The 56,675-nt window shown below is 46.7% G+C and carries 41 protein-coding genes, 3 tRNA genes and 1 pseudogene; 15 read left to right on the top strand and 30 right to left on the bottom strand.

What is annotated here, in order from left to right:
• Positions 1-261 precede the first annotated feature (261 nt).
• Together PN462_RS05905 and PN462_RS05910 are read left to right on the top strand one after the other, a co-directional pair.
• Positions 262-1,536 carry an ankyrin repeat domain-containing protein gene (locus PN462_RS05905; protein ID WP_272127095.1) on the top strand — a complete coding sequence of 425 codons (1,275 nt, stop codon included), beginning with the start codon at positions 262-264 and terminating at the stop codon, positions 1,534-1,536.
• Between the two features lie 232 nt (positions 1,537-1,768).
• Positions 1,769-2,197 (top strand): EVE domain-containing protein, encoded by a 429-nt coding sequence (locus tag PN462_RS05910; protein ID WP_272127096.1) that lies wholly within the window; start codon positions 1,769-1,771, stop codon positions 2,195-2,197.
• A 9-nt stretch (positions 2,198-2,206) separates the two neighbouring features.
• On the opposite strand, the gene PN462_RS05915 is transcribed toward PN462_RS05910, so the two are convergent.
• A complete protein-coding gene (locus tag PN462_RS05915; RefSeq protein ID WP_272127097.1) occupies positions 2,207-3,874 on the bottom strand; it encodes a serine/threonine-protein kinase in 1,668 nt (555 codons plus the stop codon).
• 109 nt (positions 3,875-3,983) lie between these two features.
• Here PN462_RS05915 and PN462_RS05920 point away from each other — a divergent pair, with 109 nt between their 5' ends.
• Positions 3,984-4,754: an ABC transporter ATP-binding protein gene (locus PN462_RS05920; RefSeq protein ID WP_272127098.1), complete on the top strand. Its 771-nt coding sequence runs from the start codon at positions 3,984-3,986 to the stop codon at positions 4,752-4,754.
• 82 nt (positions 4,755-4,836) lie between these two features.
• Complete coding sequence (locus PN462_RS05925; protein WP_272127099.1) at positions 4,837-5,433, top strand: hypothetical protein; 597 nt, start codon at positions 4,837-4,839, stop codon at positions 5,431-5,433.
• A 280-nt stretch (positions 5,434-5,713) separates the two neighbouring features.
• On the opposite strand, the gene PN462_RS05930 is transcribed toward PN462_RS05925, so the two are convergent.
• From PN462_RS05930 to PN462_RS05950, 5 genes are all read right to left on the bottom strand, one after another.
• On the bottom strand, positions 5,714-7,123 hold the full coding sequence (locus PN462_RS05930; protein ID WP_272127100.1) for an amidohydrolase: 1,410 nt from the start codon (positions 7,121-7,123) through the stop codon (positions 5,714-5,716).
• 190 nt (positions 7,124-7,313) lie between these two features.
• Entirely contained in the window at positions 7,314-7,886 is a 573-nt protein-coding gene (locus PN462_RS05935; protein ID WP_272127101.1) for a TerD family protein, read from the bottom strand.
• 129 nt (positions 7,887-8,015) lie between these two features.
• Complete coding sequence (locus tag PN462_RS05940; RefSeq protein WP_272127102.1) at positions 8,016-12,884, bottom strand: LpqB family beta-propeller domain-containing protein; 4,869 nt, start codon at positions 12,882-12,884, stop codon at positions 8,016-8,018.
• Between the two features lie 109 nt (positions 12,885-12,993).
• The gene (locus tag PN462_RS05945; RefSeq protein ID WP_272127103.1) at positions 12,994-14,361 is read right to left on the bottom strand and encodes an ATP-binding protein; all 1,368 of its coding nucleotides are present in this window, start codon (positions 14,359-14,361) and stop codon (positions 12,994-12,996) included.
• A gap of 383 nt (positions 14,362-14,744) precedes the next feature.
• On the bottom strand, positions 14,745-16,727 hold the full coding sequence (locus PN462_RS05950; RefSeq protein ID WP_443029080.1) for an FAD-dependent oxidoreductase: 1,983 nt from the start codon (positions 16,725-16,727) through the stop codon (positions 14,745-14,747).
• Positions 16,728-16,969: 242 nt separating this feature from the next.
• On the opposite strand from PN462_RS05950, the gene PN462_RS05955 reads away from it, so the two are divergent.
• The 4 genes from PN462_RS05955 to PN462_RS05970 all read left to right on the top strand — a co-directional run bounded on the left by PN462_RS05955 (position 16,970) and on the right by PN462_RS05970 (position 21,484).
• Complete coding sequence (locus tag PN462_RS05955) at positions 16,970-17,770, top strand: alpha/beta hydrolase (protein WP_272127105.1); 801 nt, start codon at positions 16,970-16,972, stop codon at positions 17,768-17,770.
• A 32-nt stretch (positions 17,771-17,802) separates the two neighbouring features.
• The gene (locus PN462_RS05960) at positions 17,803-18,411 is read left to right on the top strand and encodes an alpha/beta hydrolase (protein WP_272127106.1); all 609 of its coding nucleotides are present in this window, start codon (positions 17,803-17,805) and stop codon (positions 18,409-18,411) included.
• A gap of 150 nt (positions 18,412-18,561) precedes the next feature.
• Positions 18,562-19,443 (top strand): dTDP-4-dehydrorhamnose reductase, encoded by an 882-nt coding sequence (rfbD, locus tag PN462_RS05965; protein ID WP_272127107.1) that lies wholly within the window; start codon positions 18,562-18,564, stop codon positions 19,441-19,443.
• A gap of 265 nt (positions 19,444-19,708) precedes the next feature.
• Positions 19,709-21,484 (top strand): S8 family peptidase, encoded by a 1,776-nt coding sequence (locus tag PN462_RS05970; protein WP_272127108.1) that lies wholly within the window; start codon positions 19,709-19,711, stop codon positions 21,482-21,484.
• A 301-nt stretch (positions 21,485-21,785) separates the two neighbouring features.
• Here the strand turns inward: PN462_RS05970 and PN462_RS05975 are convergent, their stop codons facing one another.
• From PN462_RS05975 to PN462_RS05985, 3 genes are all read right to left on the bottom strand, one after another.
• Entirely contained in the window at positions 21,786-23,420 is a 1,635-nt protein-coding gene (locus PN462_RS05975; protein ID WP_272127109.1) for an alpha-D-glucose phosphate-specific phosphoglucomutase, read from the bottom strand.
• A gap of 859 nt (positions 23,421-24,279) precedes the next feature.
• Positions 24,280-25,074 carry a 5'/3'-nucleotidase SurE gene (surE, locus tag PN462_RS05980; protein ID WP_272127110.1) on the bottom strand — a complete coding sequence of 265 codons (795 nt, stop codon included), beginning with the start codon at positions 25,072-25,074 and terminating at the stop codon, positions 24,280-24,282.
• A 151-nt stretch (positions 25,075-25,225) separates the two neighbouring features.
• Positions 25,226-25,873: a class I SAM-dependent methyltransferase gene (locus PN462_RS05985; protein WP_272127111.1), complete on the bottom strand. Its 648-nt coding sequence runs from the start codon at positions 25,871-25,873 to the stop codon at positions 25,226-25,228.
• A gap of 677 nt (positions 25,874-26,550) precedes the next feature.
• Here PN462_RS05985 and ilvB point away from each other — a divergent pair.
• A complete protein-coding gene (gene ilvB / locus PN462_RS05990) occupies positions 26,551-28,404 on the top strand; it encodes a biosynthetic-type acetolactate synthase large subunit (RefSeq protein ID WP_272127112.1) in 1,854 nt (617 codons plus the stop codon).
• Positions 28,405-28,514: 110 nt separating this feature from the next.
• Here ilvB and PN462_RS05995 read toward each other — a convergent pair whose 3' ends face one another.
• The 8 genes from PN462_RS05995 to PN462_RS06030 form a co-directional block, all read right to left on the bottom strand.
• Complete coding sequence (locus PN462_RS05995) at positions 28,515-29,315, bottom strand: M48 family metallopeptidase (RefSeq protein ID WP_272127113.1); 801 nt, start codon at positions 29,313-29,315, stop codon at positions 28,515-28,517.
• Positions 29,316-29,352: 37 nt separating this feature from the next.
• Complete coding sequence (locus tag PN462_RS06000) at positions 29,353-30,054, bottom strand: TIGR00266 family protein (RefSeq protein WP_272127114.1); 702 nt, start codon at positions 30,052-30,054, stop codon at positions 29,353-29,355.
• 305 nt (positions 30,055-30,359) lie between these two features.
• Complete coding sequence (locus tag PN462_RS06005) at positions 30,360-31,037, bottom strand: TIGR00266 family protein (protein ID WP_272127115.1); 678 nt, start codon at positions 31,035-31,037, stop codon at positions 30,360-30,362.
• Positions 31,038-31,049: 12 nt separating this feature from the next.
• Positions 31,050-31,712: a TIGR00266 family protein gene (locus PN462_RS06010; protein WP_272127116.1), complete on the bottom strand. Its 663-nt coding sequence runs from the start codon at positions 31,710-31,712 to the stop codon at positions 31,050-31,052.
• 112 nt (positions 31,713-31,824) lie between these two features.
• Complete coding sequence (locus PN462_RS06015) at positions 31,825-32,880, bottom strand: energy transducer TonB (protein ID WP_272127117.1); 1,056 nt, start codon at positions 32,878-32,880, stop codon at positions 31,825-31,827.
• A gap of 54 nt (positions 32,881-32,934) precedes the next feature.
• A tRNA-Thr gene (locus PN462_RS06020) sits at positions 32,935-33,006 on the bottom strand.
• A 58-nt stretch (positions 33,007-33,064) separates the two neighbouring features.
• Positions 33,065-33,149 (bottom strand) — tRNA-Tyr (locus PN462_RS06025).
• Positions 33,150-33,290: 141 nt separating this feature from the next.
• On the bottom strand, positions 33,291-34,166 hold the full coding sequence (locus PN462_RS06030; protein WP_272127118.1) for an aldose epimerase family protein: 876 nt from the start codon (positions 34,164-34,166) through the stop codon (positions 33,291-33,293).
• 213 nt (positions 34,167-34,379) lie between these two features.
• On the opposite strand from PN462_RS06030, the gene PN462_RS06035 reads away from it, so the two are divergent.
• Complete coding sequence (locus PN462_RS06035; RefSeq protein WP_272127119.1) at positions 34,380-34,589, top strand: hypothetical protein; 210 nt, start codon at positions 34,380-34,382, stop codon at positions 34,587-34,589.
• A 405-nt stretch (positions 34,590-34,994) separates the two neighbouring features.
• Here the strand turns inward: PN462_RS06035 and PN462_RS06040 are convergent, their stop codons facing one another.
• A complete protein-coding gene (locus PN462_RS06040) occupies positions 34,995-36,140 on the bottom strand; it encodes a CapA family protein (protein WP_272127120.1) in 1,146 nt (381 codons plus the stop codon).
• Between the two features lie 404 nt (positions 36,141-36,544).
• On the opposite strand from PN462_RS06040, the gene PN462_RS06045 reads away from it, so the two are divergent.
• Entirely contained in the window at positions 36,545-37,240 is a 696-nt protein-coding gene (locus tag PN462_RS06045) for a glutathione S-transferase family protein (RefSeq protein WP_272127121.1), read from the top strand.
• A gap of 27 nt (positions 37,241-37,267) precedes the next feature.
• The gene (locus PN462_RS06050; RefSeq protein WP_272127122.1) at positions 37,268-37,633 is read left to right on the top strand and encodes a hypothetical protein; all 366 of its coding nucleotides are present in this window, start codon (positions 37,268-37,270) and stop codon (positions 37,631-37,633) included.
• Positions 37,634-37,793: 160 nt separating this feature from the next.
• Here the strand turns inward: PN462_RS06050 and PN462_RS06055 are convergent, their stop codons facing one another.
• Entirely contained in the window at positions 37,794-38,624 is an 831-nt protein-coding gene (locus PN462_RS06055) for an ABC transporter substrate-binding protein (protein ID WP_272127123.1), read from the bottom strand.
• Between the two features lie 19 nt (positions 38,625-38,643).
• Positions 38,644-40,299, bottom strand: a complete 1,656-nt coding sequence (locus tag PN462_RS06060) for a sensor histidine kinase (RefSeq protein ID WP_272127124.1) — start codon at positions 40,297-40,299, stop codon at positions 38,644-38,646.
• Between the two features lie 273 nt (positions 40,300-40,572).
• On the opposite strand from PN462_RS06060, the gene rpe reads away from it, so the two are divergent.
• Both rpe and PN462_RS06070 read left to right on the top strand, forming a co-directional pair.
• Positions 40,573-41,274 carry a ribulose-phosphate 3-epimerase gene (gene rpe / locus PN462_RS06065; RefSeq protein WP_272127125.1) on the top strand — a complete coding sequence of 234 codons (702 nt, stop codon included), beginning with the start codon at positions 40,573-40,575 and terminating at the stop codon, positions 41,272-41,274.
• 333 nt (positions 41,275-41,607) lie between these two features.
• Positions 41,608-44,088 carry a substrate-binding domain-containing protein gene (locus tag PN462_RS06070; protein ID WP_272127126.1) on the top strand — a complete coding sequence of 827 codons (2,481 nt, stop codon included), beginning with the start codon at positions 41,608-41,610 and terminating at the stop codon, positions 44,086-44,088.
• A gap of 244 nt (positions 44,089-44,332) precedes the next feature.
• On the opposite strand, the gene PN462_RS06075 is transcribed toward PN462_RS06070, so the two are convergent.
• The 10 genes from PN462_RS06075 to PN462_RS06120 form a co-directional block, all read right to left on the bottom strand.
• Positions 44,333-47,095 carry an ATP-binding protein gene (locus PN462_RS06075; RefSeq protein WP_272127127.1) on the bottom strand — a complete coding sequence of 921 codons (2,763 nt, stop codon included), beginning with the start codon at positions 47,093-47,095 and terminating at the stop codon, positions 44,333-44,335.
• 1,079 nt (positions 47,096-48,174) lie between these two features.
• On the bottom strand, positions 48,175-48,960 hold the full coding sequence (cobA, locus tag PN462_RS06080) for a uroporphyrinogen-III C-methyltransferase (protein ID WP_272127128.1): 786 nt from the start codon (positions 48,958-48,960) through the stop codon (positions 48,175-48,177).
• The gene (locus tag PN462_RS06085) at positions 48,953-49,675 is read right to left on the bottom strand and encodes a sirohydrochlorin chelatase (RefSeq protein ID WP_272127129.1); all 723 of its coding nucleotides are present in this window, start codon (positions 49,673-49,675) and stop codon (positions 48,953-48,955) included. Before PN462_RS06085 ends, cobA begins: the two co-directional genes overlap by 8 nt.
• A gap of 291 nt (positions 49,676-49,966) precedes the next feature.
• On the bottom strand, positions 49,967-50,179 hold the full coding sequence (locus PN462_RS06090) for a hypothetical protein (protein ID WP_272127130.1): 213 nt from the start codon (positions 50,177-50,179) through the stop codon (positions 49,967-49,969).
• Positions 50,180-50,379: 200 nt separating this feature from the next.
• Positions 50,380-51,297: an allantoinase PuuE gene (gene puuE, locus PN462_RS06095; RefSeq protein ID WP_272127131.1), complete on the bottom strand. Its 918-nt coding sequence runs from the start codon at positions 51,295-51,297 to the stop codon at positions 50,380-50,382.
• A 155-nt stretch (positions 51,298-51,452) separates the two neighbouring features.
• Positions 51,453-53,564: a flotillin family protein gene (locus tag PN462_RS06100; protein ID WP_272127132.1), complete on the bottom strand. Its 2,112-nt coding sequence runs from the start codon at positions 53,562-53,564 to the stop codon at positions 51,453-51,455.
• 19 nt (positions 53,565-53,583) lie between these two features.
• A complete protein-coding gene (locus PN462_RS06105; protein ID WP_272127133.1) occupies positions 53,584-54,312 on the bottom strand; it encodes an OB-fold-containig protein in 729 nt (242 codons plus the stop codon).
• Between the two features lie 231 nt (positions 54,313-54,543).
• Positions 54,544-54,972 carry a methylmalonic aciduria and homocystinuria type D protein gene (locus PN462_RS06110; RefSeq protein WP_272127134.1) on the bottom strand — a complete coding sequence of 143 codons (429 nt, stop codon included), beginning with the start codon at positions 54,970-54,972 and terminating at the stop codon, positions 54,544-54,546.
• 96 nt (positions 54,973-55,068) lie between these two features.
• A tRNA-Leu gene (locus PN462_RS06115) sits at positions 55,069-55,150 on the bottom strand.
• 378 nt (positions 55,151-55,528) lie between these two features.
• The gene (locus tag PN462_RS06120; RefSeq protein WP_272127135.1) at positions 55,529-56,011 is read right to left on the bottom strand and encodes a hypothetical protein; all 483 of its coding nucleotides are present in this window, start codon (positions 56,009-56,011) and stop codon (positions 55,529-55,531) included.
• Between the two features lie 250 nt (positions 56,012-56,261).
• Between PN462_RS06120 and PN462_RS06125 the strand changes: the two are divergent.
• Positions 56,262-56,675, top strand: a pseudogene (locus PN462_RS06125) (biotin/lipoyl-binding protein); the annotation flags it as partial.

Below are 56,675 nucleotides of genomic sequence, written 5' to 3' on the forward strand. Positions count from 1 at the left end.
GCCAAGTGCTGGCGTTTACACTTGGGTGTGATCACCCTCTCAAGGTAGCCTACCTTTTTACAGGATTTATGGCTGAGTCTGCACGCTCGTCCCTTTCTAAGTCAACAAAAATTGAACAATGTCAATCAATGTCTAGCTTTTAACGAGCGGTCATAACTGATTTTTCTTCATTAAAGTTAACATAATCTTTATTTTTCTTGAGTTAAACAGAACACGATTAAGGATAAATAGTGGTTAGTGGCCTCAGTGGGAAACTTTGGTATGAGTGACGAGCGAATTGATTTAGTTCAGGCAGTCCGATCGCAACGTAGCGAGGCGGTACAACAAGCATTAGCACAGGGGGAAGCGGTTGATCGCATCGTGGAGGGGGATCGGGTGACTCCCTTGGCCATGGCGGCCTATGCGGGGAATTGCGCGATCGCGCAACTCCTCATCGAGGCCGGGGCCAATGTCAACTTTTCGAGACAACCCGACGGCCTCACCCCCCTCATGTTAGCCGCCGGGGCCAACCAACCGGAAATGGTAGAGCTTCTCTGCCAGGCCGGGGCCGATGCGAATGCCCGCAATGAAGACAATACAACGGCGTTAATGGTGGCGGCCTACCGAGGACACCTAGCAGTGGTTCAACGGCTCTTAGCGGCGCAAGCAGACCCCAATCAGAGCGATTTACAAGGCAATACCGCCCTCTTACTGGCGGTCAAAATGGGACAGATGGCCTTAGTCCCCCCCCTCATTACCGCCGGGGCCGATATTAACGCCACCAACAAAGACAGCGAAACCCCCCTAGTGTATGCCGCCGAACAAGGCCATCAAGACATTCTCCACACCCTCCTAGCCGCCCATCCCACCCCCCGCCAACGGGGACTCGCCCTCATTGCGGCGGCAGCAGAAGGCCAGAAAGAAGCAGTGAACACACTGATTCAAAAGGGTGCCGATGTGAATAGTAAAGATGAAGATGGGGAGACAGCCTTGCATTATGTGGCGATTGAAGGGTATAGCGCGATCGCGCAACTCCTCCTCCAAGCCCACGCCGAGGTTAACAGCCAAAACACCCTCGGCGATACCCCCCTCTTACTCGCCACCCTCCACCAGCATGAGGACTTAGTACAGCAGTTTATTGAAGCGGGGGCAAATGTTAATATTCGCAGTCAAGAAGAAACCCCCCTCACCCTCGCCGTCGCCCAAAATAACCTAACCTTAGTCCAGCAACTCCTCCAAGCCGGAGCAGACCCCAACACCCGTTTTCCCAACAGTCGCACCGTGTTAATGTATGCCAGCGATCGCGGTTTAACCAACATAGTACAAACCCTCCTCCAAGCCGGAGCAGCCATTAATTTACAAGACCAAGCCGGGGCCACCGCCCTGATGTGGTCTGCACATCGAGGGTATATCGAGATTGTCAACCTCTTATTAGCCTATCCTCACATTGACCTCAATTTACGCAACCGAGGCGGTTATACTGCCCTAGGACTTGCCCAATTTAATGATTATCCCGAAGTTGTCCAAGTTCTCCAAAAACAGGGAGGAAAGGTTTAATAGTAGGGAACTCCCGAACAGCCTTTTCTCAAGCAGGGTAAGGGTAAAACCTTCCTGTTCCCTGTTCCCTTCAGATACTGGTTAGTGGAACGAGCAACGGGAAATAGGCGGGAGTAGTTGCTTGTTCATCGGGGATCGTTGATAATTGGGAATTGTGGGTTAGTCTGCCCGATCTCTTGTTTTGGGTCGATGGGAAACCCGATTGATTGACTGTCATTCCGCGTTATTTTTCATGGCATATTGGCTCTTTCAAGGCAATCCGAAATATTATCAAGTGAGACGAGCGATCGCAGATTTTGAGGAAATGCCTTGGTTAACCACCCGCTACGCTAAGACTATGGAATTGGGGGATAAGGTGTTAGTCTGGATAGCAGGGGCAAATGCGGGAATTTACGCGATCGCAGAAATCACCGAACTCCCCAAAATCCGCAAAACCCCTCCAGATCGAGAGTATTGGCTTGATAAAACCCGCCTGGGAACAAAACCCCAAGCGATGCTGAAATTTAAACAAAAGTTATTAGACACGCCCTTATTACGGCAAAATTTAAAACAAGACCCGATTTTGCAACATTTATTAGTGATTCGCGCCCCCAATAGCACGAATTTTAAGGTCACTCCAGAACAATGGCAAAGGGTGCAAACTTTGATAGAGGAAGGGTGACAGTTTCGCTTAACTACAAACCCCACATTCTTCAAGACGTTGGGCAAAAACCTCCGCGTGTTTCCAGATATTCACCCCACCCACCCAACGACGGGACGGTAAATGCCCCAATGGGGCTTTCGCTTTAAACTGTAAATAGGGATGGTGAGAGGAACTCTGTATCTCCCATCCCACCACCTCACAAAATACAGGATACTGAGACCCCACATCCCGAAAAATGGCATTTTGTACCCGAAACCCAAAACGCCCCTTACTCCCTTGATACCATAATCGATCGATTGTTTGTAAGTCCAGACAAGGGAGAGTTTCAAGATCACTGGGAAACAAATAATGGCCTTGGGGTTTCCCCACTAACTCACATAAAATTGCCCAAGTTTCATCATCGGCCTTTTGCCAATTGACCCGTTGCCACCGTTTGCGGCTGAGATATTGTTCTAAATTGGTATAATCAATCTGAATTTGTGGCCCCGGTTCCGCCATTTTTTGCCGCAATTTCTCCATTTCGGCCTCCCCTGCTGCCGTGGCCTGACGAGGCATGATGGGGGGACGACGACGACTTTTTAACTGCCGTTGGGGAGGGGAAGGTTGAGTCGGTGGGGTTTGAGACGGTGGAGGACTGGTTTGAGTGGGTTGAGAGGGAATATTGCTGGGGAGAGAAGGGTTACTGACTTGGGTGGGTTGAGAAAAGATATCGTCTTGGGGAGAGGGGTGACTGACTTGAGTAGGTTGGGAGGTAATATTGGGGGGAGGAGTCGGGGGTTGAGGGAGGGTGAATGTTCCCATCTCCCGTAACACTTCTTCGGCAGACTGGGCCCGTTTACGCAGGGAGGGATGCACCAAGAGATTTAAAATTTTGCTCAATTGGGGACTAATTTGCAGATCAGGGTGGAGATAGTTGCGCCATTTCCAGCGTTCATTGATGATATCAAACATTTGGTCAGGATTAACGGCGGTGAGGAGGTTGAGACAGGTGGCCCCCAAGCTGTATAAATCACTGGCCGGGAGGACTTTCCCTCGCATTTGTTCAGGGGACATAAACCCAGGGGTCCCAATGACGGTGGCCCCCCCCATTAAGGCGGTTTGGGTAAGCATTCGGGCTACTCCGAAGTCAATTAAAATATATTGGCCATCGGCTTTCCGTCGCATAATATTTCCTGGCTTAATATCCCGGTGGATGACGTTTTGTTGGTGAATATATTGCAAGACGGGGAGGAGTTGTTGTAAGAGTTGCCAGAGGTGGGATTCTGGGTTGGGAAGTGTCTGCCATTGTTGGGGGGAGAGGGGTTTGCCGTCGATCCAGTCTTGGACGAGGTAAAATTGACCGCGATCGCTAAAAGAGGCTTTGAGGGTGGGAATTTGCGGATGATTGCCCAATTCTGCCAGTTGGAGGGCTTCTTGTTTAAAGAGGGAGAGGGCTTTTTGTTGGACTTCTGGGGTGGCCCCTTGGAGATAAAGTTGTTTAATCACACAACGGGGATGGTTCGGGAAATGGCGATCTACACCGAGAAAGGTACGGCCAAACCCCCCTTTTCCAATGGGTTTGAGGGATAAATAACGGTCTTTGAGTAGGAGAGGGCCCCCACAACTCCGACAAGACTGACTCCGGTTGGGGTTCTGGGGGTGGCTACACTCTGGATTGAGGCAGTAAGGCATAATGGATAATTGGTAATCGGTCATCGGTCATCGGTAATCGGTCATCGGTCATCGGTCATCGGTCATGGGTTGAGAAACTCCCCTCCCTGTCCCCTGACCAAGAACTAAGAACAAAGAACCAACAACAACACAAATGTCTGATTCTTCTAAGATAATTCACACCTCTACAAAACTTTCTCCGGTTCGTTCTCCATTAATTCAGATGAAGCAGATCACGAAAGTCTATGGGAGTGGCAATGCGGAGGTTCATGCGTTGGCGGGAGTTAATCTGGAAGTGGCGAAAGGCGAATATTGCTCCATTATGGGGGCTTCGGGTTCAGGAAAATCGACGATGATGAATATTATTGGTTGTTTAGACCGTCCCACCAATGGACAATATTTTTTAGATGGGGAGGATGTGGCCCATTTATCCGAGTCTGCATTGGCTGATATTCGGAATCAGAAAATTGGTTTTGTTTTTCAACAGTTTCATCTCCTCCCCCAGTTTACGGCAGTTGAAAATGTGATGTTGCCGATGATCTATGGGGGAGTGTCGCCCCAGGAAAGGCGCGATCGCGCAATTTTAGCCCTAGAACGAGTCGGGTTAGGCAATCGTATCAATAATAAACCCAATCAGCTTTCTGGGGGACAGCAGCAGCGTGTCGCCATCGCTAGGGCCATCGTCAATGAACCCTTACTCCTCCTCGCAGACGAACCCACCGGGGCCCTCGACTCCCAAACCGCAGAGGATGTAATGACCTTATTTACTGAATTAAACACCAGTGGCATTACTGTCGTTATGGTTACTCACGAAGCGGATATTGCCCGCCATAGTCAACGCATCGCTTGGTTTAAAGATGGCTTTGTCCTTCATAGTCATCTCACCCCTGACGAAATGATGGAAGTGGCGTTATCAGGGTATTAAGGGAAACTCAAGGAAACGGAGGGTGATTTGTATTTCAGGGAATTTTTCGTCAGCATAAAACCGTAGAAAATCCTCTTAAATTATGTTAAAAAGTTCCGCCCTCTTGACCAGTATCGTCTTGAGTACCACAGGAGTCTTAGGCCATGTCCCCCAACCCGTGTCTCAGTTATCCCCAGAGACTCCCATCGCCCAAACCCAATCTAATTCTAATTCCTATTCGCCCCTCGCCCAACGGATTAATATTCCGCCCCCAGAGGAAGTCAGTTATGAACTGTATAGTAATAGTCGTTATCATTTCTCAGTTCTTTATCCCAATAATATTCTAGTCCCCTTACCGCCCCCAACCAACAATGATGGCCGTGAATTTATTTCCCCCAATGAAAGTATTGAAATGGTGGCCTTTGGGGCGCACAATAGCTTAGATCAAACCCTAGAAGGGATGTATAATGAAGCCTTAAATGCAGAAAATTTAGATGTTACCTATCAACGGTTAGAAGAGAATTGGTTTATTGTTTCGGGATATCAGGGAGATACGGTCGTTTATACGAAAGTCATTTTTGATGAACGAGAAAATGTAACCGATATTTTAACCCTAGATATCCGCTATGATAAAGCCTTACAACCCGAATTTGATAGAGTCGTTGCCGAGATATCCAATTCGTTTACCAGCTATCAATAAGTTGAAGCTACTTTTATATGCCTTGGGTTAAAACCCAAGACTAATAGCTGAAACCCGTGTTTAACGGGTTGATAAACCTACTTTCTTCCGTCCATGACCGAGACGTGAATGCGGCGATTTGTATTCTATATGAAGGCTTGCGGATTTTGGCGTTAGGGAAAGCGCGTTACTGCTGATGGAGGGAATGTAAGACGGACTGGTAAAACTTAGGTTTTGTCAGACGCAATTCCCAATGAAATTAGAAGCCCTAACTATACCCCTTGCGGTTAGTGAGGGTAGTTCACTTAGGTAAATCCATCACTTGACGATAATGTTGTTCTAATTGGGCAATATTATTCGATTGACGGGTAGTAGTCCAGTCGCCATACTGGAGTAACGCTTCCCGTAACCCCTTGAGATCAATGCGAGTGGGTTGGCCTTGGGCAATAATTTCCTCTCCCCTTACCCAAACCCTATCCACCACTTGAGTTGGTCGTCCCATCACTAACAATCCTATAGGATCGGTTTTCGGTAACAAGGACAGATTGGTTAAATCATACAACACTAAATCCGCCATTTTCCCCTCCGTCAACGTCCCCAACTGGTCTTCCATCCCTAACCCTGTTACTCCTCCCAAAGCGGCCATTTCCACCGATTCACGGGGCGTAATCCAGTGTTGATAATCCCGATCCGTGATATTGTGTAACATCGAGCCAATCTTAATCGCCTCTAACAAGTCTTGGCCGTCATTACTCGCTGCCCCATCACAGCCAAACGCCACATTAATCCCCGCTTGACGATATTTTAGAATGGGTGCAATGCCACTCCCTAAACGGAGATTACTGAGGGGGTTATGAACCACTGTAGCCCCAGTTTTCGCCAAAATTGCAATATCTTGGTCTTCTAACCAAATACAATGGGCTAAAGACGTGCGAGGATTGAGATAGCCAATTTTGTCGAGATATTGTACCGCCGTCATGGCATACTTTTCGTGGGCTAAGAGTTGTTGTGCCTTGGTTTCCAAGAGGTGGGCATGACGACAGAGGGAGTTGCGATCGCTCAATTCCATACAACCCGCAAACAACCCATCAGAACACAACTGTATCCCCGTCGGAGCAACCATAATATTCATCCCTGCCTCCGGTTGGTGAAACCGGTCCACCACCGTCTGCATCATTCCCAAAACCTCCTCCGTGGAACAATAATACGCCTCATGTTCCCGATGAGTCCCCCCACTAGGTATCCCCTCCGACATACTTTGATCTTGAATTAACGGGCCAATATAAGCACGAATGCCAATCTCCTGATACGCTTTCACCGCAGCAGCCACCGTTTCCACCTCCTTCCCCGGAATGAGAACCAAATGATCCACCACACAAGTCCCCCCCGATAACAGCGTCTCCACTGCCGTCCCCAAGGCACTCAGATAGATTTGTTCCGGGTTTGGGGGGGTAAATTCGTGGAGTTCCCCCAACCACAACTCCAAAGGATAGGGAGGAATTAACCCCCGTTGCCACATCTCCGAAGAATGGGTATGTCCATTGACAAACCCCGGTAAAAGCAGCTTTTTGCGTCCATCAATCACCGTTCCCCTCGGAGGTAAAGGGGAGTCGGTAGAGATGGCTTTAATCTGTTCCCCTTCAATCTGCACATCAACGGTAGTATAACCATTCAGAGTGGGGATAATCGCTTGTTGAATCGTAAAGTTCACAGGACTAGGGGGGTTAACGGATAGGCCGTATTGTATCAAAAACCACTCCGACTCACCGTAAACCCTTCCCCCAAAAAATTTCTCTCACTGTTCCGGATGACCCCGCCAGTCAGAGAAGACTGTACTGGTAGATGCACCCTGATTAGCCAACCCTGACTTGCCCCCTGTGAGTCAGGGTTTTTTATTATTTTTACTGGTAGCGTTCCAATAAGGCTTGAAGTCCTCCTTCATACCCTTGTCCCACCGCACTCATCCGCCAATCCCCGTCTCGACGATACAATTCAGCGATAATCATGGCCGTTTCGACAGAATAATCCTCCGCTAAATCGTAGCGCAGCACTTCCTCCTTCGTTTCCACATTCACCAAGCGAACAAAGGCATTCTCGACCTGACCAAAATTTTGGCCGCGTTCTTCTGCTTCGTAAATGGTGACAGTAAAAACAATCTTTTGCACTTCTGGGGGGATTTTGCGCAAGTCAAGGATAATCGCCTCATCATCTCCTTCTCCGGCCCCGGTGCGGTTGTCTCCCATGGAACGTACCGATTGATCAGGGTCGGGACTGGCGAGGTTATTATAAAAGATGAAATGCCCATCACTGGGTAATTTCTCGTTGGCATCCAACAGAAAAACCGATGCGTCTAAGTCAAAGTCTTGGCCGGAAGTTTGACGCACATCCCAACCTAACCCCACAAATGCAGCTTGGAGTCCGGGGGCGACTTTTTCCAGGGATACTTTTTGTCCTTTTTTGAGTGAAATGCCCATAGTTGCTAATTGATAATCGTCTGCAATCCAGAACTATTGAGTAGTGTAGCTTAATTTACAGGTTTTCTTGGGCAGGTAAGGTGTTGAAGGGATGGAACATTTTGAGTTGGATGTACGGGGGTGGAAGAGTTAGGGAGAGGTCTGGGAGTTGGGGGAGTTGGTTTCTTTTTGGATCAAGTCGATAATTTTGGGGATATCCTGTTCGATGTCCTCAGTTGCGGGGTTTAAGTCGAGGGTGGGGTCACGTTGGAGGGCTTCTTGGAGGAGTTGGCGGGCGGCTTGGGTGTCGCCTTGACGGGCTTTGTCAAGGCCGTCGCGGCGTTTGAGGGGGGCGGTGGCTTTGTCCCAGACCTGTTGGGGGTCGGTGTCTGGGTCTGGGGTGGAGGGGTTGAGATCAGAGGTGGGGTCGATTTTGGCAATGTGTTGTAAGAGTTTGAGGGCTTGTTCGGGGTCGCGGTTTACCGAGTGTAAGGCTTTCTCAGTAACGGAGGGGTGGACGGGGAGGTTGGGACAGGTGCGTTGATAGGTACTCAAGTCTGGGTCACGATAAAGTTTCCATTCTTGAGCCGTGAGGTTACGATACAGGCGTTGGCAGAGAGTGTCTTGGAGTGCAAGAGTTTTTACTTCATTAACTTGCATTTTCCCGTCATCACTGACGATAGCCATAAATTCTCCATCGGGACTCCACTTTACTTCCTTGATCCTACCATCATGGTCGATACGGGTAATTTCTCCTCCTGTTTCAGCAGCCACAACTCTCGCTGTCCCGTCATCACTGACGATAGCCATAACTTCTCCATCGGGACTCCACTTTACTTCCTTGATCCTACCATCATGGTCGATACGGGTAATTTCTCCTCCTGTTTCAACAGCCACAACCCTCGCTGTCCCGTCATCACTGACGATAGCCATAACTGCTCCATCGGGACTCCACTTTACTTTCTTGACCCTACCATCATGGTAAATGGGGGTAATTTCCTTTCCTGTTTCAGCAGCCACAACTCTCGCTGTCCCGTCATCACTGACGATAGCCATAACTGCTCCATCGGGACTCCACTTTACTTCCTTGACCCTACCATCATGGTCGATACGGGTAATTTCTCCTCCTGTTTCCACTGCTACTACCCTAGCTGTCTCATCAGCACTCCCAGTAGCGAGAAACCTTCCATCGGCACTCCATTGTACTTCCTCAATTATATCATTATGGTCAATACGGGCAATTTCCTTTCCTGTTTCAGCCACCACTACCCTAGCTGTCTCATCAGCACTCCCAGTAGCGAGAAACCTTCCATCGGCACTCCACTCGACTATCAAAACTAAATTATTGTGGTTAATGCGAACAATTTCCTTTCCTGTTTCAGCCACCACTACTCTTGCTGTCCCATCATCACTCCCAGTAGCGAGAAACCTTCCATCGGGACTCCACTCGACTACCCTAACTCTATCCTTATGGTCAATATGGGCAATTGCCTTTTTCGTTTCGACGGCCACTACTCTTGCTATTTTGTCATCACTCCCAGTAGCGAGAAATCGTCCGTCGGGACTCCATTGTACTTCCCCAATTGTATCATTATGGTCAATACGGGCAATTTCCTCTCCCGTTTCGACGGCCACTACTCTTGCTGTTTTGTCATCACTCACAGTAGCGAGAAACCTGCCATCGGGACTCCATTGTACTTTCCAAATTGTATCATTATGGTCAATACGGAATTTTTCCTTTCCTGTTTCAAAGACCACCACTTTCGCTGTTCCATCATTACTCACAGTCGCAAGAAATTTTCCATCGGGACTCCACTTTACTCTCCTGACTCTACCATCATGGTCAATACGGAATTTTTCCTCTCCCGTTTCAGCAACCACAACCCTCGCTATCTCGTCATTACTCACAGTGAGAAATTTTCCATCGGGACTCCACTTTACTCCCCTGACTCTACCATCATGGTCAATGCGAGCAATTTCTTCTCCCGTTTCGGTCACTATTCTTGCTGTCCCGTCATCACTTCCAGTAGCGAGAAACCGTCCATCGGGACTCCATGCCACTGTGCTGACTCTACCATCATGGTCAATGCGAGCAATTTCCTCTCCCGTTTCGATGGTCACTATTCTCACTATCCAGTCATCACTTCCAGTAGCGAGAAACTGTCCATCGGGACTCCACTCTACTGCTTGAATTTTATCATCATGGTTAATATGAGCGATAGACTGGGGAAGTTTTTTTAAGCTACCATGAACAGCAGTATCTACCTCAATCGGTTTAATCTTCTTACGTTTGGATAAATTGAACGCTTCAACAGCCAATAACCCGCTTAATGTACCAGCATTAGGACGCTTTTCTCTTAATGCTTCCGACTGTACCGCCAATTCCCGAATTTGAGAACGCATTGCTGCTTCTTCGGCGCGTTGTTGCCCTCGGTATGCCAGATTCCCTAAGACTGCAAACCCTACGGCGGCCACTACTGCACCGCCAGTTAACACCGATCGCAAAAACCGTTGTTGTCGTTTTGCCTCCTGCCGTTCTCGTTCTAACCGCTCCATGGTTTGGCGCAACTCTTGGTTATACCAATGGCGAATCGGCCTGACTAAATAATCATGCACCAACTGATAACGGGGGGGTTCATCCTCTACTGTGACGACTAACCCGGAAATGAGCAAAATTTCTAACACTCCCCCCAATCTTTCGCTATCCGCTTCTAATTCCTTCGTTAACTCCTCTTGCGTCTTGAGGGGTCTTTGGCCTTGGTCGTTGGTAAGATGAAATAACACTAACCCGGCTAAGGACTCATCGCGCTTGCCACAATCTCGAATGACCTCGGTAAAATAATGGGGGACTAACTCCGCTTTTCCTCCTACTTTCTCGTAGGCCGCGCTGGTTTCGATGCTTTCTTGCTGCATCTGTGCGCCGACAATTTGTAATTCAATGGGACGGATGAGGGGATAGCCTTGGGCTAAGTCGGCAATGACGGTATTGACTAATCCCTTTTCCCACGGGAGTTGAGCGCGTTCGACTAAATTTTGTACCACGGTTCGCGCTTGTTCGACTGTAAAATGATCCACCAGATAGCGGACTTTCTGACTCAAGATTTCCCCATCAATGCAACTAAACCCCGGTCGGTCTAACAGTAGCGATAGATATTCCACTCGTAGGGAAAAGAGGACTTTTAGGGGTAACAACTTCAAGCAGTCACCGAGAAAGGCGAAAAATTGATCCCGTTCGGGACGTTGGGGATAAACAAAGAAGAATTCTTCAAATTGGTCAAAGAGAAAGACGGGGCGAATGCGCTGGTTGATGCACTGTTGCAGAATGGTGAGGAGGTCGGTTTGGGTTTTGGGGGGGTTGATGGGGGTTTCGAGTTGGGCTAATGCCTGTTGTAGCGTTTCTCCTATGACTCGTTCCCAGTCTTCATAACTCCGCAAATAAAGGGGTAAGACTTGCTCGCTTTCTGTCCCACAGTGCAATTGCCATAAACAGGGTAACAGACCCCCTGTGACGAGAGAACTTTTCCCGACTCCTGATGGCCCGTAGAGGATGGTAATTTTATAGTCATCTCGTCCGATACGGTTGACTAATTCGTTTACATCGGTCATGCGTCCTGAGACGCGAATTTCCAAGGCGACTGCTTTGTTGTCTTGGGGTTGGAGGAGTTGTTCGCTTTGTTGGGGTTGGATGCGGCCTGCACCTAAAAAGGCCCGCAGACCAAATTGGGTTTCTAAGTCCCGTTGTTGTCGCTTGTAACGGTAGGCTTGCACGTAGTTGGCTTGTTGGCGATAGCCGTTTTCTAGGGCTTGTAGGATGGTTAAATAGAGGTCGATGTCGGCTTGGGGTTGGGTGCTGTTTAGGGCTTGGGTGAGGGTTTTGAGGCTTTGGGAGTGTTGGTTTTGCTGGTGTTGCGATCGCGCTAAAATCAACAAATAAGCCGCCTCCTCCCGTCCAACCCGCTTTAACGCCTCTCTCGCATAGTGTTCCGCCTGTTTTTCTTCCCCTCCCGCTAAGGCCACTTCGGCTAAAAATGCCAAGACTTGGGAATGTCGCACGGGATGGGGATAGGATTGCTGTAAGGTGAGGAGTTCTTGGGCCAGTTCCGCTAAGGCTGACCATTGCTGAGTCGCTAGGAAGGCATCCCCCAAGGCAGGGAGAAAACGGGCGACAAGCTCAGATTGTCCCGTTTGCCGGAGGTGCTGGAGACAGTGCTGGAACTGTTTACAAGCCTTCTCCCAAGCGGTGGCGGCGGTGCGGCGGTGTAAGCGGGTTTGAGCTCGCCACCAATCCCCCAGACAATAGTGAACAATGGCACGATGTCGAGAATTATCCTGTTCTGGCCATTGGCGGAGACTGGTTTCGTAGGTTGTGCGGGCGGTTGAGTGGGTATAAGGGTAGGTTCTCGCTTGTAAAAATGCCTGATATGCCTGAGTTTGTGCCGTCGGTTCGGAAATTCCGTCTAGGGCGGCCTGTAATGCGTCGCGGAACGCCGGGTCAGTTTCTGAGGGGAGGGGGGGCAAAAACCGGGTCGCTCCCTGCTCTAAAATCTCCTCACAGCGTTGTTGGGCGGTGTCGATGACAAAATTAGCCCAAAAGGACTCTGGGATGGTAAATGCTTCGGTTTCGGCAATACTCTGGAGGTCTGACGCTTCTCGATGGAGTTGGGCAAAAATGCGATCGCTCATCCAGATGACCAAGGGAAAGGAGAAGTTTTTGATATATTTATCCCGTTCTTGGTTCGCTTGGGCAAAGAGTTGTGCCAAATGGTGATGTTGTTCTAACCCTACTACCATCAAGATTTCTGGGGAATTTGGGCTAATTTCACAGGTGATGCGAGTATAAAGTTGGGTGTCTTCTGGGTCTAGGGTGAGTTGGTGTAAACTGAGAGCGCAGACGCTTTGCAGGTGTTCGATAATCTGGGTACGCCACGGGACAGAATTACATCGCGCCACAAAAAGGCGAAATGTTCCCGCAGACAGTTCTAACACCTGGGCAAATTGGGCGATTTCTACTTCTCTCATGGTCGTCAAGGGAATGGGGACATGCTTTTGTGGGGTTATGAATCACTATTTAATTATTATCGTAAGGTGGGCATCTTTCCCGCTATAACAATGATTAACCCATAGAATTTTATGATAACTCTGGGGCTTCGGTTAACAAGGGATTGACCTCAAACCACCACTCCTCCTGATTGCGATATTCAAAAACCCAACGACTGCGAATTAAGGTCTGATATCCTTGATCATCACTCACTTTTTTACGTTGTTGCACCTGTCGAAGCAACTCCCATTCTGCATCAGAAATGGTCATTCGCAGTTCATTACGACTCTCTCGAATAATTTTTTCGAGAATTTCTCCCTTGAGGGGTAAACTCAACCCTTTTTCAATCCATTTACTCAAAAACCGCAATAGATCACGGGGATGCCCTCCACTCATGCGACAGAGACGGTCTAATGCTGCTTGAGATTCAAATATATTGTCTAGTTGTGCTAAACGGTCTTCGGGGGTAGCATCGGGTAAAGCCCGCGCTAATGCCATCTGACGCAATAAAGCCATTCCTTGTTCGTGTTCCCTACCATCTTTATAACAGGGGGGGATCATTGGCAAAACGAGGGGTTCAGCGTCGAATCGTTGGGTTAAATTGCCGTATTCGTTGGAAAATTTCAGGGCGAGGGGCATGGTATAAACGAGATGACAGGCGAGTTTGCTTAAATCAGCCCCGCGATCTACAAATAAATATTCTGCTTGGGGTCTGCCCCAAGATTTATTACGCTGGATAATGCGGTCTAAGTTGTCCACAATGACGACTAATCCGGCTTTTCCTTGTTTTTTGAGTTGCGCGATCGCAGGTTGAATTAATTCCGTATTAATGGCCTCGATCAGTTGGGGAGTCCTCGGCCCAAGATACTGATTTAATTGTTCCCGCAAGCGAGGATCACGCTTAACTCTGGCGTTAACCTCCGCAATACCCAACGCCAGAGAAAATTTCCCCTCTTTCTTCGTTGATAACTTAATTTCCGGTAATCCCGCAACAGAAGGAATTCCCACCTTAAACTGTTCAATCTCCACTTCTGAGAATAAAACCTTAGTCGCCCCTTGCAACAGTCCCATTAACCGTTGCGGCAAAGGAATGGTCATCTCCTCTAAACTCTGGCTTAACCGTCGCGCAATTGCAAGAAAAACATCGCTAATATCCACATCAGCCATTTCTAAGTCTTCACTGGACTCAAAATAAACCACATGAAACCGTTCCGCTTGTAATTCCAGTTGCAACCGCAGTAATTCCGTGGATTTCCCGCAACCAATATATCCTGTAAATAGGGTGCAAGTAGGGTCATCAGGACAGAAAAAAGAGATTTTCGTTTTCAGTTCTTGAATCAAGTCCGCACCCCGCACCTCGGAAAAATCAATATAGTAACGACGGTCTTCTGGGGTACTCAGGCCAATAGTTTTGGTCGGGTTAGCAGCGCGATAGAAGGTGCGGATATCTACAGCCATAGGGTTTTGGTGGAAAGATTTTGCTCAAATTTTACCATTATCAATAACTGCCAGTCCATTCCAGTCCAAGGATTATGAAGGTAACTCTTGATCCGCAAACTAGAAACCGGGTTTCTTTCTAACTCTCTAATCTTCACCCTAAACTGACCACAGAAACCCGGTTTCTCCCTCTCCACCAGCCAACTAGAAACCGGGTTTCTTTCTAACTCTCTAATCTTCACCCTAAACTGACCACAGAAACCCGGTTTCTCCCCCTCCACCAGACAACTAGAAACAAGATTTCTTTCTAACTCTCTAATCTTCACCCTTTAGCGGATGTTTGTACCATTGTGACCTTTTTGTTATCAGGATGAGCAAGTGAATGGGGACAACCCCTGCTAGTCCTACTTCCACGCTTCCCAATCTAAATTAAAAATGGACATATCGGGAAAAGCGATCGCATTCCCATTTTGAATTAAACGTTGTTGCAATTCTCGCAACTGAGGATTAGACCGAGGCATGGTTTCTACTAACTGGTAGGGCAAAATCCCCTGTTCTAAAGCATAATCCGCCGTTGTCCCGGCTGCTGCACCGACCGACCATTCAAAGGAATGTACTCGATATGCGGCAGCCGCAATATGACTGGTGGCGATACTTTTCCCGGCGACTAAGAGGTTATCAATTTTTTGGGGAATCAGGGCCCGGAGGGGAATTTGGGCCGGATAGGTGGTGGCGGCCCCCTGTCTTGTTCCCTCTTTTTCGGTGTTATTGGGATGTTCTGGGGGGGAAAGGGTCATACAGGGGTGAAAATCAATATTGTATTGGGAAATGCCCACAGAGTCGGGATAAAGGGTTGATCGGGTGCGTCGGGTAATTTGGTCTAGGGGAATTTCTCCCCTCGCTACGGCCAGGGCTTCGAGTCCTGCTAATCTGAGCCATAATTGCTCATAGAGGGAGGGGGGGAGGGTATTTTTGTAGTAGGGATCACGGTAATTTTGGGCTGAGATATCAATTTCATTAATACTAAACCCTTCGGGATAAGCAAAGGAGGGACGACCGATGAGACGACGGCCTTCGCGGATGTAGGGATATTTGGAGAGGCCGTGGACTGTCCCCATGGGGGAGTCTAACCCGGAGAGATAGCGATAGGTGGGGTCCGGTTGTTTGACTCCTTCTCCTAACTGAGAGTCGGTTGTCCCTTGGACGAACCAATAAAAGAAGCTGATGGCGTGTTCTTCGCCTTTTCTGAGGGTTTCGGTGCGTAACCCTCCCCTCCATCCTCCGGGTTGCAGTTGTCCGGTTTCTCGCAGTTGTTCACGGGTATAGACTAGGTTATCTTGGGCGGTTCCGGGGCGGTAATCATTGCCCCATGTCCAGTTTTGCATGGAGATATCCCCTGGGGTGACTTCTGTCCAGTTGATGCCGCGAAACCCGGTTTTTTCTCCGGTGGTGGGACTCCAGATGCGACGGTAGGTAAAGAGGAGGTTGAGGTTGGCTAACCGGGGGAGTTCAAAGCTGAAGTAGGGTTCGTATTGGGGGTAGAATTCGGGGACTTGGTAGGTTTGGGGGGTGGCAGTTTTCTCCATGGCGAAGGTGTAGGTGAATCCCTGGGTGCAATAGGGGTCGCCTGTGGGGCTTGAGGAGGAGGGTTCAACGGGGGATAGGGGGTCAATGCCCAAACGGTAGGGAACGTCGGCGAGAGCGATGATTTCCCCGGTTTCTGTGGCATCAATGACGAGCCATTGTTCTTGTTTGGGTTGAAAGCGAAGGAGGGTTTTGGTGAAGCGGGGGGAGTCTGTGTAGGTGTATGCGTCGGGGAGGATGTGGGAGAGGGGGCCAGGGGGTGAGGGTTGATGTTGAATAGCGATCGCGCTTTCAATCAATCGCCCGGTTTGATCATAGTCTAGTTCTTTCACGACGGTGGAGGGAAACCAATGTAAGCGACCTTGGCCTTGTTGTGCTGCATGGTTTAACTGTTCAGTGAGGATGTGGTGAGCATCATCGGGCCGAAAACAGGACTCACTCACCCAACAGTCACCGGGGTTGAGTTGATGGTAAAATTTCTCGATGCGGATGCGAAAATTGTTGTAGCCTCTAGGGAAGAAAAGGCGCGATCGCTGCATACGTTTTTCATCCAAAGCCGATGTCCCCTGGGCCGAAACCTGTCCCCCCACCCAGTCTGTAATCTCGGTCATACAGACAGTACGCCCCGCCCAGAGTGCCTCATAGGCCGTCGCCGTCCCCGCTAACCCGCCCCCAATAATCAACAGATCACAATCCACGGTATCATCAACAGAACGGGGAGGAGCAGCCACAGTCCCCCAAGGAAGGGAACTCACAAGAGTTAAGGTACTCGCCAGCAGCAGCGCAAACGGTGTCCGGTTCATAAGAAATAATGAGGAGTCAGACTTCGATTGTAGCGCGAGTCCCAAGAGATAGGGAAGCATGGGGCGATCGGGAAGCATCCAGTTTAGACAACAGTACCATAAACCCATATCTCCCCATCTCCTCCATCTCCTGACTCCCATCTCCCCTAAAAAACCCATTTTAAATATTCTGCGGATACGGAAAACTAAAAAATCTTGGTATCCTGTTCTGAAAAGTCCCTTTTTCAGGAGAATAGTTAAAGATGTCTTCAATTTTGTCCACCTCCCTATGGAAAAAGCAATGGAATCGTGCCAAGACCCTTACCCAAGCAGCCATCATTGGTACAGGAGCCGGGTTACTCTGCTGGGGAGGAGGTGTCAACGCAACGGAAGTGATCAACGTCAGATACAATGAATTTGAAACGACTGTCACCACCGATATCCTCGTGGACTTCGCTAGAAATGGCGATATAGGGCCTGAATTAGAAGATTTACTCTTAGAAATTGGGGAAATTGGTGCAGAAGTTCCCGATATCCTACAAGATGCACTCACCACCGAAATTCGCCTCCGTCCCGACTTCATCCAAAACCTCTTGGGGTCTTCCATTGGGGAATTTGTCGTGGTGCAAATTGAGCGAGCGATTAATACTGGCCAAGTTGAGGAAGATGTCGCTTATCTCAAAGATACCATTGAAGAATCCATAGAAGATGATAACCGCGTCTCCATTCTGGAATTAGTGGAACGGTATCCCGTCGAAACCGTTAACTTAGACCTATCCAGTCTGCAAAGCATCTATGAAGGGGCCGTTAACTTCATTGACGGACTGCAACCCACCTTATCAGTGGTGTTAGACTTCTTAGAAGGAGCGATTTGTGACTGTCCTGCTCCGACCGCAGACGAAATGGATAGTGAGATGGATAGTGATCTGCAATCTTCCGCTACCACGGACAAAAACTGTCCCACCAACTTAACCGTCACCGACGAAAACCTTGGCGAAACGACCTTAACCGTGGAAGAAACCGCCCAAGGAGTGAAAAGCATCACGGTGAAAAACGTTAAGTAAGAGAAAATCTGTGCAACTATCGAGAAGGAATTATGGCTTTATCTTTGCGATCGAAAGTGACTCAAGTGGGGATGTGTCTCCTGGGAGCAGGGAGTAGTCTGCTGCTGAGTAGTCCCCGGTCTGAGGCCGCAGACCAAGTGGTTCTCACCTATGGACCCATTCAAGAAACCATTTCTGTTGAAGACTTTGTGGAGTTTGCAGAAACTGGAGAACAGTCCAATGATTTACAAGTGTTACTGGGGTATTCTGGCCAAGACCCAGAAATGGTGCAACAGTTTCTCACCTCTGAAGTGGGGTTAGATTTCCTGTTTGCTCATGATGTCTTAAATACCATTTTTGGGGAATATGCTCTCTTTGAAATGGGGGATATTATCCACACGAAGTCCAAACGGGCTAATATCCAGTCCTTGCGGGGGGGAATTTTGATGTCGCTGTCGGATGATGGCCGCATCAGTTTGTTGGAATTTTTCCAAAATTATCCCCTAGAGTATATGTATGTGGATGGGCAAAACCTCGCCCGTGTGGCCAATGATGTCAACCGCATTGTGACGCAAGTGTTGGATTTTGTTGAAGTTCCCATTGCAGTGTTACGGGACTTGTTAGGGAGTTTTATCTGTGAGTGTGAACCCCCCACAGATTAACATTTAGTCCCTCAGTTGAGTCTTGGGTTAACCCCCAAGGCTCAAAGCCAAACCCCATTCCAACAGGTTGAGTCATTCTTGGGCAGGCAGTCGGTCAATTATCTGCTACGCTAACAAAGACACTGGCTCAAACGGGACACTGAGAGAAGAATGCAGGGGAAAACTTTACTCCTTGGGACAACGGGACAACTGGGACAGGCGGTACAACGGGCATTTAGTCAAGCGGGGAAAGAATTAGTGAAAGAATTAGTGACAGTGGGGCGCGATCGCTGCGATTTCACCCAACCGGACCAAATTCGCCAACTCGTCCGCAATCTTCAACCCCAATCTATCATTAACTGTGCCGCTTATACAGCAGTGGATCGGGCAGAAAGTGAACCCCAGTTAGCCACCACCATTAATGCCACAGCCCCCCAAATTTTAGCCGAAGAAGCCGAGCAAGTAGGGGCAACTTTAGTGCATTTTTCCACAGATTATGTCTTTGATGGACACCACCATCTCCCCTATACTGAAACCGATCCCCCCAATCCTCTCGGTCAGTACGGGAAAAGCAAACGAGAAGGCGAACAAGCCATTTTAGCCACCTGTTCTCAATCCCTCATTCTCCGCACCAGTTGGGTGTATGGGGCCTATGGCCACGGAAACTTCGTGAAAACCATGCTCCGACTGGGGAAAGAACGAGAAAAACTAAGAGTCGTAGAAGATCAAATCGGCACACCCACCTGGACCGGGGACTTAGCAGCTTTAGTGACCCAACTTCCCCCTGATTTTACCGGGCTTTATCATTACAGCAATAGTGGGGTAGCCAGTTGGTATGATTTTGCGGTAGCCATCTTTGCAGAAGCGCGAAATTTAGGACTCTCTTTCCCCCTTCAACAAATCATCCCCATTCCCACCTCAGAATACCCCACCGCCGCCCAAAGACCGGCCTATTCCGTTCTCTCCTCCCAATCTCTGATCCAAGCCTTAGACCATATCCCCCCCCACTGGCGAAGCAGTTTACAAAAAATGCTCAAAAATTATTTCAGTTAATTGTAGTACCTTGACAGAGGTAGGTCTTCAACCAGACCCCTTTCGAGTATTGCGAGTCATAAAAATATCACCTATCGTTATCGTAGGTCTCTAAATCCCGCAAATAGGCAGAATAAAGGACATTGGCATCATAGAGGGCAGTATAAAAAGAAGGCATAGACTGGATGTTTGTTCATAACCAACAACCAACTCGCCGTTTCCTAACAGATGAGCTATGGTGTAAGTAGTTTCGCGCTTGGTGTAATTCTCCTCACGATTTTGGACTATGAAAAGACTCTTATTAATCGGCTTATTTATTCTCGGCCTAGGGTTTGCCCTATGGAGTTATCAGGGGTTAGCCAACCAAGGCACGTATAACTCCATTATTTTAGATTTTCGGGAGGATATTCCCACGACCACCTTAGAGGAAAAATTAGAGACCATTGCCACTCGCTATCATGTCACTCCCCGTCTGAATAGCGAATTCTCTGAACAGGATCATATTTACATCATGGACGGAGACGCAAGCACCTTGCAAACCCTCCGTAAATCTAACTTTAAAGCGGTTACGGAATATATTGAACCGAACTACACTTATCACACCCTTTTTCGACCCAACGACCCCGACTATAGTAAACAATGGAACTTACAAGCGATTAACGTTGAAACCGCTTGGGAAGACTCCACCGGGGAAGGCGTGACAGTGGCCGTAATTGATACTGGAGTAAGTCAAGTCCCGGACTTAAAAGACACTAAGTTTACTCAAGGTTATAACTTTGTCAGTGACCAAATAGAAGCCCAAGATGATGTGGGCCACGGAACGCACGTTGCGGGGACTATTGCCCAATCGACCAATAATAACTACGGCGTGGCCGGCATTGCCCATCATGCCAAAATTATGCCCATTAAAGTCCTTGGCCAAGGTGGAGGGGGGACGGTCTCCGATATTGCCGAAGGTATTCGTTTTGCAGCAGATCATGACGCAGATGTCATTAACCTCAGTTTAGGGGGCAGTGGGTCTAGTCAACTGATGGAAGAAGCGGTAAATTATGCCTATGATAAAGGCGTTGCTGTTATTGCGGCTGCCGGAAATGAAAACCGCAATTCGGCCTCCTATCCGGCCCGCTATCCCAAAGTATTAAGCGTCTCAGCCCTCGATTCTGGGCAAAATAAAGCCCCTTACTCTAACTTTGGGGCGGGAGTAGACATTTCGGCCCCTGGAGGCGGTGAGAACGGTAAAATTCTGCAACACACCATTGATCCTCGCACAGGAGAGGCGGTTTTTGCGGAGTATCAAGGGACCAGTATGGCGGCCCCCCATGTGGCCGGAGTTGCGGCTTTAATTAAAGCGGCTGGCATTACTGAACCAGAACAGGTTTATGATATCTTGCAGAAATCTGCCCGACCTGTAGAAGAAGACACTTTAAATCATTATGGGGCAGGACAACTGGATGCAACGTCGGCGGTAAAATTGGCCTTGAAAGGGCAAATTACGGTGAAAGACTTTTTCCGATGGTTGCGGGATAGTGGTTATTTAAACCCCGGCTTTTGGATTGATGGGGGTGTGGTGGCCTTGTTGCCTAAGTTAGCGATGGTGATTGGGTCTTATTTGTTAGCGTGGTTGTTACGCAACTATTTCCCCTTTGCTTGGAGTTGGACTTTGAGTAGTGGTTTGGTTGCGGGGAGTTGTGGGTTGTTTTTCCTACAAGGTTTTTATATTTTCGACCTTCCCCAGGCCCCTTTCCGAGTGTTAGGGAGTTCTATTCCTGAGTTAGGGAATGCGTTAAATGGGGGAACAGCGTTAAATCCGTTGTTTGCCAGTCTTTTAATTCCAGGGGTATTAATTATCCTGTTGTTGGGACATCCCCAGTGGAAATGGTTGGCTATTGGGACGGCTTTGGGGGTTTCTTCTTGTTTAGCAGTGAATGCGGTGATTTCCCCGGAAGTGTGGGGACTGGGAGAGGGGATATTGGCCCGGGGTTTCTTGGGGGTGAATGCGTTACTTTGTTTTGCTTTAGCGAAGCTGGTGATGAAGGATGAAACGGGGGTAAATTTGGGGTAGGTTAAGGGGGTTTGTTGTTTGTAAACAAGGGAACAGGGAACTCCGGAACAGTAATGTTGTTTGTTCTTTGTTCTTTGTGATTTTCCCATGCCTTGGGTTTCAACCCAAGGCTAATAGCTGAAACCCGTGTTTAACGGGTTGATAGACCAACTCCCCTATGTCCTCCATCTTCCCTATCTTCTCCATCTCCTCCATCTTCCCTTTGTGTCCTTTGTGTCTTTGTGGTTCAATCCCCCAACTATCAACTCCCCACCTTCCCCAAAGTAGAGGCAATTCAGGAATTGCCCCTACTACCCTGCTATTAAGTAATCACAGTGGGTTCATTACGGCCTGTGAACTCTTGAATTTTGGCTACGTCTTTAGCAATTTGGATTAAGTCCCCTAATGCGGTTTGGGTGTCTTCTCCGTGTTTGCTGGTGTCTGGTTCATAACTTTCTAAATACACCCGTAGGGTGGCCCCTTTGGTCCCGGTCCCGGATAAGCGGAAGACAATACGGGACCCGTCGGTAAAGCCAATGCGAATGCCCTGTTTTTCGGCGATACTGCCATCAACGGGATCAGTGTAACTGAAATCATCGGCATATTCGATGGTGTAAAACCCGAAGGTTTGGCCTTTGAGAGGGGTAAATTGCGATCGCAAGTTATCCATTAACTCGGTTGCTGCGGCCTTGTCCACCTCCTCGTAGTCATGACGGGAATAAAAATTCCGTCCATAGGTCTGCCAATGTTCTCGCACTAACTCCTCAACGGATTTCCCCGTCACCGCCAAAATATTCAACCAAAACAAAATTGCCCACAGGCCATCTTTCTCCCGCACATGGTTCGATCCTGTCCCAAAACTTTCCTCACCGCAAAGCGTCGCTTTCTCTGCATCGAGTAAATTCCCGAAAAACTTCCAACCTGTCGGGGTTTCATAACAATCTATCCCCAGTTTAGCGGCCACACGGTCGACTGCGGCACTGGTGGGCATTGAACGGGCCACTCCGGCTAGGCCATCCTTATACCCCGGTACGAGGTGAGCATTGGCTGTTAACACGGCTAAACTATCGCTAGGGGTGACAAAAAAGTGGTGGCCTAAAATCATATTGCGATCGCCATCTCCATCCGACGCAGCCCCAAAATCTGGTGCATCCTCCCCAAACAGTAACTCAACCAACTCCTCGGCATAAACCAAATTCGGGTCCGGATGGCCACCGCCAAAATCTTCCAACGGTTCGCCATTTTGTACCGTCCCCTTGGGAGCATTCAACCGCCCTTCAAAAATCTGCTTCGCATAGGGCCCCGTCACCGCATGAAGCGAGTCCATACACATCCGAAACTTCCCAGAAGTCAGCAACTGACGAATCGCCTCCAAATCAAACAACGACTCCATCAACTCCAAATAAGGGACAACCGAGTCAATAATCTCCACCTCCATTGTCCCCAGCTTAAATGTCCCCACACGGTCTAAATTAATATCCGCCGCTTCTAAAATCTTATACGCTTGAATCCGCTTACTCTGCTCAAAAATCGCACTCGTCACCTTTTCCGGTGCAGGGCCACCATTGCTGATATTGTACTTCACCCCAAAATCTCCATTGGGTCCCCCTGGGTTATGACTCGCCGAAAGAATAATCCCCCCAAAGGTCTCATACTTGCGAATAATGCAGGATGTAGCCGGAGTGGAGAGAATGCCCCCTTGCCCCACCAATACCTTACCTATGCCATTAGCCGCCGCCATTTTGAGAATGGTTTGAATCGCCGTGCGGTTGTAATAACGGCCATCTCCCCCTAATACCAAGGTTTGTCCCTCGATGCCATCGAGACTGTTAAAGATTGATTGAATAAAATTTTCCAAATAATGGGGCTTTTGAAAGTCAGGAACAGACTTCCGCAGCCCTGATGTACCGGGTTTCTGATCCTCAAACGGCGTGGTCGCCACTGTACGTAAATTCATAAAAACCTCACCTAAGCGTTCACCCTCATCTTAAAACGGCAGGGGGAGTTTTTTGGGAATGGGGGAGGGGTAATGGAGAATGGAGAATTGAGAATGGAAAATTGATAAGTTTTAGTTTATTTTTTTGTAGTTTTTATTGAATATTTCTATAAAAAGCTCAAATTTACAAAAATTAACTAAAAAAATCGCTCTGATCTCGGTCACGCAGTGATGGGGGTTTGAGGCAGAAATTTGACAAAAAAGGGGACTTGACAGAAAATTATACTCCGAAGGAACTAATTTATAACTAAATTTGCTCAGGCACTCCTCAACTACCCATTCCTTCGTTGCTTGCTTAATTTGACTCCCTTTATTTTCAGTATCCCGTGACAGAATTTTTGGCTAATTTTGAGAGGTGCGTTTGACAAAATCGCCAAAATATGCAATACGATCCCTCAACCCCAATAATTATATATATAGCACTTTTCAAACTCGCAAGGTACACATTTAACAAGGTACACATTTAACAAGTATAACAGCTAAATTGTTGATTTTCTCGTAAGGATTCAGGAATATTCAGGTAATGTTACCTTAATACACCTTGGGTTGAAACCCAAGGCTAATAGCTGAAACCCGTTGAAAACGGGTTAAGAGACAAACGAGTTACAAATCTAGTCATTACACTGTTATAGCGTTTTTATTTGAGTTGTAAACTAGCTTTTGGGGGGAACAGAAAACAGGAATAAACATTTTAGAGCTTTTTCTTGCTTTTTGATTGATTAACAATCATTAATTTTTGCTAAAGTAAAACACTTTTAAACTGGGTTTCTTTGAGTGAGCAAAAACTACTCTAATCCCTCTCAAAAAACAACAACAAAAATCACCAACTTTCCATCAACTTCTGCACCCCAGTTACATCCGTTAAATTATACTGTAATGGAGTAATCGTAATGTAATTATCTCGAATAGCTTGGACATCCGTCGGGATATCAGGAGGGAGATGAGTATGGGGAGGTTGTTCGATTTCCTCCACCGCTTCCCCTGCTAACCAATAATAACTTTTCCCCCTAGGGTCGAAACGCTTTTCAAACTGCTCAATATAACGACAAATACCTTGTCGAGTCACTTTCACCCCGGCCACTTGTTCCGGTTTAATCGCTGGAATATTAACATTTAAGAGGACATAACCAGGGAGAGGATGTTGTGTCAGATCACCCAATAACTCTAACGAAAATTGGGCCGCCGTCGGGAATTCTGAAGACGTAAAACTAGCTAAACTGAGAGCAATACTAGGAATATTTTCCATTGTTCCTTCCATTGCTGCCGAAACCGTCCCCGAATAGAGAATATCTGTCCCTAAATTCGACCCTTGATTAATACCAGAGAGAACAAAATCCGGGGGAGTCTCCAGTAAGGCACTCAACGCTAACTTAACACAATCTGCGGGAGTCCCCGAACAAGACCAAGCGGTGACAGAGGGATGATAAATTGAGTCTACAGGATTAGCTCGAATAGGTTGATGGAGGGTTAACCCGTGTCCAGTAGCGGACCGTTCTCGGTCTGGACAAACGACGGTGACATGATGACCCGCTTTTGCTAAGGTATCGGCCAGAGTCCGCACCCCTTGAGCAAAAATCCCATCATCGTTACTCAGTAATAGATTAAGCGGTTGCATGGGTTGGTTATTGGTTATGGGTTGTTGGTTATTGGTTATTAGTTGTTGGTGGTTGGTTATTAGTTGTTGGTGTTTGGTTATTAGTTGTTGGTGTTTAGTTATTGGTTGTTGGTTTAATCATTGCTAATTGTTAATTGCTAATTGTTAATTGTTAATTGTTAATTCGATGGGAAATCACCGCATAAAAAGGATCACCCCCACCCATGCCTAAAAGTTGTAACACAGGAGGACTGTTGGAGGTTTCTACAATGGCTTCTGGTTTACTAAACCCTTCCACCGAGCGAAAATAGCGTTTCACCAGTTGGAGACGACCTTGATCTGTTCCTTCTCGCCAGGCTGCGATCGCTTTTTGAAAAAACATTCGATTAGAAAAACTGACAATAGCAATTCCCCCTGGTTTTAAAACCCGATACATTTCCTTAAACACCTGGTCAGGATATTGCAAATATTGAATTGACACACAATTTAACACCGCATCAAACGATTGGTCAGGGAAAGGCAACACAGAAATTTCGTTAAGGTTTTGAACAAAAAAATGATCCAGTTGGGGGTTTTTGGCTAATTCTTCCTCATTCATGCCGTGGCCTTCCACATGAGCAAAATCCATCTCTGGGGGGAGATGAGACACCCAACTACTCATCATGTCTAAAATCCGCGTATTGGGTTGCAGTCGCTCTCGATAGAGTTGGGTGAGTCGGTCAATAAACCCTTCATCAACATGGGTCACAAAGCGAGGATAGGAGTAAAAAAGCGCATCACGGCTAGAATCGAGCTTTTGTCGTTGTTCAGGAAGCAACATAGGTTCTTAGGTGACTTTTCTGGAGGTGAGGGTAAGTTTCTTTATCTTTTTTTAGGCTCTGAGCGTATCCGGCTTCCCTTGCTTTCCGCTAAAGTAGGAATTGAGGTTCAAGCCTTGGAACGTTTCTCCTAGTCTAATTTAACTTGTTTCGTTAAACCTCAATCAGTAATCAGTAACTGTTACCAGTAAACAGTAAACTGTTACCAGTAAACAGTTTACTGCCACCCATCTCCCCTATCTCCTGACTAGGGAACAGGGAACAGGGAACAGGGAACAGGGAACAGGGAACAGGACAGTAGCTCAACTCTCAACTCCCAACTCCCCCTCGACTTTTACTCGTGATTGCCTTATGATGGAGATTCATATTTGCTTCTCAAAAAGTCGGCTCAGGCTCAAGCCCACCTTGGTCTTGTTCATACTTGGTCTTGTTCATACTTGGTCTTGTTCATACTTGGTCTTGTTCATGGGCAGCAGCAGAAGGGGAAATCCTTAATGAATATTCCCAGGAATCAATGGCAATTCTTTCCAATTATCCAGCATTCCCAGGGAACACCCCTCATTTCCGGTTTTGCCAAATAAGTTAAGCGAAATAAGTTAATTTTTATTGAGCCAAATGAGGCGAACAGAAATTAACCGACTATCTTTTCTGAAGTATAGTTCATTATCCCAAATTAGCCGTGGTTTCTACAAACATTCCCAAGACAAGTCAATCCACCCAAACGCCCACCCGTAAAACCGGAGCGTTTGCCCTCATTGATAGTTTATTACGTCATGGCGTTGACCGCATTTTCGGATATCCTGGCGGGGCAATTCTGCCCATTTATGACGAAATACACCGGGCCGAAGCTAGGGGCGATCTTCAGCATATCTTAGTTAGACACGAACAGGGAGCAGCCCACGCTGCCGATGGTTACGCGAGAGCGACAGGTAAGGTTGGCGTGTGTTTTGCCACTTCCGGGCCAGGGGCGACTAATTTAGTCACAGGTATTGCCACCGCCCAATTAGATTCTATCCCCTTAGTGGCCGTAACGGGTCAGGTGACTCGGAGTGCCATTGGGTCCGATGCTTTCCAAGAGACGGATATTTGGGGCATTACCCTGCCTATCGTGAAAAACTCCTATGTCGTCCGTCGGGCCGAAGATATGGCGCGAATTGTTGCCGAAGCCTTTCATATTGCCAGCACTGGTCGTCCGGGCCCAGTATTAATTGATGTTCCCAAAGATGTGGGCATTGAAGAATGTGACTATCTTCCCGTTGAACCAGGTTCAGTGAAATTATCGGGGTATCGTCCCACGAAAAAAGGCAACCCCCGGCAAATTAATGCAGCGTTACAGTTAATTCAGCAGGCCAAGCGGCCCCTGTTATACGTCGGAGGTGGGGCCATTACCTCCGGGGCCCATGAGGAATTAGCCCAACTGGCGGAACATTTCCAAATTCCCGTCACCACCACCTTAATGGGGTTAGGGTCTTTTGACGAAAACCATCCCCTCTCGGTGAGTATGTTGGGGATGCACGGGACGGCCTACGCCAATTTTGCGGTGACTGAATGTGATCTCTTACTTGCAGTGGGGGCCCGGTTTGATGACCGGGTGACAGGCAAATTAGAAGCCTTTGCCTCAAAAGCCAAAGTGATCCATATTGATATTGATCCGGCAGAGGTGGGCAAAAATAAAGCCCCCAATGTGCCAATTGTGGGAGATGTGAAACAAGTTCTCCAACAAATGTTACAACGGATTAGTGAGTTAGAACTCCCCAGTAATACGGGGCAAACCCAAGCCTGGTTAGAGCGAATTAATCGCTGGCGACGGGATTATCCGTTGGTTGTGCCGCATCCGGACCAACAGTTATCCCCCCAAGAGGTGATTGTAGAAATTGGTCGTCAATCGCCCTATGCCTACTATACAACCGATGTGGGACAACACCAGATGTGGGCAGCCCAGTTTATTAATTACGGGCCTCGTCGTTGGATTTCCAGTTCGGGGTTAGGGACAATGGGCTACGGAATGCCCGCCGCAATGGGGGTTAAAATGGCTCTCCCCGATGAGCAGGTAATTTGTATTAGTGGCGATGCCAGTTTCCAAATGAATCTGCAAGAGTTGGCGACCCTAGCACAATATAATATAAAAGTCAAGACCATTATTATTAATAATGGCTGGCAAGGAATGGTACGCCAATGGCAAGAAACCTTCTATGAGGAGCGTTATACGGCTTCTAATATGGAGGCCGGAATGCCGAATTTTGTCAAGTTAGCGGAAGCCTTTGGCGTGAAAGGGATGGTAATTCGATCGCGGGATGAATTAAAAGATGTCATTGCTGAAATGCTGGCCTATGACGGGCCTGTATTAGTGGATGCCCAAGTGATCAAAAATGAAAACTGTTATCCCATGATCGCCCCTGGTAAAGCCAATTCCCAAATGTTAGGTATTCCAGAGAAAAAAGTGGAACGCTCTGAGATAATGAACTGCACCAGTTGCGGCACACCGAGTCCAGGGAATCACAAATTTTGCCCCGAATGTGGTACGAAACTTTAAGGGGTGATAAGTCTCGTCTAAAGACTTAGAAGGGGTTTTAACAGGTGTTGAGACTGAACCTTGGGGTTAACCTCCAAGGTTCAGTCTTGTATTATCGTACTGATTACTGATTACTGAATAGGAATAGAAAGAGGCGTTTTCCCTTTAACCGGATAATCCCGTTCCTCAATTAACTGCTTTAATGCCTTAACTCGCTGTTTTGGGGCTGGGTGAGTAGATAAAAACTCAACGGTTTTGGGAGTTTCTTGGGCAATTCGTTCAAAAAAATCCGTCGCCCCGGCCACATGACCATAGTTTTGATAAAGTAACTGTAACCCAAACCGATCCGCTTGTAATTCTTGACCTTGGGAATATTGAGCATTACTAATCACCGTAACCCCATCCACCACCAAAGATTCTAAAGCAGAGATATCCCCTAAAAAATAAGACAATACCGCTTTAATTAACACAATTTTCCCTAACTTCCGTAGATGATCTCGATGGTCAAAATGGCCCAACTCATGGCCTAAAATCATCATTAACTCATTTTCTGACTCTAGACGTTCTAATAACTCCCGATAGACAACAATCACATCTCCTGGAATAGCTATAGCATTAATTGTATCTTCAGGAATATATAACAAGCGATAATCCCGATTCTCATGGAGAGAGTCCGTTAAATAGCCCTCTAATTGGTCTAAACGTTGATTCAATTTAGTTTGGGTAAGAGAATCTTGAGCTTGTTTTTCGTACACTGGCACAATCACTCGGCCCAGTTGTTGTTCAACCTCCACAGGTATCCACCACACCATTGCATTAATCAACCCCGAAATGAGGAAAAAGACAGCGACAATTAACCCCCCAAAAATCGCCGCCAAGGTGAGTAATTGGCGATTACTAGGGGGTGGGTTGCGGGAGGAATATTGAGTCATGGTGCGTTAAACTACTAGATAAAGAAGCGTTACTCGATTAATTACTTTTAGTGGGACGGAAAGGACGGAGAAAATTGAGTAGCCCGTAAATACTGCGAGATTGCACCCATAGACGGCCTTTACCCCGAAACCGACAAACTAACCCTTCTCCGCCTAAAATTCCGGTTTTGAGATTTTTAAACGATAACCCCCCAATCATCTCGACATTGTAATCTAGAGAATCTTCAAAGGCCACAATATAGCTAGTATCCACCACATAATCCCCCGCCACCGGAATTTCCACAATGGCCCCGTAGGAACTAAACCAAAAGTCCCCTTTACCACTAACGTGGATTAAAAAGAGGGATTCTCCACTAAAAAACCCTTTAAACCCCTGAAATTTAGTATCCATGTCCACCGTAGGACTACAGGCCACAAAGCCGGAAGATTGCACCATTAACCCCTTATCTCCAGTTAAATGGTAATGTTTCACCTCCCCAGGGACCCCAGGGGAAATATACAATTGTCCCCCCCGACTACTGGCAATAAATTCGTTAATAAATAAAGATTCTCCCACAAACATCCGCCCCACACTTTTCATCAGGCCGCCGCGCATTTGCGTTTTCATGGTGAGAGCGGTATCCATAGCCGCCATCGCTGACGCTTCGACTAACATAGACTGGTTGGGTTGCAAGTCTAAGATCAAGGAGGCATAAGCCGGGGAATGCTCAATTTGATAAGCGGTTTCTTGTGTTGTCATGGTTTTTACTGTAATTAGTGTTGTAAGTTTTAAACTGCCTGTTTGGGGGACAGGGAAAAGGGAAAAGGGAACAGGGAACAGGGATAGGGGTTTTATAGTTTTTTTCTTGCTGTTTCATTGATTACAAATTATTTATTTTTGCTAAACCAGTAATCAGTAACTAGGAAGGAATCAAGTTTAAACGAAGATCAGGGGAAAAAACAGTGTAGCCCCTAAAACTATCTCCCCCATCTTCTTGATCTTCTCTTGGTGTCCTTTGTGTCTTTGTGGTTCAACTCTCAACTCTCAACTATTAACTCCCCAATTTAACGAGGGGGAAGTTGCGAGCCGACTAAAGACCCAAAAGCGGTGTTATTATGGGTTTGACAATAAACTTTCCCCTTCCCTCGGAAATGACAGATTAACCCTTCTCCCCCTAACCAGGCCCCTAACCAACTGTCTCCGGCTTTATTGATGGAAAAGTCTAAACTGCGTTCAAAGGCGACAATATGGCCAGTATCAACAATATATTCTCCATCCACTGGAATTTCGTAAATGCCACCAAACGAGGTTAACAAAACAGGGCCATATCCCGTTATGCGTAGCCAAAAGATGGCTTCTCCGGAGAAAAAGGATTTAAACCCCTCAAAGCCTAAATCAATATCAACATTGCTGTCATTGGCTAAATAGGACCCGGCTTGTACGACTAATTCCTCTCCTTCCATGGGATAGACGATTAAATCTCCCATTAATTTCGGGGCCAGAAAGACTTCTCCTCCGTCGGTAGGGGACCGGAAGACGCTGAGAAAGAGGGACTCTTGGGCTAACATTCGCTTGAGGCCGCCCATAATGCCGCCGCCTTTGCCTTGGCGGAGGGTGGTGCTGGCGTTGATCGTGCCACTCATGGCGATCATAGCACCAGCTTGGGCGACTAATTCTTCTTGGGCGGCTAGGGTAATTTGCGCGATCGCGCTATCCGGTTTATGTAATATTTCAATATCCATCGCACTCTCTCCTTAACGGACTTTGGGACGCAGATAACCCACTAAACCGCTAATACTGCGCGATTGTAGATAAATTTTACCGTTTCCTTTGAGTCGGTTTACCAGTCCTTCTCCAGAGGTTAAAGAAGAAAGCAGGCCACCGGATAATCCCACACTCATTTTAATGGCCGGATCATAGGCAACCAAGTGAGAGGTATCCACAATAAATCCCCCCCGGACTTGTTTTTCCGAAATGCCTCCATAGGCCCCAAAAAATACCCGTCCTTTCCCCTGCAAGCGCAGTTTAAAGAGTCCTTCCCCCGAAATAAAGCTGGCCAACCCGGCCCATTGCACCCCCATTTTGACTCCTGGGGTATGGGCAATATAAGCCCCCGGTTGAAAACATATCCCATTGGGGGGAACATCAAGGGGGACAATATCACCAATAATAGATTGACTGAGGACTAGAGTAAGCGGTTGATTGGTTTTATTTTTGAAGATATTGACAAATAAGGACTCTCCCCCCAAAAATTTCCGCAGGATGGCTTGAAAAAAGCCACCGGAAAACTCAGTCGTCATGGTGAGTTGAGCATCCATACTCGTCATTGCCCCCGCTTCAGCCGTAATTTTTTCACCTGGTTCTAAGGTGATAAACATGGCCGCAAATGCCGGTTTATAACGGATTTCGTATTTCATCCCTTTGGTTGAGGTCAAATTATTCCTCTAGTTTGGCAAGGACTTCCCCAAACTAGGTAGTGTTGTTCATCGAATGTAACCTTTCTCTGGGTTGTCTCGATTCTGGGGATTTTTATAGCGATCGCGCTGAAAATTCAATAAAATACTCTTGAGCCACAGGTTCTCCGTCCATATAAGAGGGTTCAAAAGACCATTGTTCAATCACCCGTTTGGCCAATTGTCCCGCCTTCCCTGCACTAATTGTGCCAGATAACACTTGTGCAGATTCAGGATAAACCGTGACACTCCCATTCGGTTCAATCACAACCACCACTTGCACCGTAAACGGTTCCACATTCTCTAGGTCTAACGGTTGCAAATATTGCACCGCATCCAATTGTTGACGGGTTTGTTGCAGTTGGGCCAGTTGAGTGGGAATATCTCGATCTGGAATCGTTAAACGCAATTGTCCCAAGGTAGCTAAAAATTGACCTGAACCCGTTTCGCGGTTGGTCCCCGTATCACCATTTTGGCCAGGAGTCCCTTGACTGACAGGTTGTGCTGGAGAAGGGTTAGGGGGTTCTAAGTTGGACTGTTGCGGTGTTTGACCGTTATTGGGACTCGGTTGAGGACTATTATTGTTAGAGGTATCTGGACTAGGGTTAGAAGTCTCAGAAGTGTCTGGACTAGGGTTAGAAGTCTCTGGACTAGGGTTAGAAGTCTCAGAAGTGTCTGGACTGGGGTTAGAAGTCTCTGGACTAGGGTTAGAAGTCTCAGAAGTGTCTGGACTGGGTTGAGGACTATTATTGTTAGAGGTATTCTGACGAGGGGTTGGAGAGACAGAATTAGGAGAAGGAGTTGAGGGGGTGGGAGGAGAAGACGCAACCGGAGAAACCGGATCAGACATTGGGGAGCTAGTCTTCTGAGGGGGGGTTTGTACAATAAAATCGACTGGGACAAAATCTTGGGGTTGAACCGAGGGAGAAGAAGACGTTTGGCCCGATCGCGCTTGAGATAAAATAGCCCAGAGTATCCCCCCCAAGACAATATGAATGGCAACAGACCACAACAACAAAGCCACCCAAAGCGTCGGTGAATCATCGTGGTATAGTTCTCGTAGGGAGTGAGTTGGGAAATAAGAGCGCGATCGCATGGCAGACTTTGAACAACGGTTGAGCGCAGTCCCCATCTAAAATCACAAGATTTAGATGGGGTTAGCGAAACATCAAGACCATTACCAAAAAGCCCTTGACGAGGATTGAACTCGTGACCTCACCCTTACCAAGGGTGTGCTCTACCACTGAGCTACAAGGGCAAAGAATTCCCAACCAAAAATCCCAACGAGGAAACTGGAATCAGGAATAAAAAAAATGTGGTGGGCCGAGCTGGATTCGAACCAGCGTAGGCATAGCCAGCGGATTTACAGTCCGCCCCCATTAACCACTCGGGCACCGACCCTTATTGACCACGATTAATAATCTTAGCATAAGAATTTCAAGTTTTGTCAAGCAAACCAAAATTTTTTTTTGAGCGGCCTAAGAATAAGGCAGAAGGCAGAAAACAGGAGACAGGAGACAGAAGGCCAAGAACCAACAACCATCACTGATTTAAATAACTAATCTCCATCTCCACCGATGCGTCACAAGTCTCGCCGGCCTGCAAATAAACCAAATTCTCCTTCGTATTCAGGGCATTACGGGGAGAACTCCAAGGCTCTAAACAACAATAGTCCTTCCCTTGTACCGTCCAAAACACCAACGTCGAGTAAATATCCGAATACCTTAACGTAATCCGCCAACGTTGACGCTGATTCATCAACGACGCATGATTGCGAGTGACGGGTTTGAGGGCCACATCAATCTCCTCTTGCTGCAAATCAAACTTACCCGTAAAAGGGAACGACGTTTTAGTCAAATGGTCATGCCCCTGAGAAGCCGGAATATCAAGGGAAATTTGCTGCTTATCCGTCACCCAAAAATAGGGATGTAGTCCCGTGGCAAACGGCATCGTCTCATCAGACTGATTCGTGTAGCGTTGTTCAATAATCAGACGATTCCCTTGGAGCTTATAAGTAAACAATAACTCAAAATCAAAGGGATAAACCGCCCGGGTCTTCTCATTACTCTGAAGTCGTAACGTCAAACTCGCACAGTCATCCGTAGTCTGTTCCACCACCTCCCAAGGAAAATCTCGCGCAAAACCGTGTTGTTTAAGCGTATAAGACTTACTCTGATGGACATAAAGATTATTAGGGAGATTCCCACAAATAGGGAACAAAATCGGAATCCCCCCCCGCACACTTAACTCTGGGTTCGCAAAGCGGTCTTTGTCAAGATAGAGAATATCTTGCCCTTGAACTCGCCAACGACTGATAATTCCGCCTCGTTCTGGAACGACCTCAATACGGGAATGGGCCTGTTGATCGGTGAGAATGATGGTTGGATATTGGTCTTGTTTCAGCGAGATGGCAAACACCGCTTTCTTCCCTGTAAACTGTTTCTACTTTCGATTTAACCAAAGCCTGGGCCGGAAATGATCAAGGTTTCAAGAATTCTTCAGGTTAATTCATATCTTGACAAGATTTTCCGTTTATGTGTGACCAAAATCACATCCCTCCTTCGTTACTCATCAATGGCCAATCGCCCAAATTGCTTTATCATCTGGCCAGAGTGAATCAGGGTGCTTAAAATGATTAATTCACTGGTCAAATCCGCCTTTGAGACAGGTTGCCTGAGTGTAGCCTCAGAAAGTTTGATTGGGCAATTACTCGCGCAGCAGGTTTGCCAATCGGGAGACTTGCAAGCCCTTCAGCGTCTTAATGAAGCCGTCTGTCAAGGGATTTTGAAGCGGGAAGCCCGTATTGCCTATCCGGACTGGACAATGGTGCAAGGAGGATAGGAGTATTAATAAAAATTGGAGTAACTCCCTGGGAAGATTCCGCAGGGAGTTTTCTATTGAATAGACTAAGTAAGTCCTTTAGGGCTAGCCTTGTAAAGGTGGGTAATGATAGAACAATATACTGTTGTTGTAGTTGATTGTAGTTGATTTTAGGTTGGGTGAAGCGAAGCGTAACCCAACATCCCCCAGTAAAAAACGTTGGGTTTTACTCCGTTATACCCAACCTACATAGAAATATTGAGTCAGTTACCTTGATAGAGGTGGGCAATGCCAATCCTACACCATTTCATAATTTTTTAGGGTCTTTCGATACTAAGTTTGTAATTCTCTGATTGATCTATCAACCCGTTTTAACGGGTTTCAGCTATTAGCCTTGGGTTTTAACCCAAGAGACATTTATTTCAGTTAACTTTCCGGTAAAATTTCCCCCGTCTCTTGAATGAGCAGAGGAGTATTCGGAAAATCACTCTGGGTGAGACGACGTATTAATTGAATTGTCCGATTTTCAGGGTCAAAACGGGGTACACCCTCCCCAGAAAGACGGAGTGGAATAATTGTTCCGCCTAAAAAGTTTCCGGTTTCATCTAACTCAACTTCTAAAATTAGAGAATAGCCATTTTCTCCACTGGTGTTTAAGGTTCTATAGCCGATAAAATTGCCTAATGAATAGGCAATTAGTCGATTTTCATGTAATTCCAACGCACGAGGAACATGGGGGCCATGACCTAATATTAAATCTGCCCCATGATTAATCATTGCCCTCGAAAAATTGACCATATTTCCCCGATTTTCGTTGAGATAGATTTCCGTTTGATTGCGAGTTCGCAGGGCATTCCGTCCTTCTGCCCCTCCGTGAACAGAAATGATGATAATTTCGGCATTTTCTTGGGCTTGATTGACTAAATTTCTCCCTTGATTTAAGTTATTAATCGAGTTGTGATACCCTAAATAACTAAAACCAATCCAGGCTACAGTAATTCCATTCACTTTAGTATAAACAATTTGCCCTTTTTCTCCTACTGCTTCAATGCCTACGTTTTCTAAATTTTGCATTGTATCTTGAAAGCCCTGTAGGGTAAAATCGTAGGAGTGGTTATTGGCAACACTGAGGATATTAAACCCTGCATCGCTTAAAATTTGGGCGTGTTCTGGGGGACTCCGAAACGCATAAACGCGCCCAGAGACGGGAGTTTTGGCACTGTGGGGATAATTGGTGATTGTGCTTTCAAAGTTACCAAAAACAAAGTCTGCTTCTGTGAGATAAGATTGAATATTTTGGAATAAACTGGCTGGGTTAGCAGGGAGTTGATAAGCGGGGTAATTTGTGCCTAGAATTGTATCGCCTACCGCTTTAATGGTAATGGTGGGTAAGGTTGGGGGAATAAACTCAGGGGGAGGCGGTTCTAGGGTCTCTGGTAGGTTTAAATAAATATCAATTTGTGCTAAACTGGTTAGATGCCAATTGCCTGCTATAAAAAAGCTAGTGCAAAGGAAGACAAAAGATAAGGAAGATTTAAGTCTTTTAATGAAAGAAAAAGATAAATTAGTCATGAAATTATTAACATGAAATTATTAATGGTCTTGTAAATGAGCGACTCATTATTTGTAAGTATTCATCTGTCAGCACTCAGCCAACAGCTTTTGAATGAAAGGGTCCCTTGGGATGGCGAAGAAAACTTGCTCTATCCCATCGAAAAACAAGCGAGGTAAAACAAGCGAGGTAAAACAAGCGAGGTAAAACAAGCGAGGTAAAACAAGCGAGGTAAAACAAGCGAGGTAAAACAAGCGAGGTAGGTGTTTTTAGGTAATAGCTAAAACTTGATAGCTGAATGCTTATAATTATTGTAAACTAGATGAACCATGTACGGAAAAGATAAATGAGTTTTTTCCTGTTCTCTAGTCTGCTGACAGGCTGACTATTTCCTGTTCTCGAAAACCCAACCCTCAAACCATCAATGCCCCAATTGGAATTATATAGTGCAAATGTTTGCCCCTTTGCCCATCGAACTCGGTTAACGTTATTAGAGAAAGGGGTGGATTTTCAACTACACGAAATTGATTTAAGCAATAAACCGGATAACTTTGCGGAAATTTCCCCCTATGAGAAAGTTCCGGTGGTCAAGTATGGGCGCGATCGCATCTGGGAATCTGCCATCATTAACGAGTATATCGAGGAACTGTTCCCGAATCCTCCCCTCATGCCCAAAACCGCAGGAGAACGGGCATTAGTCCGGATTTTGATAGATTTTGCCAATAGCCAGTTTATTTCCGCCTTCTACAAAATTCTGTTATTTCAGAACCCCGAACAACAGGAAAAATGGAAAAACAAACTCCACCACCATCTAGAGTTTCTAGAACACGAAGGAATCGGTAAACTTAGTCAAGGAGGAGACTACTGGTTCGGGGAACACCTCACCCTCCTAGACCTCACCTATTATCCCTGGTTTGAACGGTGGTGTGTGTTAGAACATTATCGAGAGTTTCCCCTCCCCGATAGTTTTCCTCACTTAAAACAGTGGTGGAAAACCATGCAGCAACGGGAAAGTGTCCAAACCATCGCCAACCCCCCAAACCTGTACATTCAAGACTATCAACCCTATGCGGACGGGACAGCAGCCGGAATCACAGCCCAAGAAATGCGTAACAATTAAACAAAGGCGACATTATCCCAATTTACGATGAATAACAATCGACCCCTTTTAATCTTCCTCTCTGTCCTCTTAATCGCCATTCTCGGCGGGATTTACTGGGCATTAGGTTTACCAGGAACAGAACTGGGATATACCCAAGCAACCACCCCTCCCCCCATCGTCCAAGCAGAACGAAAAGCAGACAGTGAACGGATGCAAGCGGTACTCGACTGCATCCCCAAAGACCTCACCGAACAAAACCGGGATGTCAACAAACGCTGGAATCAAGTGATCACGGAAATGCAGAACGACCAACTTGAACGCGCTTTGCAATTAACCGACTCTCCCAAACTCAGTCCCTCAGAACAACAATTTCGAGACTGTTTAGCCGAAAAAGGGATAACTCGTGATTAGATTTCTAATTTCTCCTCGCTAAACAAAAGACGCTCAACAAGAGATGCTAAACAAGAGACGAGGATTCTAGATGAAATCCGGTTAATGATTATCATAACCGAACTGTAGGGGCAATTCATGAATTGCCCCTACGCTAAAATTCTGCAATCCATTGCGGTGATCAGTTTTCCTCTAATTGAGGAATGGGTAACACTTCCACCGTTGATGTCCCCTCCTCTGGGGGACTGCCAAACCATTTTTCGTGAATTTCGGCTAAAATTCCCTCTTGTTTGAGGGTGGTAATGATGTCATTAATGCGATCGCGCAACGGATCCCCCTTCGCAAACATCATACTATACTGTTCTTCCGTAGGAATACGCTCTACGACCTTCACCCCCGGATTATTTTCCGCATAATACAAAAACGCTGGGATATCACCCACATACCCGTCATAAACCCCGGCCCGTAAATCTTCAATTGCGGGTTGCAGTCCTTCATAGCGACGAACTTCTTTAAAGTTATATTGGCCCTGATGGCCTTGTACCCATTCATCGGCAGTTGAACCACTCTCCACGGCCACCACTTTCCCCTGCATATCCGTTAACCCCGTAATCTCACTATCGGACTGTACCATGAGAGACTGGTCACTATCGTAGTAGGGTTGGGTAAAATCCACCGTTTCTAAACGACTTTTGGTAATAGTAATTGAAGAAACCGCCAGATCAATGCGATGGGACAAAACCGCCGGAAACAAGTTAATAAAGGTAATATCCTGATATTCCACCTCTCGATCTAAACGTTGGGCAATAATATTCACTAAATCAATCTCAAACCCCACTAACTCCCCACTCTCATTCTCAAGTTGCCACGGGACATTCCCCACATTCGTCCCCACTTGTAGGGGGGAGGAGTCCTCTGGAATAGTAGAATTCTGACAGGCCGGGAGTAATAAACTCACACTCAAACCAGTCAAAAGGTGTAAAACAGTACGTCGGGAGGTTAGTTTGGACATGGGTTTTCTTGCGATCTGATCACGACAGGGAGATTGATCTGGGGGATAAAGGTAATGTAATCATAAACTCACTGCCCTCCCCAAGTCTCGAATTTACCGTAATTTTGCCGTGATGTTGTTCAATAATTTGATAACAAATGGCCAACCCTAACCCGGTCCCTTTGCCGACGGGTTTGGTGGTAAAGAAGGGATCAAAGAGTTTTCTTTGAATGTCTGGCGAAATACCATTGCCATTATCCCCAATGGTAATTTTAATCTCCTGCTCCGTCGCTTGGGTGGTAATGGTAATCTGTTTTCGAGGGATGGAGGGGGTCTCCATTAACGCTTCTAGGGCATTATTGAGGAGATTGAGAAACACTTGATTTAATTGGGCCGGATAACATTCGTATTCCGGGAGATTGCCATACTGTTTCTCGATGTCGAGTCCTTCGGGAAACTGACTTTGGAGTAATAAGAGGGTGCTTTCAATGCCTTCATGGAGATTACAGGGTTTTTTCTCCGCTTCATCGAGACGGGCAAAACTCCGCAGGGAAAGCACTAATTGACGAATGCGATCGGTCCCCACTCGCAAGGATTCTAATAATTTCGGTAAATCCTGTTGGATAAATTCTAGATCACAAACATCCAGTTGTTGGGCGATTTCTGCGGGGGGGACGGGATAATAGTCTTGATAGAGGATGATCAAGGCCAACAGGTCATCCAGATAGTGGTCAATATGACGCAGATTCCCGTAAATAAAGTTAATGGGATTATTGATTTCGTGGGCTAATCCGGCCACCATTTGTCCCAGACTGGACATTTTTTCGCTTTGAATTAACTGGACTTGGGTTTTTTGTAGTTTCTGGGTATAGTCTTGGGTCCATTCAATGAGTTGATTGAAGGAGGTGGCTAAACTGCCGATTTCGTCTTCACTGATGACGGGGACCCGTAAGCTAAAATCTCCGGTTTCTGTGACAGATTCGGCCACTTGGGTGACTTTGCGGACGGGATGCGCGATCGCGCGACTGGTCATTATGGCTAAAATTGAGGCCATGGCCGCCCCCAGTAAGGTGCTTCCGATAATCACCCAGGTGCGGAGGGTTTCCGCTTGTTCCCAGGCTTTTTCCGCCTGTTGAATCTCTTGATTCGTCTGTACAATGAAACTGCTCATTTCATTGGAGTAACGGTGAAAGCGAATCGAGGTGGGACTGGTACTCAATTGATTAAATTTCTCTTTTAACTCAGGGATGTCACTAGGTTTCACCGTCACCGGGTTTACCGAGTCGAGGACTTGCGTTACATCTTCCGCGTAGCGATTGACTACCCATTCGTAGGCATTGAGAAAAGGATACAGCGAATTTTCTTGGCCTTGGTCTGACGCTTCTAGTTGAGTAATTAAACGTTTAATCTCGGTAATGTGCTTTAAAAACTCCTCCCGACGAAAATAAAAGCGGGATGTATTGCGTAAAACGGGAGTAAACGTGCGTTCTGGGCTAAAATTCCGAGCCGTGAGTTGTAATTGTGTCAGTAACTCCCCTTGGGTGCGAGCTTGCTCTAACTTCGTCTTGGCATCCTCCTGATAGTGGTTGCCCAGGGCCAAACCACTAAACGTGCCAATCATCGAAATACTAAACGCGATCGCATAACTCCAACCGATTTTATCACGGATGGGAATTTTGCTAAACCAGCGTGTCAACGTTATACCTTTAAACTTGGAAACCACAGGGTAAGACACCAGCAAAAATCAACAAGTGAACAAGGGAAGTCAAACAGCAATGCACATCCGCAAACCCGAGAGACTTGAGGGAGAAAAATCGGGGAACTCAGCCCTATCGTAAGGTCTAGCGATTGTTTTTTCCAGCCACTTGCCCAAAATTTAACCCGTCTCTAAAGATTGGGTTAATCATTTGTTACTATAAATACCAAATGACACGAAGCACCATCATAATAAGGGAGAATCACTAAAATTATGACCCAGAAACAAGTTGTTGTTGCCCCTTCTATCCTTTCTGCTGATTTTAGCCGTCTTGGGGAAGAAATTAAAGCGGTTGATCAAGCGGGAGCAGATTGGATTCACGTTGATGTCATGGATGGTCGCTTTGTTCCCAATATTACCATCGGGCCCTTAGTCGTCAAAGCAATTCGGCCCATCACGCAAAAGCCCTTAGATGTCCATTTGATGATTGTTGAACCGGAGAAGTACGTCCAAGACTTCGCCGAGGCCGGAGCAGACATTATTTCTGTTCATGCGGAGCATAATGCCTCTCCCCACCTCCATCGGACATTAAACCAAATTAAAGAATTTGGCAAACAAGCGGGAGTTGTTCTTAATCCTTCAACACCGTTAAGTTTAATCGAACACGTTCTCGATGTTTGCGATTTAGTTTTAATTATGAGTGTTAACCCTGGGTTTGGGGGACAGAGCTTCATTCCGCAAATGGTGGATAAAATTGGCAATTTACGTCAAATGTGCGAGGAACAAGGCGTTGATCCTTGGATTGAAGTGGATGGTGGCTTAAAACCCGCGAATACTTGGCAAGTGTTAGAAGCGGGTGCTAATGCCATTGTAGCCGGGTCTGCGGTCTTTAAGGCCCCAGATTACGCTGAGGCAGTTGAGGGCATTCGTCAGAGCAAGCGGCCTGCCAATGCTCAAGAGTTAGTCACAGCTTAATTTAATCTGCGATCGGACTAGAGATGCGGGGGTTTCGTGTCTCTTTTTTTTTGGGAATAGGGAATAGGGAATAGGGAATAGTAAACAGGGAATAGGGAACTCCGGAATAGTAACCAGTAAACATTTGTTACTCCCCATCTCCCCCATCTCCTCCATCTCCCGACTCCCGACTCCTGACTCCCATCTCCCCCATTAAGCGTTTTAAGAGTCGCGGAATAAAGACTGATAGTTGAATGTTTACGATAAATTTTTGATCATCTGCCCCCAATTGGCCGGATAATCACCCCTAAGTAAAGGATAGACCTCTAGAACACCTTTAGGACGGGATAACTCATGGCAAAAAAGGGTATTGTTGAGCAAATTCGGGAACGACAAAGTAGTGGATTTGGCGATCGCGTGAATCTCTTTATTGCAGAATCCTCTTATCGGGTCGCCAGTATTGTTCCTGTCCGCTATCGTTGGATTGTGCCACAACTCATTGAACGAGTCTCTCTCCCCCTTCCAGAGTTTTCCGACGTAAAAGGAGAAATTATCGCTAACTTGACGGGAGAGGAATTAGAAGAGGAAACGGCAGAAACTGCCAAAGTTATCCCCATTAAACCCCTCTATCCCGCCTATCGCTGTTTACGCAATAACCCCTTACATTGTGAATGGCCGGAAAAAACCTTGGCAGAAAATCCCGATTCGCCTATCTGTTTACAATGTAGTTTTCCGGCCCTCCTGAAACCGGAATCCCGCATTTTAGGGATACGGGGGACATATCAAGTGGAGAGTTTTTTTCGTAGTCGTCATTTGGGCCGACTGTATCGGGGCATTGATTTGAGCGATCGCACCCCGGTTATGATCAAAGAATACCTCCTCCCCAAACGATATTTTAATCGGGACGAAACCCGCATTCGCCAGACCAATTTTATTAATTTAACCGGATTTGATTTAGCCGATGGACGAAAACAAGATGAACGGTTAATCACCGTCCAAGATGCGATCGCCCCCAGAGGAGAACAACGCTGTTATCTTGTCACCAAGGGCAATACAGACAGCTTCCCCACCTTAGCCCGCTATTTAGAAGAAACCGGCCCTCTCACCCCACCCCAAGTCCGTCAAGTCTTATTACAAGTCCTCCAAACCCTAGAATTCCTCCACGGCCAAAAATACCGCTTTCCCAATGGCATTATTCGGGAAGGGTTAACTCACGGGAATCTCACCCTAGAGAGTCTTTTAATTGGCCCAACCCTGCAAGGCTTTTATATTTATCTCTGTGATGCAGCTTTATGGGAAAATCTCTTTTATCCTCCGGCTGCCGAATTGCCCCTCTTATCAGTCCAAAAAGATTTAGAGGATTTAGGCCGGGTGGCCTTTTATCTGTTAGTGGGCCGAAGTCTTGATCCTGAAACCAATCAACCCCTGAACCCCACCTTTGAGGAACATTGGCCGCCTGTTCATAAGGCGTTAAAGGATTATATCCTCTCCTTGGTGGGATTTAGTCCAGTTCGGTTTGAAAATGCGGGCATTGCGCGACAGGCCCTCTTAAACTTACCTCCCCTAGAAACGGCAATTATTGTTGAAAAACCGGAAGAAGAAGAACCGGAAGTCCAGAAAAAACGTCGGAATCAACGGTGGTGGTTGATTTTATTCGGGGTGTTGGGAGTCTCCTTACTGGCCCTGTTAATTTGGTATTTGATCCGCCGGGCCTACCAAATGCAGGCCATTGAACAACCCCCCATCTGTTGTATTAATCAAGTTTTAGGGGAAATTCCCCCTGAAACCTATACATTTACTGGGGAAAGGGCAGGCATTTGGACTCATATTTGGACCCAGAGAAATTTAATTGCCAAAGATCAGTCCTTTGCAGAGATTGTGGATCAAGAAATGAACCCTGATGCAGTCACCAACATCGAGGAGACTGCCGACGCAGCAGCAAGCGACAGTGAGGGGGAAATGCCTCCCCCAGAGACCTATAATTTCAATTATCGCCCTGCCCCCAGCGCAACTGAGGCCATTGCCCGTATTCGTAACTTTGAGGCGGAATTTGCGGTGAGTAGTTTATTTAAGGGGTTGGGGGTGGATTTGTGGTATGAACGGTTTGCGTATGATGCGATCGCGGTTTATGTTTCCTTTAGTTATGCCGAACGCCAAAACAGTCTCCCCCAATACCTCAACGGAGAAATTAGTCTCACTGATGTCCGTCGTCTCTATACCGGAGAAATCAGCAATTGGCAAGAATTAGGCGGCCCTGATCTCGCAGTGAAATTATATGCCCCAGATGATCAAGAAGCCCTAGAATTATTTAAACAACGAGTGCTACAAACCCCAGAGGCCATTGAAAAATTTGAAGCCCTCTTACGTGAACCCACTGGGATCATTTCCGTTAACCCCAACATCACCCAATTATCCACCTTTGGGACCTTAAATGCCGTCATCCGAGATTTTGAAGATGAACAAATTGGCGCGATCGCCTTTGGCAGTCTCAGTCAAGTCTTCGGCCAATGTTCCGTTTATCCCTTAGCCCTGAAAGAAGGGCTAGGAAACGCCATTTTTCCCCTCTTACAACAAGAAAATCAACCCATCACCCCTGATACAGATTTATGTAATAAAAAAGGCAGTTACTTCCCCAACGTCGAAGCCATCCGCAGTCACAAATACCCCCTCTCTTATACCCTAGCCGTCGTCTATCCTAGAGACAACCGCCGCCAACCCGCCGGACTAACATTTATTGAACTCCTCAAAACCACCCAAGGCCAAAAACTCCTCTCAGAAGCAGGATTAATCCCCATTCGAGATATTAGTGAGGAAGATATGACGTTTGAGGAGTAGTTTTTCTTGGTTGTTAGTTGTTGGTTGAGATGCGACCGACTGCTTTGTGTCCTTTGTGTCTTTGTGGTTGACCAATCATCAATTATAGCGTTTTCAAAGGAGGAGTAAAACCCCGTGGGGTTTTACTCTAACAGTAAAAACCCCCTGTATGCCTGATTTTCTGTTCCCTGTTCCGTAATTCCCTGTTCCCAATGCCTTACAAGTCAGTTTACAACTCTGATGAAAACGCTATATCAATTATCAATTATCCATTATCCATTATTAACTGAACAATCGCCTCATCATCAAACTCCTCAGCCAAGCGTAACACCTGCTGGGCAAAAAGTTGGTATTGTTCATCTAAATCATATAACCGTTGGGCTTCCGCGATCGCGCGGTCAATATCCCCCTGTCTCGCTGCCTCATACAACCCCTCTAACTCCTCTGGAGGGGGAAACTGTTCGGGACTCAACACCACCTCCTCCAAACCGTCTCCCCCCGTTTTCCCCGATGACTCCCCCGTATAAACCCACTCCAACTGTAAATACTTCTCCAACAACCGCAACAACTTCTCCACCTCAATAGGTTTCGGTAAAAAATCATTACAACCCGCCTCCAAACTCTGCACTTGATCACTCTGTAAAACCGAGGCACTCGACGCAATCACAATCCTATCCGCTAACCCCTCCTCTTGTCGCAAACGACGAGTCAATTCAAACCCATCTAACTCCGGCATCACCAAATCCGTAATAATAATATCCGGGTGAACCCTCCTCGCTACCTGTAACCCCTCCTCCCCGTCACTCCCTTGGGCCACCTCAAACCCCAGAGGAACTAACACCTCCACCAAAACCGTCCGATTCACCTGCTTATCATCCACCACCAACAGTTTACGCCGTTTGCCCTCATAGCCAATAATTTTCCCCTTGTCCCCGTCAGCGGCCATCATCGCCCAGTCTTGGGCCACTTCCATCCGTAAATCAAACCAAAAGGTACTCCCCTGGCCCAACTCACTCTCTACCTGCATTTTGCCCCCCATCATCGCCAAAATTTGCCGACTAATGGCTAACCCTAACCCGGTCCCCTCACTCCGTCGAGAAGTGGCCCCGACTTGTTCAAAAGGTTGAAAAATTTGCTCTAAGGCTTCCGGAGAAATACCGGGGCCGCTATCTTGAACCGTAAAACGAATGGTTGCGGTGGACAATTCCCCTGCCTCTGGGGTTTCCTGTCTCTCCTCCTCCAGTCGTTCCACCGTTAACGTTACCCTTCCCCTATCGGTAAACTTCACCGCATTACCCAACAAATTAATCAAAATTTGCCGTAACCGTTTCTCATCGGCCTTCACCCCCTCCGGCAAATGGGAAGCAGCCAACATCTCAAAGTGAATATCCTTTTGTTGGGCCCGAATGCGGATAGTTTCGGTTATCCCAGAGAGAAAGGCAAGAAAATGAAACTCTTTCGGATAGAGTTCCATACGTCTGGCTTCAATTTTCGATAAATCTAGAATATCGTTGATCAGTTCCAATAAATGGGACCCACATTGTTCAATGACATTCACTCCTTGACGGTGACGGTTCAAATCCGTTGCCCGTTGTAAAATCTGCACATAGCCTAAAATCCCATTGAGGGGAGTCCTCAATTCGTGACTCATATTGGCCAAAAACTCACTTTTCGCTTGATTGGCCGTTTCCGCGCTTTCTTTGGCTTGTTCCAGTTCGGCGGTTCGTTCTTCGACACGCTGTTCTAAAATGGTGTTGGTTTGTTCGAGTTGTTGAAATGAGGTTTGCAGTTGGCTGGCCATGCGGTTGAAGGCTTGGGCCAAAATGCCTAATTCTCGAATGGGTTGGGGGGGGACTCGTCGTTGCAGGTCTTTGCGGGAAATGGCATCGGAGGCTTGGGTAAATTCTACAATGGGGCGAGTGATCCAGCGAGAGGTGAAAATGCCTAAGAGGGTGGCCACTAAGAGGGAGAGGAAACAAAGGGCAATGGTGGTGCGAGTATTGGCGTTAATTTGTGCCATAAACTCGCTTTCGGGAACAACGACGATGATCAGCCAGTCTAACCCTTCGTTATTCTCGAGGGGGGTAACTTGGAGAAAATGGTCTTCTCCGTTGGTGCGAAATTTGAATTGTTGAATGGCTTGGATGGCTTGAAAGCGGGTAAATTGGTCTAAGAGAAACTCTCCGGTTGCTTCGAGGAGGGGATCATTACTCCGTTCTAGTTGAATGCGATTGACTTGTTTTCCGGCTACGGTGAAGGGGTGTTCTAGGGTAGAACTGGCGACTAATTTTCCGGATCGTTCAATGATAAAGGTTTCTCCGGAGTCCCCTATTTTCAGGGTGTCTAGAAATTGACCGATATCCCCTAACCCTAAATTCGCGGTTAATATCCCTAATAATTTTCCGTCTTGATAGAGGGGGTGGCTATAGTTCACGGCCAGCAGATCATCGGAAAAATAGGTGTAAACGTTACTCCATGTTCCCTCTCCTGCGTCTTCGGCTACATGATACCAAGGTCGGGTGCGGGGATCGTAGTTTGGGACTGTTTTCAGTAGGTTGCGAGGGTTGCCTTGGGAGTCCATCCCATAAATAAACATATCCCCGTTGGTGTCTTCGTTGACGGTGACTAGACGCAGCGATCGCTGTTTCTCTAGTCGATCTACTGCAATATAATCCCCGTTCTGACTGCCAAAGGCAATATAGTTCATTTTGGGAAAACGCTTCATTTGCGCCCAAAAATGCTGTTTCAGGGCGGTGTGATCTTCCTCAATGGGTAATTCATCCAGTTGTACACTGTCGAGATTACTTTGAACAATCCAACGGGGGGTGGTGAGATAGTTTTTCAGTTTTTCCTGAATGCGGGCCGTTAGTTCTTCTCGCAGTTGTAAGGCTAACTCTTGGACAGCCGCTTCTCCGTTCCGGATGGAGAGATACCCGGTTAACCCGACTGCGGCGAAAATTTGCACAACAAAGGGAACAATTAGAACCCAACGGAGAGGTAGTTTTGACCAACGAGAGGGAGAGGACATACAAGGGTTGGAAAAAAGGATTCAATGGTCAGTTATTGTGATAATCAAGCGGATGATGCGTATCTCTGGCGTGCAACAATCTGCCATCACGTACATTCAATCATGAATCCTCAATTTTCCCTTGTGTTCTAGCCAACATTGTTATGGGTTGTGGGTTGTTGGTTTAAAGGAATATAGCAAAAATCAATGATTTGTCATAAATCAAAAAGTAATAAAAAACTCTAAAACTCCTATCCCTATTCCCTGTTCCCTGTTCCCTTTGCCAAACCAGTCAGTTTACAACTCGGATGAAAATGCTATATAAGTGGCTGAGAAACCGGGTTTCTATCTAAATTGATCCGGTTTTGCCTAAATTTTGTACAGAAACCCGGTTGCTTAACTTTAATTACCCATCACCAATAAATTAAAACTGAATCCAACGTTGGGCTTTATCACAAATAATGAAACTAGCGGGACTTTCAATTAAATTTAAACGCTGTTGTTTGGCGACTTCTGTAGGATGATCGCACAATTCTAAGAAACCTAACGTAAGCGCGTTAATCGCTATAATAAATCCAACTAGGCGACAACAAAAACGGCATCTGCAATTCCCTTTCATAACCCTGTCCAAAATCAACTTTCCCCCTATCTCTATTAATACCCACATCATTCTCATCTCACTAGGGGAGAAACACTGATTTTACAAGGGTTTTAGCCTTTTGCTCGTTTTATAATGACTTTACGACAAATGGCCGATTACACCTGCAAAGCATCGGCCATTTGTCGTAATTTTATGGAATTTTGGGTGAACTGGAAGAAAAAGCAAGACCGCTTTACGTGAATGTAGGGAGATGGTCTATTAAAAAGAGGAAAAGTTTCTCAATTCTTGAGTATTTTTTCCGTAAATCTATTGAGATAAATCTATGGAGATGGGGACAGTGGATGCTGTTGAAAAAGAAAGGAAATTGAGATGAGGGGGATTGTTGATACCTCAATTATAAACTAATGAAATTAGCTTTTGCAAGGTGAATGGAGTTGGCTCTATTTTCGCTCAACGTCCCCCTCTTTCGGCAACGGAGTGTTAGTGTTAGGCTGAATGCTTACCTCTGCTGATTGATCACGACGGGTTGGGAATGACTCAGAATATCATGTAACTCGATGATCGAGCCAATAATAGCGATCGCAGGGGCTTCAAACCCGGTTTCTTCGACTTTTTGCTGAATAGTCCCCAATGTTCCCATTAACTCCTCCTGTTGAGGACAAGTCCCCCAGCGAATTAAAGCAATGGGGGTTTGTTCGGTTAATCCGCCGACCTGTAATTGGTGAATAATATGGGATAGGTTATGAATGCCCATATAGATGACAATGGTTTCGGCCCCTTGGGCAATGGCCGGCCAATTCACTTGGGGGCGATATTTTCCGGCGGCTTCGTGACCTGTGACAAAAATGACTGAGGAACTATAATGACGATGGGTGAGGGGAATCCCGGCATAGGCGGGGGCGGCAATGCCGGAGGTAATACCGGGGATCACTTCTACGGGGATGCCTGCTTCGAGGATATCCTGCATTTCTTCTCCCCCTCGACCAAATACGAAGGGATCACCGCCTTTTAAACGGACGACAATGGCGTGATCTTGGGCTTTTTCGATTAATAAACGGGTGGTTTCTCCCTGTAGCTTAGAATGGCGGCCTCGGCGTTTTCCTGCGTTAATTCGTTCGGCGCGAGGATTAATCATTGCAAGGATTGCCTCACTCACTAAGGCATCATACACGACTACATCGGCGTGTTCTAACAGGGCTTTGCCTTTTAAGGTCATTAAACCCGGATCACCTGGCCCGGCACCGAGAAGATAAACTTTGCCTGTCTGAGTTTCAATGTTATTCATGCAGCTTGTCTGTAATTAATTGAGCCAGTTGGGGGGTTGCCCCAAGGGGTTCACCTAAATTTAATTTAGCATCTGCAAATTTTACCCTTAATTCGGCGACTTGTTGGGCGATCGCATCGGTTAGCCCCCCTGTAAATAAAAAATAAGGCTGAATGGCAATGTCGGTCTGTCCATTGGTAACACAATGCTCAATTTGGCTGCTTAAATGGGGGGGGACTGCCCAATAGGCCGGTCTGGCGTTTAATTGTGCGGCTAAGGCTGCGATCGCGCAATTTGCCCCTTCTCGACGACTCCCGTGGGAAAGCAAAATACGCTGACTGTGGCTATTCTGTGGCACGTCCTGAAATTCTTGGGCCAATAAGTCCACCATTTGCGGTTGTTTCCCCAAATAGTCCAATAATTCCAACTGGGGGGATGATCCCAACTGTTGTCGCGCTTGGGCTATTTCTGCGGGGATATCCTCTTTCACATGAACCCCCGGCAGTAAAAATAGGGGTAAAATACGAATGGTCTCAACTCCTGTCCCTTGGACTTGTTGAGCAAACTGCACCAGGGCTTCATGGAGGGGATAGGGAGATAATTCTAAGGGGGCTACTCCCACAAGAGAAGGGGAAAGTCCTAATGCTTGGGTGACGAGATAGGCGAGATGGTGACTGGCGGTTTGAGAACGGCGATCGCGGCTTCCATGCCAAACGAGAAAGTAGGCAAACTCCATACTTGACTATCAATTCCTATTTTTAGGCGGTGCTTGTAGCATTGACACTCCACCGAATTTAATTCGGTGGATTCTTCGTTCATCCAATCCCCTTAAAGCATTGACTCTCATCAATACTCGCATAGGGTGAGTTGTCCCGAAGCGTTTATCCAATATTTTTGGAACGTTCCTGTATGCCCTACAGTACGGAGTACCTTTTTGAGTATGTTGATGGCAGCGTTTGTCAATTATCAATTGTTCACTTGACAGTGAAGTCTGGTCAATTATCAACTGTCAATTATCAACTGTCAACTAAACCTGTTGCCCTGCAATATCCCGAATGAGGGAGGTTTTAGACCGGATATAGTGACTTAATACTTCCGTTTCGTGGTTTTCTAGCGATCGCTGTTTTCCTATCTGCGCAATCAGCCAATCCACTAAACTAGAATCATCTAGGGCGAGAATTACTTGAGCTTGGGCATTTTCCACTAATGACCAAAGGTGGCGTAAGAGAATCGGTGTCATAGTTAGGTCGTTTTGAACATTCGACAACAGATAAAAGGTTCGTGTCAGAATAAGTACAAAGCTCTATCTCATCATTGAGTGCTTGGCCTTAATCTTAACAATAATTTCATAATTGCCCTTATTTTATTACAATATCTGATTTAACCGAACTAGACCTCGATCATTGCTACGCTTGATACAAAATGTTAGATTGCTTAATCTTAACTCTCACGGAAGGGAGGATGATGGGAGTGCCAATGGTAGGCAATATCAAGACGACGGGGAAGCCAGACCTTTTCTCGTTGCTGTACATAGTCGAGAAAGCGGGCTAAAGCGGCAGTTCGTCCAGGTCTTCCGGCGAGACGGCAATGTAACCCCACACTCATCATTTTAGGGTGAGTCGCGCCTTCAGCGTACAACACATCAAAAGCATCGCGGAGATAGGTAAAAAACTGTTCTCCTGAATTAAACCCCTGATAAGTAGCGAATCTCATATCATTATTGTCTAGGGTGTAGGGGATAACCAAGTGGGGTTCACCGTAATCATACACCCAGTAGGGGAGGTCATCGGCATAACTATCGGCATCATAGAGAAACCCCCCCGCTTCCACCACTAACCGCCGAGTGTTGGGACTATTGCGGCCTGTGTACCAACCGAGGGGACGGTTTCCGGTGATTTCGGTATGACGCGCGATCGCAATTTGAATATGCTCTCGTTCCACCGACTCCGGAATATCTTGATAGTCAATCCACCGATACCCGTGGGAGGCAATCTCCCAGTCCGCCTCTTTCATCGCCGCAACCGCCTCTGGATTGCGTTCTAACGCCATTGTCACCCCATAAACCGTCACCGGAATCTCACGGGAGGTAAACTGCCGATAAAGCCGCCAAAACCCGGCTCTTGCCCCATACTCATACATAGATTCCATATTCATATTCCGCACCCCCGGCAAAGGTTGGGCCCCAATGGTTTCCGATAAAAAGGCTTCTGAAGCGGTATCCCCATGTAAAATACAATTCTCACCCCCCTCCTCATAATTAATCACAAACTGCACCGCAATCCGAGCCTCATGGGGCCACCGAGGATGGGGAGAAGTACGGCCATAACCAATTAAATCTCTAGGATAGGGACGACTCATAAGCATTAACTGGGTTAAAAAATTCCTAGTAAACCCTTGACACTCTACCGTAGATTCTACCGTAGGTTGGGTGAAGCGTAGCGTAACCCAACCCCCCCAAAGTGGAGAATATTAGGTTTCACTCCATTACACCCAACCGACACAGCAATATTGGCTCAGTTTTCCGGGGGAGACTCCTGAGTTTGAATATCCACATTCATCGGAGACGCAACAGTCCCTTGGGGGTCCGAACTTCCCTCCGATGCAGGAGAATTAGTCATCGTCGGACTAGGTTTCGGTGTTGCAGTCATCTCCGTAGCCCCTCCCCCATTCTGAGCAGTTCCCCCATTATTCAGCAGATTTTTCAACAACGCCAATAACTCATTTAACTTGCCATCCTCCAACAAACTATTAATCAACGATAACCCCGAAGTCGATAACAGCAACTTATTCACATCCCCCATACCATTGGACCCATTACCATTACTCCCGGCCCCCGGAAACGCATAAATGCGGGCATCTCCCAACACCCCAGGCTGAGGAGCGAGAGATTTGACGATTTCCGGCAGATTTTCGGCAACTTGGGGGAATAGACTTTTGATCACCTCTGCCGTCCGGTTTGCGTCGCTGAGGGCGTTTTCTGCGTCATTGAGAGCGCGTTTCCCTTCCGCTTCTGCAATGGCTTGAAAGCGGTTGGCTTCGGCTAAGGTGCGAATAGACTCTGCTTCTAGTTCGGCGGCCTGACGGGCAATTTCCGCTTGGCGACGACGACGGAAGACATCAATTTCAACGACATTTTGGTCGGCAATTTGTTTCTGTTGTGCCTTTTGTTCTGCGTCAATAATAGACAAACGACGGCTTCGTTCCGCTTCTTCCACCGCTTTGGCTGTGTTCACCGCTTCTTCCGCTTGGGCGTTTTCTGCATCGGCAGCAAAGCGTTCTTTTTCTTTATTAGCAATAGCAATAGCCGCCTCTTGTTGAGCCACTTTCGACTCTTGTTCTGCGGCTGCCACTTCAATGCGGGCCCGCAAGCGAGAGGCATCCACCGTTTGTTGTCGGGTAATTTCTGCCACCTCTGCTTCTTGTTGTTGGGTGGTTTGAGCAACTTTGAATTTCTTGTTCTGTTCCTCTAGGGTAATATTGGCCTCAATTTGACTATTTTGGATGGCCAATTGTTGTTGAATGTTTTCTTCTTCAATGGCTTGATTTTGCAGGATTTTATTCCGTTCAATTTTCGCCGCTTCTTTATCTTTTGCTTCCTGAGTTTCCCGTTCTCGTTGCGCTTTCAGGGACTCAATTTCTTGTTGTTGGGTTAAGCGCAGGGACTCAATTTCTTGTTGTTGCTTAATGTTGGCTTCTTCTTGCTGTTTGGAAATGGTTAGAGATTTCTTTTCAGCATTTAATTCTTGTTGCTCTATGGCCACTTTTGTGCTTAATTCAACTTCTCGCTTTTGTTGAATGGCACTTTGGATAGTTTCGGTTCGGAGACGTACCCCTTGAGCATCAAAGAAGTTATTTTCATCATAAGTATCGCTTTCTTCAATTTCTGAAATAGCGATATTATTCAGAGTTAAACCAACTTTCTTTAAGTCTTGTTGAATTAAGTTGAGAACTTCATCCGCAAACCCTAGTTTATCTGAGTCAATTTCGGCTAATTTTTTCCGTTTAGCGGCAGCACGGATGGCATCATCTGCCCGTTTTTCTAACGCATTAGTAATTTCTTCTGGAGACACTCGACCTTTTGTAGAGAGTCTCGCTGCTGCAATGCTCACATCTTCTTCATCTGCATTAATACAGACATAAAATGTGACTCGCATATCGGCACGTAAATAGTCTTGAGTCCGTACCGCTAATTGACCTGTCCGTTCCACATCAATGGAGATTTCTCGTAAGGGGACACGGGTGAGTTCATGAAACCCTGGGAGGACAACACAACCGCCATTAATAATGACTTTTTTCCGCTTCTGAAATAACCCCCCAGTCCGCACAAAGGCTTCATTATTGGGGGTAATATTATAGAACAGTTTATAGACCCATAAACTTAATAGTAATAGGAAGATAATAAAAATGAAGCCACCAACCGCGACAACTGCTCCACTAATTAATCCCGTGGGGACAACAGGAGCTTGCGGTCTGGCGGTTTCTGGGCGACTTTGAGCCGTTAAAACGGGTTTTGCGTCTGGTCTTGCTGACTGTTTTACAGAGTATTCAATGGGGACATCATGGGGGGTTAATTCGTCGAATGGGGCGGTGGGTAGGGTTTGTAGAAAGTGAAACCAAAATTTCATGGGAATGCTCCTTGAATAATTAAGAATGTTTATGGGAATCGCGGCTTGTTTTTAGGTTGGATAACCAGCGATCCTCATCTGAAGAATCTTTTGCAATCACAAGGTAACTCTGTGGCCGACGGTCAATAACAATCACTTTCTGGCCACGAGTGAGGGAAGTATTCGACCAGTCGGGACGGGTGGCCCCAATGGAGACTAAATTATGATTGGGATCAGAAACATCGACTTGGCCAATTGTTCCTTGGGTGATCAGTGGGACATTTTTTGAGGAGACTGTTCCCAAACAACCGATCAAGCGATCGCCGCTTGCATCTTCACCAAAAGTAACAAACATTTGACCAACAGGCCGAGAAATTAACCCCCCTAAGTAGAAACTCACAACAAAAGACCCAACCAGAATCACTCCCCCAAATCCTAACAGTGCAGTAGGAATAATTCCAAATAATTCCCCGACGATAATATTAATTACCCATCCCGTTAATCCCCAGAGACTCATATTGGTGGCCAACAACACAATTAAGGGGACTTTCCCAATACCAAACCATCCTAAAAGATGGGCCATCCCGAAGGAACTACTACTATCAACTTCGGTATCTGCATCGGTTTGCCAAAACCCGTCTCCGGTATTCTCATCCATATCTAGATCAAAGTCATCATCACCTCCTCCTGACGCAATGACCACTAGGAACAGCAAAATGCCAATTCCTAGAATAATCCAGTAGGGTAAATTAACAAGATTTGTCAACATATTAGGTATTTTGTAGAAAAACGCAGGTCATCCCCTCTGTTTTCACTTTTAGCTTAGTCGTCTCTAGGGAAACTGTCAGTCAATTAAAAAGTTTTGTAAATATTTTGGTAGTTTGTTCTTAGTTCTTGGTTCTTAGTTTCCATCTTCCGATACTCCCAACCCTTCCCATCTTCTTACTCTTTCCTTTGTGTCCTTTGTGTCTTTGTGGTTCAATAGTCCACTCCCAACCACTCACCCTTCCTCAACCGGAAGGGATGTGACTATAATTCCAGGATAGACGGCAGTTCCCCACTGGGGATGGATAATGGCACGACAATTACCCGCAATGGTAGAATACCCTAGTATGGTTTGAACTGTGGCGACATCATCATGGGTTAGACTCCCTGGACTCGAAAACCTAGGATATCCTGTTTTCGGATCAAAGAAATCAGCTTCTCCTCCCTGGTCTTTTATCTGTTGTACTAATTTTAAGGCCAACTCGATAAAACAAGATCGAAGTCGCTGTTTTTCTTGTTCACTCTCAGGGGTGGAGGGGAGTAAGTCACAGTTGGCCTGTTGTAGAGTGATTATAACCCACACCTCCTCGGCAGACCAGTCCGGTAAGAGTAAGGGAAGATTGGCCTTGAGAAAGGGGGTGGGGGGATAACACAGTATTTCCATAAACAGTATTTCCATAAAAAGAAAGAAACAGCCTTGACTGTTTCTTGATTATGTGATAGAATTTACTGTTTAAAAATGCGGAGTCGTATTTAAAAATGCGGATGGCGAGACTCGAACTCGCACAGCGAAAGCCACACGCCCCTCAAGCGTGCGTGTCTACCAATTCCACCACATCCGCTTATTGGCTGACAGATATTAAAGATAACACAAGGTTTTCTGATTGTGCAAGGGGGATTTTAATTTGCTTAGAGGGAGATGCGATCGCGCCTCTCTCCCCATGATAGGATCATCCTATAAGGATATCCTGAAACCCGCTTATTCATGGGAAGATGGGGGGATTCACCCTAACCTGCATAAAAGGGGTTCTCGTTTTTTCAGGGTCATAAGTGTTCCATTGCTTGCACAATTTTCATGGTTTCCACAGAAACGGTACAAACTCGCGTTAAGAGGTCGATGACTTGTTCTTTATAATCAATAAACTGATAGGTGTTGAATTTTTCCCGAATAGTGGGTTTGGAAAAGGTTTTCTTTAGTTACAAGTCCCACTTCACCCAACCTACGTCCCACTGTGCTGAAATAAAGCAGTGACTAGAGGAAACCAGATCATTCCTACCCAAGAGACAGTGACTAACATTAAGAAAACTTGACGAACCGGAAAAGCCTTTAAAAGTTCTTCGCCCGTTTTGGAGAGAGTAAATATAGCAAGTAAGCTAATCAAAACACTCCAAATGCTGGAAACAATGATAGTGGAAAAAACCATGGGGATAAATGCCGAAACCAGCAACATACAAGCAGAAAACACCAGAATCACTCGCATCATGGCTTGAGAAAATCCAAAAGCAATAAAGGGTCTAATCCATGTTCGCAGACGAGTGGGATAAGAAATCGCTCCCCAACAAGGTAATACTGCTCCTCCCAAAGCAACTATATAAACACTTCCAGACAAACCATAAAGTAAAGCTCCCAAGAAGCTAAACAGAATAAACACACTAATCAGCCAAATCGCATAAACTAGGGTTTGAGGTTGTTGTGAACTCATAGGCTTTCCCCATAACGGTTAAATTGTGATGACTAGCAAGGGTTTTTTTGGGTTTCGCTCTCGCTTCATCCCATCTACGACTCATGACCCATGTTGTACGCTGAATGAATCCATTTTAAGGGATTTTTTGTATGAGGCAGGTATTTTCAACCCTCCTTCAGGAGTCCGCATTTTAAGCTAGGATAGGCGAGAAACGCGATCCCGTGAGCAAAGCCGGGACGCTCTGGTGTATAGTACGGCAAAGGTGATCATGCGTGCAGTCTCAAAACAAATTTGGGGAACCGCCCTAGGGGTGTCAGTGTTGGTGGCCGGATGTGGGGGTGGCCCTCCGCAAGGACGAGGCCAACCCGGGCCGGTCCCAGTATCGCTACAGGAAATTGAGATTCGTATGGTGGAGGAAAGTTCTGAGTTTGTGGGCAACCTGGAGGCGGCCCAACGGGTGATTTTGCGTCCGGAAATTGAAGGCCGGGTGGTGAACATTTTTGCGGAGAATGGGACACGGGTAGAGGCCGGCACCCCTATTGTACAGTTGCGACCGGATCAGCAGTTGGCGCAGGTGAATTCGGCGGTGGCTCAGGTGAATGTCCGTCGGGCCGGGTTACTCAGTGCAGAAGCGGAGGTGCGGGCGGCCCAGTCTCAACTGGCTACGGCCCGGGCCCAACGC

The organism is Spirulina sp. CS-785/01 (assembly GCF_028330525.1).
Taxonomy (GTDB): domain Bacteria; phylum Cyanobacteriota; class Cyanobacteriia; order Cyanobacteriales; family Spirulinaceae; genus JAQMSD01.

Excerpts from the sequence above, each read along its gene's own strand:
- puuE (WP_272127131.1), bottom strand. The coding sequence starts at position 51,297 with ATGAGTCGTCCCTATCCTAGAGATTTAATTGGTTATGGCCGTACTTCT.
- PN462_RS05955 (WP_272127105.1), top strand. The coding sequence starts at position 16,970 with ATGTCTTCAATTTTGTCCACCTCCCTATGGAAAAAGCAATGGAATCGT.
- PN462_RS05970 (WP_272127108.1), top strand. The coding sequence starts at position 19,709 with ATGAAAAGACTCTTATTAATCGGCTTATTTATTCTCGGCCTAGGGTTT.
- PN462_RS05925 (WP_272127099.1), top strand. The coding sequence starts at position 4,837 with ATGTTAAAAAGTTCCGCCCTCTTGACCAGTATCGTCTTGAGTACCACA.
- PN462_RS06050 (WP_272127122.1), top strand. The coding sequence starts at position 37,268 with ATGAATAACAATCGACCCCTTTTAATCTTCCTCTCTGTCCTCTTAATC.
- PN462_RS05985 (WP_272127111.1), bottom strand. The coding sequence starts at position 25,873 with ATGTTGCTTCCTGAACAACGACAAAAGCTCGATTCTAGCCGTGATGCG.
- PN462_RS06005 (WP_272127115.1), bottom strand. The coding sequence starts at position 31,037 with ATGGATATTGAAATATTACATAAACCGGATAGCGCGATCGCGCAAATT.
- PN462_RS06070 (WP_272127126.1), top strand. The coding sequence starts at position 41,608 with ATGGCAAAAAAGGGTATTGTTGAGCAAATTCGGGAACGACAAAGTAGT.
- PN462_RS06045 (WP_272127121.1), top strand. The coding sequence starts at position 36,545 with ATGCCCCAATTGGAATTATATAGTGCAAATGTTTGCCCCTTTGCCCAT.
- PN462_RS06100 (WP_272127132.1), bottom strand. The coding sequence starts at position 53,564 with ATGAAATTTTGGTTTCACTTTCTACAAACCCTACCCACCGCCCCATTC.
- PN462_RS05940 (WP_272127102.1), bottom strand. The coding sequence starts at position 12,884 with ATGAGAGAAGTAGAAATCGCCCAATTTGCCCAGGTGTTAGAACTGTCT.
- PN462_RS06105 (WP_272127133.1), bottom strand. The coding sequence starts at position 54,312 with ATGTTGACAAATCTTGTTAATTTACCCTACTGGATTATTCTAGGAATT.
- PN462_RS06040 (WP_272127120.1), bottom strand. The coding sequence starts at position 36,140 with ATGACTAATTTATCTTTTTCTTTCATTAAAAGACTTAAATCTTCCTTA.
- PN462_RS05975 (WP_272127109.1), bottom strand. The coding sequence starts at position 23,420 with ATGAATTTACGTACAGTGGCGACCACGCCGTTTGAGGATCAGAAACCC.
- PN462_RS06035 (WP_272127119.1), top strand. The coding sequence starts at position 34,380 with ATGATTAATTCACTGGTCAAATCCGCCTTTGAGACAGGTTGCCTGAGT.
- PN462_RS06120 (WP_272127135.1), bottom strand. The coding sequence starts at position 56,011 with ATGAGTTCACAACAACCTCAAACCCTAGTTTATGCGATTTGGCTGATT.
- PN462_RS06055 (WP_272127123.1), bottom strand. The coding sequence starts at position 38,624 with ATGTCCAAACTAACCTCCCGACGTACTGTTTTACACCTTTTGACTGGT.
- rfbD (WP_272127107.1), top strand. The coding sequence starts at position 18,562 with ATGCAGGGGAAAACTTTACTCCTTGGGACAACGGGACAACTGGGACAG.
- PN462_RS05950 (WP_443029080.1), bottom strand. The coding sequence starts at position 16,727 with ATGAACCGGACACCGTTTGCGCTGCTGCTGGCGAGTACCTTAACTCTT.
- PN462_RS05995 (WP_272127113.1), bottom strand. The coding sequence starts at position 29,315 with ATGACTCAATATTCCTCCCGCAACCCACCCCCTAGTAATCGCCAATTA.
- PN462_RS06110 (WP_272127134.1), bottom strand. The coding sequence starts at position 54,972 with ATGGAAATACTGTGTTATCCCCCCACCCCCTTTCTCAAGGCCAATCTT.
- PN462_RS05935 (WP_272127101.1), bottom strand. The coding sequence starts at position 7,886 with ATGGGCATTTCACTCAAAAAAGGACAAAAAGTATCCCTGGAAAAAGTC.
- PN462_RS05915 (WP_272127097.1), bottom strand. The coding sequence starts at position 3,874 with ATGACCGATTACCAATTATCCATTATGCCTTACTGCCTCAATCCAGAG.
- PN462_RS06075 (WP_272127127.1), bottom strand. The coding sequence starts at position 47,095 with ATGTCCTCTCCCTCTCGTTGGTCAAAACTACCTCTCCGTTGGGTTCTA.
- rpe (WP_272127125.1), top strand. The coding sequence starts at position 40,573 with ATGACCCAGAAACAAGTTGTTGTTGCCCCTTCTATCCTTTCTGCTGAT.
- PN462_RS06010 (WP_272127116.1), bottom strand. The coding sequence starts at position 31,712 with ATGAAATACGAAATCCGTTATAAACCGGCATTTGCGGCCATGTTTATC.
- PN462_RS05945 (WP_272127103.1), bottom strand. The coding sequence starts at position 14,361 with ATGGCTGTAGATATCCGCACCTTCTATCGCGCTGCTAACCCGACCAAA.
- PN462_RS06000 (WP_272127114.1), bottom strand. The coding sequence starts at position 30,054 with ATGACAACACAAGAAACCGCTTATCAAATTGAGCATTCCCCGGCTTAT.
- PN462_RS05905 (WP_272127095.1), top strand. The coding sequence starts at position 262 with ATGAGTGACGAGCGAATTGATTTAGTTCAGGCAGTCCGATCGCAACGT.
- PN462_RS05960 (WP_272127106.1), top strand. The coding sequence starts at position 17,803 with ATGGCTTTATCTTTGCGATCGAAAGTGACTCAAGTGGGGATGTGTCTC.
- PN462_RS05920 (WP_272127098.1), top strand. The coding sequence starts at position 3,984 with ATGTCTGATTCTTCTAAGATAATTCACACCTCTACAAAACTTTCTCCG.
- surE (WP_272127110.1), bottom strand. The coding sequence starts at position 25,074 with ATGCAACCGCTTAATCTATTACTGAGTAACGATGATGGGATTTTTGCT.
- PN462_RS05910 (WP_272127096.1), top strand. The coding sequence starts at position 1,769 with ATGGCATATTGGCTCTTTCAAGGCAATCCGAAATATTATCAAGTGAGA.
- cobA (WP_272127128.1), bottom strand. The coding sequence starts at position 48,960 with ATGAATAACATTGAAACTCAGACAGGCAAAGTTTATCTTCTCGGTGCC.
- PN462_RS06085 (WP_272127129.1), bottom strand. The coding sequence starts at position 49,675 with ATGGAGTTTGCCTACTTTCTCGTTTGGCATGGAAGCCGCGATCGCCGT.
- PN462_RS06090 (WP_272127130.1), bottom strand. The coding sequence starts at position 50,179 with ATGACACCGATTCTCTTACGCCACCTTTGGTCATTAGTGGAAAATGCC.
- PN462_RS06015 (WP_272127117.1), bottom strand. The coding sequence starts at position 32,880 with ATGGGGACTGCGCTCAACCGTTGTTCAAAGTCTGCCATGCGATCGCGC.